General features: G+C 62.0%; 47 protein-coding genes and 2 pseudogenes. 21 read left to right on the forward strand and 28 right to left on the reverse strand.

Going from position 1 to position 47999, the window contains the following annotated elements; translation table 11 throughout:
- Positions 1–180 precede the first annotated feature (180 nt).
- The 5 genes from rplS to ffh all read right to left on the reverse strand — a co-directional run bounded on the left by rplS (position 181) and on the right by ffh (position 3791).
- Positions 181–531, reverse strand: coding sequence for a 50S ribosomal protein L19 (rplS, locus tag G7020_RS18540; RefSeq protein ID WP_181086618.1), 351 nt, complete (start codon positions 529–531; stop codon positions 181–183).
- A 45-nt stretch (positions 532–576) separates the two neighbouring features.
- Complete coding sequence (trmD, locus tag G7020_RS18545) at positions 577–1329, reverse strand: tRNA (guanosine(37)-N1)-methyltransferase TrmD (protein WP_181086619.1); 753 nt, start codon at positions 1327–1329, stop codon at positions 577–579.
- A gap of 5 nt (positions 1330–1334) precedes the next feature.
- Positions 1335–1871, reverse strand: coding sequence for a ribosome maturation factor RimM (rimM, locus tag G7020_RS18550; RefSeq protein WP_181086620.1), 537 nt, complete (start codon positions 1869–1871; stop codon positions 1335–1337).
- Between the two features lie 5 nt (positions 1872–1876).
- Positions 1877–2128, reverse strand: coding sequence for a 30S ribosomal protein S16 (gene rpsP, locus G7020_RS18555; RefSeq protein ID WP_021208322.1), 252 nt, complete (start codon positions 2126–2128; stop codon positions 1877–1879).
- Positions 2129–2414: 286 nt separating this feature from the next.
- Complete coding sequence (ffh, locus tag G7020_RS18560; RefSeq protein ID WP_181086621.1) at positions 2415–3791, reverse strand: signal recognition particle protein; 1377 nt, start codon at positions 3789–3791, stop codon at positions 2415–2417.
- Positions 3792–4046: 255 nt separating this feature from the next.
- Between ffh and G7020_RS18565 the strand changes: the two genes are divergently transcribed.
- Together G7020_RS18565 and G7020_RS18570 are read left to right on the forward strand one after the other, a co-directional pair.
- Positions 4047–4847: a cytochrome C assembly family protein gene (locus G7020_RS18565; RefSeq protein ID WP_181086622.1), complete on the forward strand. Its 801-nt coding sequence runs from the start codon at positions 4047–4049 to the stop codon at positions 4845–4847.
- A gap of 10 nt (positions 4848–4857) precedes the next feature.
- Positions 4858–6150, forward strand: a complete 1293-nt coding sequence (locus G7020_RS18570; RefSeq protein WP_181086623.1) for a CNNM domain-containing protein — start codon at positions 4858–4860, stop codon at positions 6148–6150.
- Here the strand turns inward: G7020_RS18570 and purT are convergent.
- The 4 genes from purT to G7020_RS18590 are packed head-to-tail and all read right to left on the reverse strand — an operon-like array spanning position 6145 to position 8696.
- Positions 6145–7329, reverse strand: a complete 1185-nt coding sequence (gene purT, locus G7020_RS18575) for a formate-dependent phosphoribosylglycinamide formyltransferase (protein WP_181086624.1) — start codon at positions 7327–7329, stop codon at positions 6145–6147. The genes G7020_RS18570 and purT overlap by 6 nt on opposite strands.
- Positions 7330–7357: 28 nt before the next feature.
- Positions 7358–7552: a DUF1289 domain-containing protein gene (locus tag G7020_RS18580; RefSeq protein ID WP_181086625.1), complete on the reverse strand. Its 195-nt coding sequence runs from the start codon at positions 7550–7552 to the stop codon at positions 7358–7360.
- Positions 7552–8076, reverse strand: coding sequence for a gamma carbonic anhydrase family protein (locus G7020_RS18585; protein WP_181086661.1), 525 nt, complete (start codon positions 8074–8076; stop codon positions 7552–7554). Before G7020_RS18585 ends, G7020_RS18580 begins: the two co-directional genes overlap by 1 nt.
- A gap of 5 nt (positions 8077–8081) precedes the next feature.
- Positions 8082–8696 carry a CoA pyrophosphatase gene (locus G7020_RS18590; RefSeq protein ID WP_181086626.1) on the reverse strand — a complete coding sequence of 205 codons (615 nt, stop codon included), beginning with the start codon at positions 8694–8696 and terminating at the stop codon, positions 8082–8084.
- 250 nt (positions 8697–8946) lie between these two features.
- Here G7020_RS18590 and G7020_RS18595 point away from each other — a divergent pair, with 250 nt between their 5' ends.
- Positions 8947–9447 (forward strand): L,D-transpeptidase family protein, encoded by a 501-nt coding sequence (locus G7020_RS18595; protein WP_181086662.1) that lies wholly within the window; start codon positions 8947–8949, stop codon positions 9445–9447.
- Positions 9448–9577: 130 nt separating this feature from the next.
- On the opposite strand, the gene G7020_RS18600 is transcribed toward G7020_RS18595, so the two are convergent.
- The 6 genes from G7020_RS18600 to G7020_RS18625 form a co-directional block, all read right to left on the reverse strand.
- The gene (locus tag G7020_RS18600; protein WP_181086627.1) at positions 9578–9895 is read right to left on the reverse strand and encodes a YqfO family protein; all 318 of its coding nucleotides are present in this window, start codon (positions 9893–9895) and stop codon (positions 9578–9580) included.
- A gap of 217 nt (positions 9896–10112) precedes the next feature.
- Positions 10113–14009: a phosphoribosylformylglycinamidine synthase gene (gene purL, locus G7020_RS18605; RefSeq protein ID WP_181086628.1), complete on the reverse strand. Its 3897-nt coding sequence runs from the start codon at positions 14007–14009 to the stop codon at positions 10113–10115.
- A 91-nt stretch (positions 14010–14100) separates the two neighbouring features.
- On the reverse strand, positions 14101–14865 hold the full coding sequence (locus G7020_RS18610; protein WP_181086629.1) for an amino acid ABC transporter ATP-binding protein: 765 nt from the start codon (positions 14863–14865) through the stop codon (positions 14101–14103).
- 9 nt (positions 14866–14874) lie between these two features.
- Positions 14875–15972 (reverse strand): amino acid ABC transporter permease, encoded by a 1098-nt coding sequence (locus G7020_RS18615; protein WP_181086630.1) that lies wholly within the window; start codon positions 15970–15972, stop codon positions 14875–14877.
- Positions 15973–15982: 10 nt separating this feature from the next.
- Positions 15983–17167: an amino acid ABC transporter permease gene (locus tag G7020_RS18620; protein WP_181086631.1), complete on the reverse strand. Its 1185-nt coding sequence runs from the start codon at positions 17165–17167 to the stop codon at positions 15983–15985.
- Between the two features lie 87 nt (positions 17168–17254).
- Entirely contained in the window at positions 17255–18283 is a 1029-nt protein-coding gene (locus tag G7020_RS18625) for an amino acid ABC transporter substrate-binding protein (RefSeq protein WP_181086632.1), read from the reverse strand.
- Between the two features lie 345 nt (positions 18284–18628).
- Here G7020_RS18625 and G7020_RS18630 point away from each other — a divergent pair, with 345 nt between their 5' ends.
- The 4 genes from G7020_RS18630 to G7020_RS18645 all read left to right on the forward strand — a co-directional run bounded on the left by G7020_RS18630 (position 18629) and on the right by G7020_RS18645 (position 22304).
- On the forward strand, positions 18629–19285 hold the full coding sequence (locus tag G7020_RS18630) for an alpha/beta hydrolase (RefSeq protein ID WP_181086633.1): 657 nt from the start codon (positions 18629–18631) through the stop codon (positions 19283–19285).
- Positions 19286–19516: 231 nt separating this feature from the next.
- Entirely contained in the window at positions 19517–20452 is a 936-nt protein-coding gene (locus G7020_RS18635; RefSeq protein WP_181086634.1) for a GGDEF domain-containing protein, read from the forward strand.
- A 131-nt stretch (positions 20453–20583) separates the two neighbouring features.
- Entirely contained in the window at positions 20584–22002 is a 1419-nt protein-coding gene (gene rhlB / locus G7020_RS18640) for an ATP-dependent RNA helicase RhlB (protein WP_181086635.1), read from the forward strand.
- A 134-nt stretch (positions 22003–22136) separates the two neighbouring features.
- A complete protein-coding gene (locus tag G7020_RS18645; RefSeq protein ID WP_181086636.1) occupies positions 22137–22304 on the forward strand; it encodes a hypothetical protein in 168 nt (55 codons plus the stop codon).
- Between the two features lie 17 nt (positions 22305–22321).
- Here the strand turns inward: G7020_RS18645 and moaE are convergent, their stop codons facing one another.
- From moaE to G7020_RS18665, 4 genes are all read right to left on the reverse strand, one after another.
- The gene (gene moaE, locus G7020_RS18650; protein WP_181086637.1) at positions 22322–22774 is read right to left on the reverse strand and encodes a molybdopterin synthase catalytic subunit MoaE; all 453 of its coding nucleotides are present in this window, start codon (positions 22772–22774) and stop codon (positions 22322–22324) included.
- 2 nt (positions 22775–22776) lie between these two features.
- Positions 22777–23025, reverse strand: coding sequence for a MoaD/ThiS family protein (locus G7020_RS18655; RefSeq protein ID WP_181086638.1), 249 nt, complete (start codon positions 23023–23025; stop codon positions 22777–22779).
- Positions 23022–23492, reverse strand: coding sequence for a cyclic pyranopterin monophosphate synthase MoaC (gene moaC / locus G7020_RS18660; protein WP_181086639.1), 471 nt, complete (start codon positions 23490–23492; stop codon positions 23022–23024). Before moaC ends, G7020_RS18655 begins: the two co-directional genes overlap by 4 nt.
- A 225-nt stretch (positions 23493–23717) precedes the next feature.
- Entirely contained in the window at positions 23718–25109 is a 1392-nt protein-coding gene (locus G7020_RS18665; RefSeq protein ID WP_181086640.1) for a PhoH family protein, read from the reverse strand.
- A gap of 475 nt (positions 25110–25584) precedes the next feature.
- Here G7020_RS18665 and yaaA point away from each other — a divergent pair, with 475 nt between their 5' ends.
- The 3 genes from yaaA (at position 25585) to G7020_RS18680 (ending at position 28530) form a co-directional block, all read left to right on the forward strand.
- Positions 25585–26361 carry a peroxide stress protein YaaA gene (gene yaaA, locus G7020_RS18670; RefSeq protein ID WP_181086641.1) on the forward strand — a complete coding sequence of 259 codons (777 nt, stop codon included), beginning with the start codon at positions 25585–25587 and terminating at the stop codon, positions 26359–26361.
- Positions 26362–26630: 269 nt separating this feature from the next.
- On the forward strand, positions 26631–28076 hold the full coding sequence (locus G7020_RS18675; protein ID WP_181086642.1) for a mannose-1-phosphate guanylyltransferase/mannose-6-phosphate isomerase: 1446 nt from the start codon (positions 26631–26633) through the stop codon (positions 28074–28076).
- A gap of 244 nt (positions 28077–28320) precedes the next feature.
- Complete coding sequence (locus G7020_RS18680; RefSeq protein WP_181086643.1) at positions 28321–28530, forward strand: hypothetical protein; 210 nt, start codon at positions 28321–28323, stop codon at positions 28528–28530.
- Between the two features lie 8 nt (positions 28531–28538).
- On the opposite strand, the gene G7020_RS18685 is transcribed toward G7020_RS18680, so the two are convergent.
- Together G7020_RS18685 and purU are read right to left on the reverse strand one after the other, a co-directional pair.
- Positions 28539–29999, reverse strand: a complete 1461-nt coding sequence (locus tag G7020_RS18685; protein WP_181086644.1) for a helicase HerA-like domain-containing protein — start codon at positions 29997–29999, stop codon at positions 28539–28541.
- An 85-nt stretch (positions 30000–30084) separates the two neighbouring features.
- Positions 30085–30936, reverse strand: a complete 852-nt coding sequence (gene purU / locus G7020_RS18690; RefSeq protein ID WP_181086645.1) for a formyltetrahydrofolate deformylase — start codon at positions 30934–30936, stop codon at positions 30085–30087.
- A gap of 404 nt (positions 30937–31340) precedes the next feature.
- Between purU and mvaT the strand changes: the two genes are divergently transcribed.
- Entirely contained in the window at positions 31341–31718 is a 378-nt protein-coding gene (gene mvaT / locus G7020_RS18695) for a histone-like nucleoid-structuring protein MvaT (protein WP_181086646.1), read from the forward strand.
- 128 nt (positions 31719–31846) lie between these two features.
- On the opposite strand, the gene sbcB is transcribed toward mvaT, so the two are convergent.
- Positions 31847–33271 carry an exodeoxyribonuclease I gene (gene sbcB / locus G7020_RS18700; RefSeq protein WP_181086647.1) on the reverse strand — a complete coding sequence of 475 codons (1425 nt, stop codon included), beginning with the start codon at positions 33269–33271 and terminating at the stop codon, positions 31847–31849.
- A 171-nt stretch (positions 33272–33442) separates the two neighbouring features.
- Here sbcB and G7020_RS18705 point away from each other — a divergent pair, with 171 nt between their 5' ends.
- Genes G7020_RS18705 through G7020_RS18730 form a run of 6 tightly spaced genes read left to right on the forward strand, consistent with a single transcriptional unit; the run spans position 33443 to position 40158 of the window.
- Positions 33443–34150, forward strand: a complete 708-nt coding sequence (locus tag G7020_RS18705; protein ID WP_181086648.1) for an RDD family protein — start codon at positions 33443–33445, stop codon at positions 34148–34150.
- A complete protein-coding gene (locus G7020_RS18710) occupies positions 34147–35130 on the forward strand; it encodes a stage II sporulation protein M (protein ID WP_181086649.1) in 984 nt (327 codons plus the stop codon). Before G7020_RS18705 ends, G7020_RS18710 begins: the two co-directional genes overlap by 4 nt.
- On the forward strand, positions 35117–36652 hold the full coding sequence (locus G7020_RS18715) for a DUF4129 domain-containing protein (RefSeq protein WP_181086650.1): 1536 nt from the start codon (positions 35117–35119) through the stop codon (positions 36650–36652). The genes G7020_RS18710 and G7020_RS18715 overlap by 14 nt, the downstream gene beginning before the upstream one ends.
- On the forward strand, positions 36649–37809 hold the full coding sequence (locus G7020_RS18720; RefSeq protein WP_181086651.1) for a DUF4350 domain-containing protein: 1161 nt from the start codon (positions 36649–36651) through the stop codon (positions 37807–37809). The genes G7020_RS18715 and G7020_RS18720 overlap by 4 nt, the downstream gene beginning before the upstream one ends.
- Positions 37806–38801: an AAA family ATPase gene (locus G7020_RS18725; protein ID WP_181086652.1), complete on the forward strand. Its 996-nt coding sequence runs from the start codon at positions 37806–37808 to the stop codon at positions 38799–38801. Before G7020_RS18720 ends, G7020_RS18725 begins: the two co-directional genes overlap by 4 nt.
- A gap of 25 nt (positions 38802–38826) precedes the next feature.
- A complete protein-coding gene (locus G7020_RS18730; RefSeq protein ID WP_181086653.1) occupies positions 38827–40158 on the forward strand; it encodes a DUF58 domain-containing protein in 1332 nt (443 codons plus the stop codon).
- Positions 40159–40197: 39 nt separating this feature from the next.
- Here the strand turns inward: G7020_RS18730 and G7020_RS18735 are convergent, their stop codons facing one another.
- Genes G7020_RS18735 through G7020_RS18745 form a run of 3 tightly spaced genes read right to left on the reverse strand, consistent with a single transcriptional unit; the run spans position 40198 to position 41511 of the window.
- The gene (locus G7020_RS18735) at positions 40198–40632 is read right to left on the reverse strand and encodes a PilZ domain-containing protein (RefSeq protein ID WP_181086654.1); all 435 of its coding nucleotides are present in this window, start codon (positions 40630–40632) and stop codon (positions 40198–40200) included.
- A 38-nt stretch (positions 40633–40670) separates the two neighbouring features.
- Complete coding sequence (locus G7020_RS18740; protein WP_181086655.1) at positions 40671–41099, reverse strand: DUF4124 domain-containing protein; 429 nt, start codon at positions 41097–41099, stop codon at positions 40671–40673.
- A 34-nt stretch (positions 41100–41133) separates the two neighbouring features.
- A complete protein-coding gene (locus tag G7020_RS18745; protein ID WP_181086656.1) occupies positions 41134–41511 on the reverse strand; it encodes a tetratricopeptide repeat protein in 378 nt (125 codons plus the stop codon).
- Positions 41512–41693: 182 nt separating this feature from the next.
- Between G7020_RS18745 and pyk the strand changes: the two genes are divergently transcribed.
- Together pyk and G7020_RS18755 are read left to right on the forward strand one after the other, a co-directional pair.
- On the forward strand, positions 41694–43145 hold the full coding sequence (gene pyk / locus G7020_RS18750) for a pyruvate kinase (RefSeq protein ID WP_181086657.1): 1452 nt from the start codon (positions 41694–41696) through the stop codon (positions 43143–43145).
- Positions 43146–43333: 188 nt separating this feature from the next.
- A complete protein-coding gene (locus tag G7020_RS18755; RefSeq protein WP_181086658.1) occupies positions 43334–44857 on the forward strand; it encodes a fumarate hydratase in 1524 nt (507 codons plus the stop codon).
- Between the two features lie 63 nt (positions 44858–44920).
- Here the strand turns inward: G7020_RS18755 and G7020_RS18760 are convergent, their stop codons facing one another.
- The 3 genes from G7020_RS18760 to G7020_RS18770 are packed head-to-tail and all read right to left on the reverse strand — an operon-like array spanning position 44921 to position 46986.
- Entirely contained in the window at positions 44921–45145 is a 225-nt protein-coding gene (locus G7020_RS18760; RefSeq protein ID WP_181086659.1) for a VF530 family DNA-binding protein, read from the reverse strand.
- Positions 45146–45200: 55 nt separating this feature from the next.
- Complete coding sequence (locus G7020_RS18765; protein WP_181086660.1) at positions 45201–45782, reverse strand: DJ-1/PfpI family protein; 582 nt, start codon at positions 45780–45782, stop codon at positions 45201–45203.
- Between the two features lie 43 nt (positions 45783–45825).
- Positions 45826–46986, reverse strand: a complete 1161-nt coding sequence (locus G7020_RS18770; protein ID WP_181086663.1) for a phospholipase D-like domain-containing protein — start codon at positions 46984–46986, stop codon at positions 45826–45828.
- A gap of 402 nt (positions 46987–47388) precedes the next feature.
- On the opposite strand from G7020_RS18770, the pseudogene G7020_RS18775 reads away from it, so the two are divergent.
- A pseudogene (locus G7020_RS18775) lies at positions 47389–47589 on the forward strand (GNAT family N-acyltransferase); the annotation flags it as partial.
- Positions 47583–47840 (forward strand): annotated as a pseudogene (locus G7020_RS18780) (DNA-3-methyladenine glycosylase); the annotation flags it as partial. The pseudogenes G7020_RS18775 and G7020_RS18780, both read left to right, overlap by 7 nt.
- Between the last annotated feature and the right edge of the window lie 159 nt (positions 47841–47999).

A 47999-nucleotide genomic window follows, 5' to 3' on the forward strand; every position in this document is an offset into this window, starting at 1 on the left:
CGATCTGGTCGACCACAGCCAATTTAAAAGTCAGTGAGTAATCACGCTGGGTTCGCTTAACACCTTGATCCATCGAGGTCTCCAGGTTCTCGGGGGAAAGGTGTAAACCTTATTCAGGACGGGACACAGACAAAAAAAAAGCAGCCCGAAGGCTGCTTTTTCTTGCAAGGGAAGCAGTCCTCAGGACAGCTTTTCCTTGATACGGGCTGCCTTGCCGGACAGCGCGCGGAGGTAGTACAGCTTGGCCTTGCGCACGTCGCCGCGGCGCTTGACGCTGAGGCTGTCGACCATCGGACTGAAGGTCTGGAAGGTACGCTCAACACCGACGCCGTTGGAGATCTTGCGCACGGTAAAGGCGCTGTTCAGTCCACGGTTGCGCTTGCCGATCACGACGCCTTCGAAGGCCTGCAAACGCTCACGGTCGCCTTCCTTTACCTTGACCTGAACGATCACGGTGTCGCCGGGGGCGAACGGAGGCAGTTGCTTGGTCATCTGCTCGGCTTCGAGCGCCTGGATAATCTTGTTGGTCATGCTGTGTGCTCCTGAGACAAGCCCTTCCGGCCTGCCATCGATACGTTAACTATCGTCCCGCTGATGGATGTATTCCTTCAGCAGCTTCTGTTCTTCCCCAGAAAGCGAGCGGCTATCCAGAAGATCGGCACGGCGTTCCCAGGTCCTTCCGAGGGATTGCTGCAAACGCCAGCGCCGGATGTGTTCGTGATTGCCGCTGAGCAGCACCTCGGGAACACGCTTATCCGCATACACTTCCGGTCGCGTGTAATGCGGGCAGTCGAGCAGGCCGTCGGTAAACGAATCCTCCTCGGCAGAATCAGCATGACCCAGTGCTCCGGGGAGCAGTCGGGTCACCGCATCGATCAGCACCATGGCCGGCAGTTCACCGCCGGACAACACGTAATCGCCAATCGACCATTCTTCATCGACATGCGCCTGAATGAAGCGCTCGTCGATGCCTTCGTAACGCCCGGCGATGAGGATCAAACTCTCTTCCTTCGCCAGCTCACGGACATCGGCCTGTTTCAGCTGACGCCCCTGTGGCGACAGGTAGATCACCTTCGCCTTCTCGCCAGCGGCCTGCCGGGCATCCGCCAGTGCAAGCTCCAGCGGCCTGATCTTCATCACCATGCCTGGACCGCCACCGAAGGGGCGATCATCCACCGTCTGGTGGCGATCTTCGGTATAGGCTCGCGGATTCCAGCATCGCAGCTGGAGCAGCCCCTGCTTCACCGCGCGACTGGTAATACCATAGTCACACACGGCAGCGAACATGTCCGGGAACAGACTGATGACTTCTACACGCAGACTGGACATATCGCTCAGAAGTCCGCGTCCCATTCGACCTGCATCTCGCCTGCCGCCAGATCGACCTTCAATACACAGGGGTCGGTATAGGGCAGCAGACGTTCACGATCATCCAGGCTGCCTTCGCACGGCTTGACCACCAGGACATCGTTGGCACCGGTTTCAAGCAGATGGTCGACCTTTCCGAGCGTTTGCCCGAGCTGGTTGATGACCGTCAAACCCTGAAGCTGATACCAGTAATACTCGTCGCCGGCCAATGACGGCAGTTCGCTGCGGGGAATGCAGATCTCGAAGTCCGCGTAGGTACGCGCCTCTTCCCGATCACTCAACCCTTCGAGCGTAGCCACCAGAATCTTGCCCTGGAGGCGCCCCTTGACCAGCTCGACCTGCTTGACCTCGCCACCTCGCCTGAGCGTCCAGTTGCGATAACCCAGCAGATTGTCGATGGGATCGGTAAAGGAATAGACCTTCACGTCACCCCGCACGCCATGCACCGAAACGATCTTGCCGATTACGATCAAATCCTCGACCGGGGCTGGCGTCGTGTTCATGCGGTTCAGGCAGCAGCCTTGGCAGCTTCCTTCAGCAGCTGAGCAACACGCTCAGACGGCTGTGCACCCTGGCTCAGCCAGTAGGTGGCACGTTCCTGATTGACGGACAGCTTGACTTCAGCACCCGAAGCAACCGGGTTGAAGAAACCGATACGCTCAACGAAGCGGCCATCGCGCGGGTTGCGGCTGTTGGTCACGGTCAGGTGGTAGAAAGGGCGCTTCTTGGAGCCGCCACGGGCGAGACGAATAGTTACCATGTGAACATCGTTCCTGTAGTCGGTGCGAACTTTAGGCACACACTTAAAATGGGCCTATGGCCCGAAAGGCCGCGCATTTTACGAGTAAAAGGAAAAAGCTGCAAGCTGGAAGCCAGTGTAGGGTGGATGTCGCTTTTTACATCCACCGAGGCTCCGCTCGTCGGGTCGATGAAGCGTGACCCGACCTACAGCTGCAAGCGAATCAGTGTAGCGGCTGGCGCCGAAACAACCTCAAGCGCTTTCCCGCTTTTCCTTGAAGCTTATGGCTTGCAGCTTGCCGCTGCTTTTAGAATTTCGGCATCCCGCCACCGGGGAACATGCCGCCCATGCCACGCATCATCTTGGCCATGCCGCCCTTGCCGGTGACCTTCTTCATCATCTTCTGCATCTGCTTGTGCTGCTTGATCAGCCGTCCGATGTCCTGCACCTGGGTGCCTGAACCCAGGGCGATGCGGCGCTTGCGCGAGCCGCTGATGATGTCCGGGTTGCGTCGCTCGACGGGCGTCATCGAGTTGATGATGGCCTCCATCTGCTTGAACTGCTTCTCGGCCACGCCCTGGGCGTTACCCATCTGGGACAGGTTCATGCCGCCGATCGAGGGCAGCTTGTCCATCAACCCGCCGAGACCACCCATGCTCTTCATCTGCTGAAGTTGATCGCGGAAGTCTTCGAGGTCGAAGCCCTTGCCCTTCTTCAGCTTCTTGGTGAGCTTCTCGGCCTTTTCCCGATCCAGCGTCTGTTCGGCCTGCTCGATCAGGCTGAGCACGTCGCCCATGCCGAGGATGCGCGAGGCGATACGGTCCGGATGGAAGGGTTCGAGCGCATCGCTCTTCTCGCCCATGCCGAGGAACTTGATCGGTTTGCCGGTAACCTGCCGCACCGAAAGCGCCGCACCACCACGCGCATCGCCGTCGACCTTGGTCAGCACCACGCCGGTCAGTGGCAGCGCCTCGCCGAAGGCCCTGGCGGTGCTGGCGGCATCCTGACCGGTCATGGCATCGACCACGAACAGGGTTTCAGCCGGATTGATCGCCGCGTGCACGGCCTGGATCTCGGCCATCATCTCGGCATCGATGGCCAGGCGACCGGCGGTATCGACCAGCACCACGTCGATGAACTTCAGCCTGGCTTCACGGATCGCCGCCTGGGCGATCTCTACCGGTTTCTGGCTGATATCGGAGGGGAAGAAGGTCGCGCCGACTTCAGCCGCCAGCGTTTCCAGCTGCTTGATCGCCGCCGGACGATAGACATCCGCCGACACCACCAGCACGGACTTCTTCTTGCGCTCCTGCAGGAAGCGCGCGAGCTTGCCGACCGTGGTGGTCTTGCCCGCGCCCTGCAAACCGGCCATCAGCACCACCGCCGGCGGCACCACGCTCAGATCGAGGTCTTCGTTGGCCGCGCCCATCAACTCTTCCAGCTCGGCGCGGACAATCTTCACGAATGCCTGGCCTGGCGTCAGGCTCTTGGAAACCTCCGTACCCACGGCCCGATCCTTGACCCTGGCCACGAAATCCTTGACCACCGGCAACGCGACGTCCGCTTCGAGCAGCGCCATCCGCACTTCGCGCAGGGTATCCTTGATATTGTCCTCAGTCAGCTTGGCCTTGCCGGTGACATGGCGAAGCGTTTGCGAGAGACGATCGGTTAGGTTTTCAAACATGAGCCATTTCCACGCTGAATGTGGTTAAGGGAAGCGATTATAGAAGCTGCGAGCCCTGTGCCGGTACCCCATCATCACCGCTATTGCCGCAGATAGCCAAACGACCCTCGACAGCCACGTCGAAGGCCGGCACACAGCCACCATCCCCATGAAACCGCCTTCGCCCGGCACAGCGACCACTCGCCCCCGCTCCCATGCTTTTGCACGCCAGGGGTTTGTGCCACACTCAGCAACTTTCGAGCCCGTTAAAAGACTATGCACCCTTTGCTACCGAGCCTGGCTGCCGCCTGTCTCTACGCTGGCGTAACCGGATATCAAGGCCTGCGCCTGGCACAACGCTCCGCGCCGGACAAGCGCTTGCTGGCTGTTCTGGGCGTGCTGGCACTGATCGCCCACAGCGCGAGCCTCTTTATCCAGCTGCTCTCGCCCAGCGGCCTGCATCTGGATTTCTTCACTGCTTCGAGCCTGATCGCCGCAGCGGTAACGCTGCTGATCCTGCTCGCCCTGTATCACATGCCGGTCGAGAACCTGCTGCTGCTGCTATTCCCGCTGAGCTGCCTAACAGTGCTTTTCGCCCAGTTCGCACCCTCCGGCACGGCACCCGCGATCAGCGAAGAGCCGGGCATTCTCGCGCATATCCTGTTTTCCATCCTGGCCTACGGCATGCTGACCATCGCCGTCTTCCAGTCCTTGCTGCTGCTCCTGCAGGATCACCATCTCAGGCACAAGCATCCATCAGGCGTGATCAGGAATTTCCCACCGCTGCAAACCATGGAAAGCCTGCTGTTCGGCTTTCTGCTGGCCGGCTGGCTGCTGCTGTCGGCTTCACTGATCACCGGCTGGCTGTTTCTAGACAATCTGTTCGCGCAGCATCTGGTGCACAAGACACTGCTGTCGGTCATCGCCTGGGTTGTCTTCGGTCTGCTGTTGTGGGGGCGCCACCGACTCGGCTGGCGCGGCTACAAAGCCATTCGCTGGACGCTCGCCGGCTTCTGTCTGCTGATGCTGGCCTACTTCGGCAGCAAGCTGGTCCGCGAATTCATCCTGCATATCTGAAGGCAGTCTTGTGGATAGTCTACACCCCGGCTTTTTGGTCGGTTTACTGATCTTCCTGCTTCTGTGCTCTGCATTTTTTTCCAGCTCGGAAACCGGAATGCTCAGCCTCAACCGCTATCGCCTCCGGCATCAGGCCAGAGAGGGCCATCGCGGAGCCAGACGCGCCATCGACCTGTTGTCCAGGCCGGACCGCCTGCTCGGCACCATTCTGGTGGGCAACAACTTCGTCAACATCCTCGCTTCCTCGATTGCAACGGTGCTGGCGATGCAGCTCTGGGGCGAAGCCGGGATCGCCATTGCGACCATCGGCCTGACTATCATTCTTCTGATCTTTGGCGAAATCACGCCCAAGACGCTGGCAGCGCTGCGTCCCGAAGCCATCGCCTATCCGGTCAGCCTGCCGCTGCTGATGCTGCAGAAAGTGCTGTATCCGCTGGTAGCACTGCTTGGCTGGATCAGCAACGGCCTGCTCAAACTGCTTGGCGTGGACCCCTCCAAGAAAGGCACCGACAGCCTGTCAACCGAAGAGCTGCGCAGTGTGGTGCGCGAGTCCGGCAGTGATCTGCCGATGAATCGCCAGAGCATGCTGCTCGGCATCCTCGATCTGGAGCGCGTCACCGTCGACGACATCATGATTCCGCGCAACGAGGTCACCGGCATCGATCTCGAAGACGACCTTGAAACCATTGTCGGCCAGCTGCGCACCACACCGCACACACGCCTGCCGGTGTTCCACAAGGACATCAACCAGGTCCAGGGCATCGTCCACATGCGGCAGATCGCCCGCCTGCTCAGCCACGACCAGCTGACCAAGGACAATCTGCTCGAAGCCTGCACCGCCCCCTACTTCATACCCGAGAACACTCCGCTCTCGACCCAGTTGCTCAACTTCCAGAAGCAGAAAAGGCGCATCGGCATCGTCGTCGACGAGTACGGCGACGTACTGGGCATCGTCACCCTGGAAGACATCCTCGAAGAGATCGTCGGCGAATTCAGTAACCAGGACGCCCTGCGCAGCCCCGACATCCACCCGCAGGATGACGGCACACTGGTCATCGATGGTGCCGCCTACCTGCGCGAAATCAACCGCGCCCTCGGCTGGCAATTGCCCTGCGACGGCCCCAAGACACTCAACGGCCTGATCACCGAAGCCCTCGAACAGATTCCCGACAGCGGCATCTGCCTGCAGATCGGGTCATATCGGCTGGAAATCCTCCAGGCCGCCGACAATCGGGTGAAAAGCGTGCGGGCCTGGGTCGCCGGAGACGCCACAGCGGCATCCGACGACACCGAACAGCTATAGCAGCTGCGTATCGATTGCCGTTGCGACCTGCAACGCCTTCGCCCGTGCCGCCTCGATGGATTCATCCCGCGCCAGGGCCACACCCATTCGCCGCTGACCGTTGACCTCCGGCTTGCCGAACAGGCGCAGCGCGGTATCCGGCTCGGCCAGTGCGGCGGCCAGATTGCCGAAGCTGACCTGTTCGCTCTCGCCCTCCACCAGCACCACGGCAGACGCCGACGGACCGAACTGGCGAATGGTCGGGATCGGCAGACCGAGAATGGCCCGCGCATGCAGGGCGAATTCGGACAGATCCTGGGAAACCAGCGTCACCAGCCCGGTATCGTGAGGCCGTGGCGAAATCTCGCAGAACCAGACCTGATCGCCCTTGACGAACAATTCCACACCAAACACGCCACGCCCACCAAGCGCTTCGGTGACCGCCAACGCGATGCGTTCGGCCTCGGCCATGGCGCCCGCGCTCATCGGCTGCGGCTGCCAGGATTCCTGGTAATCGCCCCTTTCCTGGCGGTGCCCCACCGGCTGACAGAATGTGGTCCCGCCGACATGGCGCACCGTCAGCAGGGTGATTTCGTAATCGAAATCGATAAAGCCCTCGACGATCACCCGGCCCTTGCCGGCGCGCCCGCCGGCCTGGGCATAGTTCCAGGCCGTGTCGATATCCGCTTCACTGCGCAGCACTGACTGTCCTTTGCCAGAGGAACTCATGACCGGCTTGATCAGACATGGAAAGCCGATGGCCAGCGCGGCGCTGCGGCAGTCTTCCAGTGAGTCGGCAAAGCGATACGGCGAAGTCGGCAGCCCCAACTCTTCGGCGGCCAGGCGGCGAATGCCCTCGCGGTTCATGGTCAGCTGCGCAGCCCGCGCGGTAGGAATCACCGTAAAGCCTTCGGCTTCCAGCTCGACCAGTGTCGCAGTGGCGATGGCCTCGATCTCGGGGACGATATAGTGCGGTTTTTCCTGCTCGATGATCGCTCGCAGCGCTGCGCCGTCGAGCATATCGACGACATGATGACGGTGCGCGACCTGCATGGCCGGCGCGTTGGCGTAGCGATCCACGGCGATGACTTCGACGCCCAGACGCTGCAGCTCGATCACCAGCTCCTTGCCCAGCTCGCCGGAACCACACAGCAGGACGCGAACAGCGCTGGCAGACAGCGGAGTGCCGATTCGTGGCATGATTTTCCTCGTTTACGGATGTGAATGGTTACAACAGCTGACCGCGCTCGCGGGCCCGCTCATGGCAACGCAGCAGCACTTCACGCCGCTCGCTGTTATTCAGCCGACTCCAGCGAATGATCTCGTCGACGTGGCGCTGGCAACCGATACAGACATCCGTCTCATCCAGCGCGCAGATGCTTACACAGGGCGAAGCGACCGGTTTCTCGACGGGGGACGACATCAATCGCCCTGCTCTACCAGATCGCGCGCATAGCGCTGGGCATTCTGCACGTAATGCGCGGCGCTGGCTTCGAGCATTTTCTTCTGCTCTTCAGTCAGCTCGCGCACCACCTTGCCGGGCGAGCCAACCACCAGCGAGCCATCGGGAATGACCTTGCCTTCGGGAATCAGGGTGTTGGCGCCGATAATGCAGTACTTGCCGATCCGTGCCCCGTTGAGGATCACCGCATTGATGCCGATCAGGCTGTAATCGCCGACGCTGCAGCCATGCAGCATGGCGTTGTGGCCCACGGTGACGCCAGTACCCAGCGTCAGCGGATGGCCCATGTCGGTATGCAGCACACTGCCGTCCTGAACGTTGCTGTTCTCGCCGATATGGATCAGCTCGTTGTCGCCACGCAGCACCGCGCCGAACCAGACGCTGGCGCCGGCATCCAGGCGAATCTTGCCGATCAGCGTGGCGCCTGGCGCCGCCCAGCTTTGCGGATGCGTTTCAACACGGGACTCGCCCAGACGATATTTCACAGCCATCACCTCTTCTTGTTGGTCAGGTCGATATAGGAAGCCGGCGCCCGACGCATCTCGATCCCGGCGTCGTACACCAGGTTGACCAGCTCGACGACCATGATCGCCGTCAGCCCCCAGATTTGATATTCGCCATAACGGTAAGACGGGATATACCAGGCGCTGCCCTGGTAATCGATACGATGAGTGACCTCACGCGGGTCCTGGCAGAAAAAATCCAGGGGCACGGAAAACACCGAGGCGATTTCGGCATCATTGGCGCGGTACTCGACATAGTCCGGCACGATGCCGACATAGGGAGTGACGTGGATGCCATGCAGCGAAATCAGGCTACTGAGCGGCCCGACGATCTCCACCATGCCTGGCGCCAGCCCCACTTCCTCCTCGGCCTCGCGCAACGCGGTATGCGCCAGATCATGGTCTTCGGGATCGCGGCGACCGCCGGGGAACGCCACTTCACCTCCGTGGGTGGACAGCCCGCTGGCACGCAACGTGAGCACCAGTTCGGGCGATTCACTGCGGGTAACCGGCATCAGCACTGCTGCTTCGGGCAGCCGGCCTTCCGGCTCCAGAAGGTGCGGAGAGTAGTCGCGCACTCGTCGGAGAATAGTGTCCAGCATGAAAAATCTCTTTGCGTATTTGACCGGCATCATGGCATGGATCACCGAGGCGCCCAAGACAGGAAAAGCCAAAATACACAGCGGCAGCAACCGCTTGCCGAAAGCAGACAGGCCTTGTCTAGTTCAGCACAACGCGGCTCGCAGCAAAGCGGGAAAAGCCCCTAGAATACGCCCTAGTCGACCGGCTGCAGCCGTCCTGCCCGCGTCGGACAAAGGCCTGATGCAATACCAATACCGGGGAAAATACCGAATGCGCTGGCTGTTAGCGATTTCCTGCCTCACCTTTGCCGTGCTGTCACATGCGACAGCTGTACCGGCTCTGGACGGCGCCTTCATCGACAAGGTCCTGGTGGTCAAATCGGAACGCCAGCTGCATCTGATCAGCCGTGGCGTCACGCTGAAAAGCTATCGCGTCTCGCTGGGCAAGCAACCCGGTCCCAAGCAACGCGAAGGCGATCAGCGCACCCCTGAGGGACTCTACTGGATCGACTGGCGCAAGACCTCGGACAAGTTCAACCTGGCGATGCACATATCCTACCCGAACGCCAAAGACCTGGCCCGCGCCCGCGCCGAAGGCGCATCGCCGGGCAGCATGATCATGCTCCACGGCACGCCACTGGATGAGGAATATCCCGAGTGGTTCTTCCATACCCTCGACTGGACCGAAGGCTGCATCGCCCTGAAGAACGATGATATGCGTGAGGTGTGGAACCTGGTGAAAGACGGCACGCTGATCGAAATCAGACCGTAGGGCTGAATTCATTCGGCCAGGCATTGGTAAACGACCGAACAGGTTCGGCCCTCCAGAGCCAGGCCGTACGAGCCGAAGGCGCAATCCGGCAATCGATGCACGGAAGGGCCAAACGGAGTGGGCGCTGCGCCTAAAAGACCATATCCGACAAACGCCAGACATCGAATGCCGGCGTTTCATAGGGGTGCGCCTGCTTGAGCGCCTTGACGCAGTCATGGATCAGTTCGTCGGCGACCACCAGCTCCACCCTCCATTCCGAAACCAACTGCACCTGGTCCTCCTGGCCAAGAAACGGCTGGCTGCCTTCCAGAGGCCGATACTGGCCACGCCCGAGCACCTGCCAGCTGCAGCGATCATAGTCGCCAATACGCCCGCCACCCGCGGCGAACACTGCATCCTTGACCTCTTCCAGATGGCTCTCCGGCACGTAGAAACAGAGCTTGTACATCAGTATCTCCACAAGAAACTTCGAACGAGACGAAGCAGGCAGATCGCTCAAAAAAGCGCAAGTGTCCCAAAAGCAGACCCGGCATTTTCTGCCGGGGGTCAATGTTCGACGCTGCCGCAATCGCCGGGTTCAGCAACTGCAAGCTACCCGCTCGCAACCATGAAAAAGCCCGGAGCGCTTGCACGCTGCCGGGCTTTGCTTCAGCGGGGTGTCGACCTCAGTCCACCCAGACCCGCGCATTGCGGAACATGCGCATCCAGCCGCCGTCCTCCTGCCACTCATCAGGGCGCCAGGAGTTGGTCACGGCGCGGAATACCCGCTCCGGGTGCGGCATCATGATGGTCACACGACCGTCACGGTTGGTCAGGCCGGTGATTCCCAGCGGCGAGCCATTGGGGTTGGCCGGATAACGCTCGGTGACCTTGCCGTGGTTGTCCACGTAACGCAGGGCCACGGTGCCGGAGCGATCGGCGGCCTGCAGCGCCACGGCGCTGGAGAACTCGGCATGCCCTTCGCCGTGGGCGATGGCGATCGGCAGGCGCGAACCGGCCATGCCCTGGAGGAGGATCGACGGCGATTCCTGCACCTGGACCATCGCCACACGCGCCTCGAACTGCTCCGAGCGGTTGCGCACGAAGTGCGGCCAGGACTCGCTGCCGGGCACCAGCTCGTGCAGGTTGCTCATCATCTGGCAGCCGTTGCATACGCCGAGGGCGAAGCTGTCGCTGCGCTCGAAGAAGGCCTGGAAGCCATCTCGCGCACGGGCATTGAACAGGATCGACTTGGCCCAGCCCTCACCGGCACCGAGCACGTCGCCGTAGGAGAAACCGCCACAGGCCACCAGACCCTTGAAGTCTTCCAGGCTGATGCGTCCGGAGAGGATGTCGCTCATGTGTACGTCCACGGCAGCGAAGCCGGCGCGGTCGAACGCCGCCGCCATTTCCACCTGGCCGTTGACGCCCTGCTCGCGCAGCACCGCCACCTGCGGGCGCACGCCACGCTTGATATAGGGCGCGGCGATATCCTGGTTGACGTCGAAGCTGAGCTTCGCGCTGAGGCCGGGATTGTCCTCTTCCAGCAGGGCATCGAACTCCTGGTCGGCACAGTCGACGTTGTCGCGCAGGCGCTGGATGCGGTAGCTGGTTTCGCTCCACTGCTGCTGCAGCAGGCGGCGGTCGCCACTGAAGACCTCGTTGCCGGCGAGCCGGATCGAGATGTAGCCGTTGTTGATCGGCTGGCCGATCACCGCGACACAATCGCCGAGGCCGGCGGCGCTGAACTGCGCCAGGACGATCTCGGTGTCGTCCTGACGCACCTGGATCACCGCGCCCAGCTCTTCGTTGAACAGCACGGCGGGCACTTCATCGGCATCGTCCAGCAGGCCGTCGAGATTCAGGTTCAATCCGCAGTGGCCGGCAAAAGCCATTTCCAGCACGGTGGTCAGCAGGCCGCCGTCGGAGCGGTCGTGGTAGGCCTGCAGCAGGCCATCGGCGTTCAAGCCCTGGATCACCGCGAAGAACGCCTGCAGGTCTTCGGCATCGTCGACGTCCGGCGCCTGACGCCCGAGCTTGCCGTACACCTGAGCCAGGATCGAGCCACCCATGCGGTTCTGGCCACGGCCCAGGTCGATCAGGATCAGGTCGGTGGCGCCCTTGTCCAGGCGCAGCTGCGGCGTCAGGGTCTGGCGCACGTCGAGCACCGGCGCGAAGCCGGAGACGACCAGCGACATCGGCGAGGTGACGCTCTTCTCGGCGCCCTCCTCGTCCCAGCGGGTCTTCATCGACATCGAGTCCTTGCCCACCGGAATGGTCAGGCCCAGCTGCGGGCAGAGCTCCATGCCGACTGCTCTGACCGTGTCGTACAGCCGCGCGTCTTCGCCCGGGTGGCCGGCGGCGGCCATCCAGTTGGCGGACAGCTTGATATCGGAGAGTTTTTCGATGCGCGCAGCAGCGAGGTTGGTCAGCGTCTCGCCGATGGCCATCCGTCCCGAGGCCGGGGCATCGAGCAGCGCCAGCGGGGTGCGCTCGCCCATGGCCATGGCTTCGCCGGTGTTGACGTCGTAGCTGGTGGTGGTCACGGCGCAGTCGGCCACCGGCACCTGCCAGGGTCCGACCATCTGGTCGCGCGCCACCATGCCGGTGATGCTGCGGTCGCCGATGGTGATCAGGAAGCTCTTGCTGGCCACCGCTGGATGGCGCAGCACGCGGGCGACGGCCTCATCCAGATAGACCGAGGCCGCGCTGAAATCATCGCCCAGCTCGGTTTCGCGGCTGGCGCTGCGGTGCATGCGCGGCGTCTTGCCGAGCAGCACGTTGAGCGGCATGTCCACCGGCGTGTTGCCGAAATGGCTGTCGGCGACGGTCAGATGCAACTCTTCGGTGGCCTCACCGACCACAGCGAAGGGGCAGCGCTCGCGCTCGCAGATGGCCTTGAAACGCTCGAAATCGCCAGCGTCCACCGAGAGCACGTAGCGCTCCTGGGACTCGTTGCACCAGATCTCGTGCGGCGCCATGCCGGGTTCGTCATTGGGAACATTGCGCAGCTCGAAACGACCGCCGCGACCAGCGTCGTTGACCAGCTCCGGGAAGGCGTTGGACAGGCCGCCGGCACCGACGTCGTGGATGAACTTGATCGGGTTCTGTTCGCCCAGCTGCCAGCAACGGTCGATCACTTCCTGGCAACGGCGCTCCATTTCCGGGTTGTCGCGCTGCACCGAGGCGAAATCCAGGTCCGCCGAGCTGGCGCCGGTGGCCATGGAGGACGCCGCGCCGCCACCCAGGCCGATCAGCATCGCCGGGCCGCCGAGCACGATCAGCTTGCCGCCGACCGAGATCTCGCCCTTCTGCACATGGTCTTCACGGATATTGCCCAGGCCACCGGCCAGCATGATCGGCTTGTGGTAGCCGCGCACCTCTTCGCCGCGCGGGGTTTCGATGCGCTGCTCGAAGGTCCGGAAATAGCCGGCCAGCGCTGGGCGACCGAATTCGTTGTTGAACGCCGCGCCGCCCAGCGGGCCTTCGATCATGATGTCCAGCGGGGTGACGATGCGCTCGGGCTTGCCGTAGGGCTTTTCCCAGGGCTGCACGAAATCCGGAATGTTCAGGTTGGAGACGGTGAAACCGGTCAGCCCGGCCTTAGGCTTGGAGCCGCGACCGGTGGCACCTTCGTCGCGGATCTCGCCGCCCGAACCAGTGGCCGCGCCGGGGAACGGCGCGATGGCGGTCGGATGGTTGTGGGTTTCCACCTTCATCAGGATGTGTACCGGCTGGCGGGTCGCCGCGTACTCGCCGGTCTCGGGATTGGGGTAGAAGCGCCCGGCCTCGTGGCCGACGATCACCGAGGCGTTGTCCTTGTAGGCCGAGAGCACGCCTTCGGAGTGCATCTGGTAGGTGTTCTTGATCATGCCGAACAGGGACTTGTCCTGGCTCTCGCCGTCTATGTCCCAGCTGGCGTTGAAAATCTTGTGCCGGCAATGCTCGGAGTTGGCCTGGGCGAACATCATCAGTTCGATGTCGTGGGGGTTGCGCCCCAGGCCGGTGAAGCTGGTCACCAGATAGTCGATCTCGTCATCGGCCAGCGCCAGGCCCAGCTCGATGTTGGCCTGCTCCAGCGCGGCGCGACCGCCGCCCAGTACGTCCACCGCGGTCAGCGGCTTGGGCTGGGCGTGGCTGAACAGGTTGGCGGCGTCTTCGAAGCGTTCGAGCACCAGTTGGGTCATGCGGTCATGCAGCGCGGCGGCGATCAGTTGCGCATCGCCTTCGGACAGTTCGCCCTGCACGTAGAAGGCGATGCCGCGCTCCAGGCGCTGGATCTTGTCCAGACCGCAGTTATGGGCGATATCGCTGGCCTTGCTCGACCAGGGCGAGATGGTGCCGAAACGCGGCACCACCAGGAACAGCCGGCCCATCGGCTCCTGCACGGGTACGCTCGGGCCGTATTTCAGCAATCGGTCAAGAACCTGCTGCTCATCTGCGTCCAGCGTGTCAGTTACTTCGGCGAAATGGGCAAACTCGGCATACAACCCGCTCACGGCGGAGACCTTCTCGGTCAGTTGTGTCAGGAGCTTGCCGTGACGGAAGGCGGAAAGAGCGGGAGCGCCGCGCAGAATCAACATCGTCGGAACAGCCTCGAAGAGGGGAGCAGTCGGGGCGCGTATTCTAGCCCATGACGGCGGTCAAGGGGCAGCCAGCGAGTTGCCGCCCACCTCAATGCAATATCTGGCTCAAGAACAGTTTCGTCCGCTCATTGACCGGATTGCTGAAGAACACGTGCGGGTCGGCCTGCTCGACGATCTCGCCCTTGTCCATGAAGATCACCCGGTCGGCGACGGTGCGGGCAAAACCCATCTCGTGGGTTACGCAGAGCATGGTCATGCCGCTTTCGGCCAGTCGGATCATGGTATCCAGCACCTCCTTGACCATTTCCGGGTCGAGCGCCGAGGTGGGCTCGTCGAACAGCATGATCTTCGGCTTCATGCACAGCGCACGGGCGATGGCCACGCGCTGCTGCTGGCCGCCGGACAGTTGCCCTGGAAACTTGTCGGCCTGCTCGGGAATACGCACCTTCGCCAGGTAATCCATGGCAATTTCCTCGGCCTGCCGCCTGGGCAGCTTGCGCACCCACATGGGCGCCAGCGTGCAGTTCTGCAGCACGGTGAGATGCGGAAACAGGTTGAAGTGCTGGAAAACCATGCCGACTTCGCTGCGAACCGCCTCGATGTGCTTGAGATCGTTGGTCAGCTCCACACCGTTGATCACGATGCGACCCTTCTGATGTTCCTCAAGACGGTTGAGGCAGCGAATGGTGGTCGATTTGCCCGAGCCCGAGGGACCGCAGAGCACGATGCGCTCACCCTGGCTGACGTTCAGGTCGATGTCCTTGAGTACATGGAACTGGCCGAACCATTTGTTCACGCCCTGCATCTGAATGACCGGTTCAGCGGCCTGTTCCTGCCGAGATATATCGCTCATGTACTTCTCCTAATGCCGATGGCCGGTGTCGAGCTTGCGCTCCAGATGCATGGAATAGCGCGACATGCCGAAACAGAACATCCAGTAGACCAGTGCTGCGAACACATAGCCTTCCGTGGACATGCCAAGCCAGGCCGGGTCGGCGGTAGCGCGCTTGATGCTGTTGAGGAAGTCGAACAGGCCGATGATGATCACCAGGCTGGTGTCCTTGAACAGCGCGATGAAGGTGTTGACGATGCCGGGAATGACCATCTTCAGCGCCTGCGGCAGGATCACCAGGATCATGCTCCGCCAGTAGCCCAGCCCCATCGCCGCAGCCGCTTCGTACTGACCCCTGGGTATCGCCTGCAGGCCACCGCGCACCACTTCGGCGATATAGGCGGCCTCGAAGAAGATCACCATCAGCATGGCCCGCATCAGCTTGTCGAGGTTCATCTGCTCGGGCAGGAACAGCGGCAGCATCACCGAGGACATGAACAGCACGGTGATCAGCGGCACGCCACGCCAGAACTCGATGAAGGTGACGCACAGCACGCGGATCGCCGGCATGTCCGAACGTCGCCCCAGCGCCAGCAGGATGCCCAGTGGCAAGGCACCGGCTATGCCCACGGCAGCGATCACGATGGTCAGCATCAGTCCGCCCCAGCGGGAGGTCGGCACCGTTTCCAGACCGAGGAAGCCGCCGTGCAGCAACCAGTAGGCCACGAGCGGATAGAGCAGCAGGTAGACGATGCCGTAACGCACCTTGTGCGGCATCCGCCGGAAGAACAGCGGCGCTGCGCCGAGTACCGCCAGCCAGGCGGCGGCGTCCACGCGCCAGCGCAATTCAGTCGGGTAAAAGCCGTACATGAACTGGCTGAAGCGCGTCTGCACGAACACCCAGCATGCGCCCTCCCGGCTGCAATCGGCCCGCGTTTCGCCGGTCCAGTCGGCCTTGATGATGGCCCAGTCGATGATCGGCGGCACGATCAGCCAGATCAGGTAGAGCCCCAGCAGAGTGAGCAGCGTGTTGAACCAGCTGGAGAACAGATTGCTGCGCAGCCAGCCGACCACGCCGATGTTGCGTGACGGGGCCGGCAGGTCAGGCTTGAAAGTATGAGTGGTCATGCGTGCGCCCTCACCGTTCGATCAGCGCGATGCGCTTGTTGTACCCGTTCATCAGCAGCGAAATGCTGATGCTGATGGCCAGGTACACGCTCATGGTGATGGCCATGGTTTCGATGGCCTGTCCGGTCTGGTTGAGCACCGTGCCGGCGAACAGCGAGACCATGTCCGGGTAGCCGATGGCAGCGGCCAGCGAAGAGTTCTTCGCCAGATTGAGGTACTGGCTGGTCAGTGGCGGAATGATCACGCGCAGCGCCTGCGGCACGATCACCAGCCGCAGCACCCGTCCCGGTCGCAACCCCAGGGATGCCGCCGCCTCGGTCTGGCCATGGCTCACCGACTGGATGCCGGCGCGCACGGTTTCGCCGATAAAGGCCGCCGTATAGATGGAAAGCGCCAGCACGATGGACACCAGCTCGGGAATCACCACCCAGCCGCCGCGAATATTGAAGCGCTGCAGTTCGGGAACCTCCCAGAGGAACGGCCCGCCGAACAGCAGCGAACCCAGCCAGGGAAGCCCGATAAACAGAGCGAGGCTGATCCAGAACACCGGAAAGGGCTGCCCGGTGGCATGCCGTCGGGCGCGCGCCCAGCGGTTGAGCAGGACGATGGCCGCCAGCGCCAGGAACAGCGCCATCCAGAACGGCCAGAAGCCCTCGCCCGCACTGGGCGCGGGCATCTGCACGCCGCGATTGTTGATGAAAATGACGTCCCACAGGCTCAGGCTGTTGCGCGGGCCGGGCAAGGGGCTGAGCACGGCGAAGTAGACGAAGAAGATCAGCAGCAGCGGCGGGATGTTGCGGAAGATCTCGATATAGACGGTGGCGATCTGACGGATCAGCCAGTTCGGCGACAGCCGTGCCACCCCCAGGGTGAAGCCGATAAGGGTCGCCAGGATGATGCCGATCACGCTGACCAGCAGCGTATTGAGCAGGCCGACCCAGAACACCCGACCGTACGTGTCGCTTTCGCTGTAGTCGATCAGGTGCTGCGGAATGCCGAAGCCGGCGGCATTATTGAGAAAGCCGAAGCCCGAATTGATGCCCCGGTGGGCCAGATTGGCCTGGGTGTTGTGGAACAGGAACCAGCCGATTGCGACGACGGTAATGACGGCGATGACCTGGAACAGCCAGGCACGCGCCTGCGGATCCCTGAGCAGCGAACCACGCGCTGCTCCCGATTTGGCGATGGTTCGCATCAGGAAACCTCATACGGAGACGCTGGTACACACTTACCGGCGTCGCTCGTCCTTGAAACAGGGCCTGCTCATGCCGGCCCTGCTCGATCAACGCACCGGCGGTGCGTACTGCAAACCTCCGTTGTTCCAGAGTGCATTCAGGCCGCGTTCGATTTTCAGCTCGCTGCCGGCACCGACGTTGCGCTCGAAGATCTCGCCGTAGTTGCCGACCTGCTTGACGATCTGCACCGCCCAGTCCTTCGGCAGCTTCAGATCCTTGCCGTATTCGCCCTCAGCGCCGAGCAGGCGTGCGACATCCGGGTTCTTGGTGTTTTTCGCGGTTTCCTCGACGTTCGCTGACGTCACGCCAAGTTCCTCGGCGTTGAGCATGGCGAACAGCGACCAGCGCACGATATCGAACCACTCCTCGTCGCCCTGGCGCACCGCCGGACCGAGCGGTTCCTTGGAGATGACTTCCGGCAGCACCACGTAGTCGTCCGGCTTGGCCAGCTTGATGCGCTGGGCATAGAGCTGGGACTGGTCGGAGGTGAGCACGTCGCAACGACCGGACTCCAGCGACTTGGCGCTCTCGTCCGAGGTGTCGTAGGTGATGGGCGTGTACTTGAGGCTGTTGCTGCGGAAGTAGTCGGAAAGATTCAGCTCGGTGGTGGTACCGGCCTGGATGCAGACAGTGGCGCCATCGAGCTCCTTGGCACTGGACACGCCAAGCTCCTTGTTCACCAAAAAACCCTGGCCGTCGTAGTAGGTCACGCCGGTGAAATTGAGCCCCATCGCCGCATCCCGCGAGCTGGTCCAGGTGGTGTTGCGCGACAGCACGTCGATCTCGCCGGACTGCAGCGCGGTAAAGCGCTCCTTGGCGGTCAGGGGACTGAACCTGACCTTGTCGGCATCACCGAATACCGCAGCCGCAACCGCGCGGCAGACGTCCACGTCGATTCCCTTGTACTGCCCCTTGGCATCGGCGTAGGAAAAGCCCGGTAGCCCATCGCTGATGCCGCACTGCACGAAACCCTTGCTCTTCACCGCATCCAGAGTCGCCCCTGCCTGCGCCTGGCCGCCAACACTCAACAGCATCGCGGCGCCCAGCACGGTCAGTGTGGATTTAGCCCTGATCATCGAAACCTCCAGTTTGTTTTTATTCTGCGGGGTCGGGTCTTCCGGGGTGTCAATCAACTGAGTGACAGAAGAGCCTGACCTGAGTCTAGTCGCCGATGGCTGATCGGCAACCCTCCCGATACGCAAGTTCGCAGACGTGCGGTGGTATCGGCGCAGCAGCCGGAAAGGCATGAAGCAAGCGGCGTACCAGCCATGCCAAACACCCGGAATGCGGGCGCAGACTTCAGGGAAAGGCCAACAAGGGGTAATCTCGCCGCCTGCCACTGCAACCTCTTATTGCAACCTGCGAGCAACTTTTCCCGCCGTTCGCACCAGGCCGGTGCAGGCCATCAGACGGAGCCCCACATGAGCGACCCCTTGATCATCGAACCGGCACAGGCTGCCGACGCCTGTGTCATCTGGCTGCACGGCCTGGGCGCCGACCGCTACGATTTCCAGCCGGTAGCCGAAGCCCTGCAGCAGCGCCTGTTGCGCACGCGCTTCGTGCTGCCCCAGGCGCCGACCCGCGCGGTGACCATCAATGGCGGCTGGGCGATGCCGAGCTGGTACGACATCCAGGCCATGAGCCCCGCGCGCGCCATCGACCAGGCACAACTGGAGCAGTCGGCACAGAGCGTCATCGAGCTGATCGAGGCGCAGCGTGACGGCGGCATCGATCCCCGACGCATCTTCCTCGCCGGCTTCTCCCAGGGCGGCGCCGTGGTCTATCACACCGCCTTCCTGCGCTGGGCCGGACCGCTGGGCGGCGTACTGGCGCTGTCCACCTATGCGCCCACCTTCGGCGACGACCTCAAGCTCTCGCCCCTGCAGGCAGACCTGCCGGTGCTCTGCCTGCACGGCAGCCGGGATGACGTGGTGCCTCCCTTCATGGGCCGTGCCGCTTATGAATGCCTGCTGCAGAACCGCGTGCAGGCGCAGTGGAAGGAATACCCGATGGCCCATGAAGTGCTGCCGGGCGAGATCCACGATATCGGCGACTGGCTGGCCGCCCGGCTGGGCTGAAGCCCTTCGACAAGTGCCGCTTCACGCAATAAGTGCCGCTTCACGCAATAATTCCCGCTGCTCGGCTATCCGAACAGCGGATTGCGGCTACGCTTGAAACGGGGAGTAGAAAAAACTCGATGCGCCTGCCCGGACAGCGCTCATCGCGGCCAGAAGAAGCCGGCCCATCTGCCGTTACCAGGCGTGCGAGATAGCCATGGCGAAAATCTCATCCAGACGCATGTGGTCGTCATGATAACCGCCGAGTGGCGGGCCGAATGGAAGCACCTGCAGCAGGTGCGCCTGTTCGATCATCTCGACGATTGCTGCCTGCTCATGCTGCAGGAGACTTGCGAGCCCTGCCTGGCCGAAGCGGGCGAGGTGCTGCTGTCGCCACTCAAACCCAACCACTATCTTTATCTGCTGCTGGACGGCGAACTGGCGGTTCATCTGGATTCGCTCGACAGTCAGCCAGTGCGGGTCATCGGCCCCGGCGACTGCGCCGGCGAAATCAGTTTCATCGACAACCTGCCGCCCTCCGCCTGGGTCATCAGCCTTGAGTCTTCATTGATGCTGCGCCTGCACAGTCGTTCGATGTCCCTGCTGTCGCGTTCGCCACAACTGATGCAGAATCTGGTCGAACTCTTCTGCCAGCGTGTTCGGCTGAGCGACCGACTGATCATCAACAGCGAGCAGAACGCCAACATCGACACCCTCACCGGGGCCTTCAACCGGCGCCGGCTGGAACATATCTACAACCGCGAAAGCACCCGCTGCGCCTTCAACGACCGCCCCCTGTCGCTCATCATGCTCGATGTCGACCATTTCAAGGATTACAACGATCTGTATGGCCATCTGGCCGGCGACCATGCGCTCTGTCTTGTCGTCGATACACTGGGCAAACTGCTGCGCCCGGCTGACAGCCTGGTGCGCTATGGCGGCGAAGAATTCGTGATCCTGCTTCCCGGCATGCCCCTGCCACAGGCCCGCAAGGTAGGGGAGCGATTGCGCCTGAGCCTGGCGCGCCGCGCCTCGTTCCGCTCGCCGCTGGGCACGCTGTCGGGCGTGACGATTTCCCTCGGCATTGCCCTCATGCAGCCCCAGGACAACCTGGAAGCCCTGATCGACAGGGCCGATCAGGCGCTTTATCAGGCCAAGCAGAGCGGACGAAACCGTGTTTGCGGCTGATTCCAGCAGCCTGCCGCCAGCAAACCCCGTGCAACCGCACGAACCGTTGCGCCCGGCAGGTGCAGCTCTTCGCCCTGCCTGCTTCTTGCATTACACTGGCGGGCGAACCTTGACAACCAGACGAGAAGACCGTGCTCAAAGCACTCAAGAAAATATTTGGTAAAAGCCCGGCTGAACTGTCCGCCGCGCAACCTGCCAGCGACACCCGGAATGATGCCGCCCCCCATTACAGTGAGCCGCGCGAAACACCAACGGTCGAACACGCCGAGAAGCCGGTGACAGTCACCAAGCCACGCCGCGACCGCACGCGCAAACCCGACGCGCCACCCGCTCCGGCCTGGAAGCTGGAAGACTTCGTGGTCGAGCCTGCGCAAGGCAAGACCCGTTTCCATGACTTCAAGCTTTCCCCCGAACTGATGCACGCGATACAGGATCTGGGCTTCCCCTACTGCACCCCGATCCAGGCGCAGGTGCTGGGCTTCACCCTTAAGGGTCGCGACGCCATCGGTCGCGCACAGACCGGCACTGGCAAGACCGCCGCCTTCCTGATTTCCACCATCACCCAGCTGCTGGAAACGCCACCGCCGAAGGAGCGCTACATGGGCGAGCCGCGCGCGCTGATCATCGCGCCGACCCGCGAACTGGTGGTGCAGATCGCCAACGATGCGCTGGACCTGACCAAGTACACCGGCCTGAACGTGATGAGTTTCGTTGGTGGCATGGACTTCGACAAGCAGCTCAAGGCGCTGGAATCACGCTATTGCGACATCCTGGTGGCAACGCCGGGACGCCTGCTGGACTTCAACCAGCGCGGCGAGGCGCATCTGGACATGGTCGAGGTGCTGGTGCTCGACGAGGCGGATCGCATGCTCGACATGGGTTTCATTCCGCAGGTCCGGCAGATCATCCGTCAGACCCCGCCCAAGAGCGAACGCCAGACCCTGCTGTTCTCCGCGACCTTCACCGAGGACGTGATGAACCTGGCCAAGCAGTGGACCACCGACCCGGCCATCGTCGAGATCGAGGCGGTCAACGTCGCCAGCGAAACCGTCGAGCAGCACGTCTATGCCGTGGCGGGAAGCGACAAGTACAAGCTGCTCTACAACCTCATCACCCAGAACGACTGGAGCCGGGTGATGGTCTTCGCCAACCGCAAGGACGAAGTGCGGCGCATCGAGGAACGCCTGACCCGCGACGGCATCAGCGCCGTGCAGATGTCCGGCGACGTGCCGCAGCACAAGCGCATCCGCGCGCTGGAAGGCTTCCGCGAAGGCAAGATTCGCGTGATGGTGGCCACCGATGTGGCCGGTCGCGGCATCCACGTCGATGGCATCAGCCACGTGATCAACTTCACCCTGCCGGAAGTACCGGACGATTATGTACACCGTATCGGGCGTACCGGCCGCGCGGGCGCCAGCGGCACCTCCATCAGCTTCGCCGGTGAGGACGACGCCTTCGCCCTGCCCGCCATCGAGGCGCTGCTCGGACGCAAGATCAGTTGCGAAATGCCGCCCGCCGAACTTCTGACTCCTGTCCCCCGCTCTCGCTGACGACACAAATGCAGGAATGCGCATTCGCCTTCCTGCATCCATCCGCCTGGCCGGCTTCACGCTGACAGAGGTCATCACTTCGAAAGCCAAAAGCCTTACATTCGGCACATCCTAGGAAGAAACGGAGTTTGCCCATGCAACATATCGACTGGCTGATCATCCTGATCGGAACGGGCTTCGCTCTGTTGGGCCTCGGCTACAACTACCGTGACAAGAACTGGGGCATCGCTCTGCTGGCCGTTGGCGTGCTGCTGATGTTCTCCACCATCAGCTTCAAGCTGTACATCACGCTCAATTATTGATCGGCCCGAACGGGTACTCAGCTGTCCCAGCGGCGGGCGGCACTCTTGTCGCTTTCACGGCCTTCGACCCAGCGCGGGCCTTGCGCCGTGGCTTCCTTTTTCCAGAACGGCGCTCGCGTCTTCAGGTAGTCCATGACGAAGCGGCAGGCATCGAACGCGGCCTCGCGATGGGCACTGGCGGCGCCGACGAAGACGATGGGTTCGCCCGGTTCCAGCGCCCCGACCCGGTGCAACACGTCCAGCCGCAGCAGCGGCCAGCGCTGTTCGGCCTCTTCGACGATCTTCGCCAGGGCCTTCTCGGTCATGCCCGGCGCATGTTCGAGGAACATCCCGGCGACCTCCTGCCCGTCGTTGAAATCCCTTACGTAGCCGACGAACCCGGCCACCGCGCCGATACCCAGGTTGGCCGCATGCAGGGCATTGAGTTCGGCGCCAGGATCGAAGGCTGCCTGCTGAACACGAACACCCATGCTCAACCTCCGGTCACGGTCGGGAAGAAGGCCACCTCATCGCCGTCGCTCACGGGCTCGTCGAGGCCGCACAGCTCCTGGTTGCGGGCGCACATCAGGCTCTGCTCGCCGAGCACGGCCCAATCATCCCCACGCGCCAGCAGATGCCGGCGCACGTCATCCACACTGGCAAAAGTCGTATCCCACGGCAGACGCTCGCCATCGGTGCCAAGTGTTTCCCGATAACGGGCGTAATACTGGATCGAAATCATGCCTGCACCTGCCAATCACCACTCTTGCCGCCGCGCTTTTCCAGCAGCTGTACAGCTTCGATAATCATGCCCTTGTCCACCGCCTTGCACATGTCGTAGATGGTCAGCGCAGCCACGCTGGCGGCGGTCAGCGCCTCCATTTCCACCCCCGTCTGCCCGGCCAACTTGCAGGTGGCGCGAATCAGGACAGCGTCTGTGCCGTCCGCCTGCAACTCGACCTTGATGCTGGTCAGCAGCAGCGGATGGCAGAGCGGAATCAGTTCATGGGTCTTCTTCGCCGCCTGGATGCCGGCAATGCGCGCCACGGCGAACACATCGCCCTTGGGATGGCCACCCTGTTCGATCATCTGCAAGGTCTGCGGCAGCATCCGCACCCGCGCCTGCGCCACCGCCTCCCGTGCGGTAACAGCCTTGTCGGTAACGTCGACCATACTGGCGCGACCGTGGGAATCGAGGTGAGTAAGCATGGTCACTCCTGCGTTTTTACGAAGGCCCGCAGTGTAGCTCAGCTGCAAGCCAGCGTAGGGTGGATGTCGCTTTTTACATCCACCGAGGCTCCGCTCGTCGGGTCGATGAAGCGTGACCCGACCTACAGCTGCAAGCGAATCAGTGTGGCGGCTGGCGCCGAAACAACGTCAAGCGCTTTTCCGCTTTCACTTGAAGCTTATGGCTTGCAGCTTGAAGCTGCTTCCTTACATATTCGCCTCCGCATATTCGGCCAGCACCGAACGCGGTACGCCCTGCAACGTCACGTGAACGCCGTGAGGGAAATCCTTGAAGCGCTCGGTGAGATAGGTCAGCCCGGAACTGGTGGCCGACAGGTAAGGCGTATCGATCTGCGCCAGGTTGCCCAGGCAGACCACCTTGGAACCGGCGCCGGCGCGGGTGATGATGGTTTTCATCTGGTGCGGCGTGAGGTTCTGGCATTCGTCGATCAGGATCAGGCTCTGCTGGAAGCTGCGCCCGCGGATGTAGTTGAGCGATTTGAACTGCAGCGGCACCTTCTGCAGGATGTAGTCGACGCTGCCGTGGGTGTTCTCGTCGTCCATGTGCAGGGCTTCGAGGTTATCGGTGATCGCGCCGAGCCAAGGCTCCATCTTTTCTGCCTCGGTGCCCGGCAGGAAGCCGATGTCCTCGTCCAGCCCCTGTACGCTGCGCGTGGCGATGATGCGCCGGTAGCGCTTGCTGACCACCGTCTGTTCGATGGCCGCGGCCAGCGCCAGGATAGTCTTGCCGGAACCCGCGGCGCCGGACAGATTGACCAGATGAATGTCCGGGTCGAGCAGGGCGAACAACGCCAGCGCCTGGTGGATGTCGCGCGGGCGCAGGCCCCAGGCTTCCTGATGCAGCAGGGGTTCCTGATGCATGTCCAGCAACAGCAGCTCGTCGGACTTGATGCCCTTGATCCAGCCGACGAAGCCTTGCTCGTCGAGAATGAATTCGTTGAGATGAACCGCAGGCAGGTTGTCGATCAGCTGCACCCGGTGCCAGGTCCGACCATGATCCTGCTGGGTTTCCACCTTGCTGACGCGATCCCAGAAGGAGCCGCTCAGGCTGTGATAACCGCGTGACAACTGGCCGACGTCATCAACCAGCTTGTCGGTGTGGTAATCCTCGGATGCCACACCGCAGGCGCGTGCTTTCAGGCGCATGTTGATATCGTTGGTCACCAGCACCACCGGCACGCCGGCATTGCGCTGCTGCAGCTCCACCAACTGGTTGATGATCTTGTTGTCGTTGAGATCTTCGGGCAGCCCTTTGGCGTCGGCGCTCCTGCTCATCAGTATCGAGAGGCTGCCGCAGTAGTCGCCCGTCGTATCGCGATGGATGGGCACGCCGAGTTCAACCTGCTCTGGCGTCGCCTTACCCAGTACCTTGTCGATCAGCCGGATGACCTGCCGGCATTCGGCGGCCACGCTGTGCTTGCCGCTCTTGAGCTTGTCCAGCTCTTCCAGCACGGTCATGGGGATGGCGACCTGGTGTTCTTCGAAGTTCAGCAGCGCGTTGGGGTCGTGGAGCAGGACGTTGGTGTCCAGAACGTAAAGGGTGGGCTGAGTAGCGCGGGGTCTGCCGTAATCATCCATTCGCAGTCACCTTTTCCGTAGAGCCGGTCGACGGAGCGTCTAAGCGCACCGCCACTAGGGACCACCGATTGCGAGGTCAGCAGACGTGGGCAGCAGGGGCCTGGGGCCACCCATCGGCCGCCACCTGTGTTGCAGGGCTCGGCGGTCTGTTACAGCTAATACCGCAAAAAAGATGACAAGAAAAAGTCTTTTCCGATTTGCGGAGGTTTTTTTGTCAACCGGACGGACAGCGCTTGGCGACCGATTCAGGGCGAGCTAGGCTCACGAATCAACCCCGTGCGCTTTTGCCGCACTGATTGGCCTCCTTAGTCACCCAGGCCGCTCAGCGACTACGATTCAAGCCCGTCATTGCGTACCGCGTCAGCGCTCGATAGTCATGGGTTGGTTGCAGCGTGCAGGATATCAATCGGGGCCATAGCTGGAGCCTTGACTGGGATAGCGCCTAGAATCGTCCCATATCAAAGGAGACTTCCAGATGCTGATGGTGATTTCACCGGCCAAGACCCTCGACTACGACACCCCGCCGACAACCGCACGCTTCACTCAACCCCAACACCTCGACCAGGCGCAACTGCTGATAGGGATTCTGCGCGACTTCTCGCCCCAGCAGATCAGCCAGCTGATGCACCTGTCGGATAAGCTCGCGGCCCTGAACGTGGCCCGCTATGGCAGCTGGACGCCCAGCTTCACCCCGGAGAATGCCAAGCAGGCGCTGCTTGCTTTCAAGGGCGACGTCTACACGGGATTGAACGCCGAGGACTTTTCCGAAGAAGACTTCGACTTCGCCCAGCGCCACCTGCGCATGCTATCCGGGCTCTACGGCCTGCTGCGCCCCCTCGACCTGATGCAACCCTACCGCCTGGAAATGGGCACGAAACTGCAGAACCCGCGCGGCAAGGACCTTTATGCCTTCTGGGACGAACGCATCAGCCACTGGCTCAACGAAGCCCTGGCCGAACAAGGCGATGATGTGCTGCTCAACCTGGCTTCGAACGAATATTTCGGCGCGGTCAAACGCAAGGCGCTGAACGCACGGGTCATCAATGTAGATTTCAAGGACCTGAAGAACGGCCAGTACAAGATCATCAGTTTCTACGCCAAGAAAGCGCGCGGGCTGATGGCACGCCACGTGATCCGCGAACGCATCGACAATCCCGAACAGCTGAAGGCCTTCGACTGCGAAGGCTACCGCTACAGCCCCGACGACTCATCGATCGATCATCTGGTATTTCTACGCGACACACCGGCCTGACCGCGGCCTTCACAGCTGAAGCCGCTTCCACAGAAAGCGCACACCGAACCCATGGGCACGGCTTCAGCCGCGGAGCTTTCAGCCACCCGCCCCTCCTCCCCAAGCCACCGCAATAGCCCTCCGATCAGCGGCTGTCCGTCGGGGAACTAACCCGAGCCCCCCACAATCATAAGCCCGTGCCGGCAATGCCAGACGCACCTCGGCAGGCAGTCGCGCGTCCACATGGAACAAGAAGAACCCACCCTTCTCAACGATTCAGGAGATACACCATGATTCCGGTCATCCTCTCTGGCGGCAGCGGCTCTCGGCTCTGGCCACTTTCACGCAAGCTGTTTCCCAAGCAGTTTCTTGCCCTGACCAGTGAGCAGACCCTGTTCCAGCAGACCATTGAGCGACTGGCCTTCGAAGGCATGCAACCGCCGCTGCTGGTATGCAACAAGGAACACCGCTTTATCGTCAAGGAGCAACTGGCCGCCCGCAAGCTGAGCATCCAGAGCCTTCTCCTCGAGCCCTTCGGTCGCAACACCGCACCGGCCATTGCCCTCGCGGCGATGAAGCTGGTCGAGGATGGTCGTGACGAACTGCTGCTGGTCCTGCCGGCGGACCATGTCATCAAGGACCAGAAAGCCTTTCAGCGCTCCCTTGCGCTGGCCACCAACGCGGCGGAGAACGGCGAAATGGTGCTGTTCGGCATCCCGGCGACCAGCCCGGAAACCGGCTACGGCTACATCAAGTGTGACCTTGCCGAGCGCAACGGGCTGCCCGAAGGCATCAGCCGCGTCACCCGTTTCGTGGAAAAGCCGGACGAAACCAGCGCACAGCAATATGTCGATTCGGGCGATTACTACTGGAACAGCGGCATGTTTCTGTTCCGCGCCAGCGTTTTCCTCGAAGAGCTGAAAAAGCACGATCCGGACATCTATGACACTTGCAAGCTCGCGCTCGAACGTAGCGTCCATGACGGTGACGAAGTACTGATCGACTCTGCGACCTTCGCCTGCTGCCCGGACAATTCCATCGACTACGCCGTGATGGAGAAAACCGAACTGGCCTGCGTGGTGCCCATGTCCGCCGAGTGGAGCGATGTCGGCTCATGGTCCTCGATCTGGGAGGTTCTGGAGAAAGATGCCAACGGCAACGTCATCAAGGGCGACGTGATTGCCGAGGACAGCCGCAACTGCCTGGTGCATGGCAACGGCAAGCTGGTGACCGTGCTGGGCCTGGACGACATCGTCGTGGTGGAGACCAAGGACGCCATGATGGTCGCCCACAAGGACAAGGTACAGGACGTCAAGAAACTGGTCTCCAAACTGGACGGGCAAAACCGCACCGAGACCCGCAACCACTGCGCCGTCTACCGGCCTTGGGGCTGGTACGACTCCGTCGACATGGGAGGCCGCTTCCAGGTCAAGCGCATCTGCGTCAACCCCGGCGCCGCGCTGTCGCTGCAAATGCATCACCACCGTGCCGAACACTGGATTGTGGTATCCGGCACCGCCCAGGTAACCTGCAACGACAAGACCTTCCTGCTCACCGAGAACCAGTCGACCTACATTCCGGTGACCTCCATTCACCGCCTCGCCAATCCGGGCAAGATTCCTCTGGAAATCATCGAGGTACAGTCGGGAAGCTATCTGGGCGAAGACGACATCGAGCGGCTGGAAGATGTCTATGGCCGCGCTCAGGAAGACAAGGCAAAACAGTCCGTGCGCTGATGGCGCACCCCCCTGAAAAAGAACCGCGCCTGAAGGTGCGGTTTTTCATTTGGGCGAGGCAAGGAAAGCCATTACGCGACGCAACACAATTATTGGTATTTTTTCAGGCAGTTGGCTTGCAATAGCGGCGATCACCCTCATTAAATAGAAGGCATCTGAAAAGCAGCCTGCCCTCGAATGCAGGTGCAAAGCAGCTGTTTTTATCTACTTGCACTGCCGCAACATCACCGGGAAAAATCATTACGTGACAAAAGAGCAACTACGCGCCGAACTGGAACGCCAGGCTAGCCGCTTCCAGAACATATATGGCGGAGAAATAACCACTTACGCAGCCCAACCCGATCCCGAACGCAAACCCTGGCGCAAGAAGCCGACCGTTCACGATCAGGTATTCGAAGCGGAGCTGCAGAAGATGGAAAAGGAACTGTCTCAACAGACATCCCAGAACGATTGAGTTGACCGCTAGCGTTTACCGCCCAGCAACGACCCCATCAAGCCACGCGCCAACTGCCTGCCGAGCTGACTCGCAGCCTGGCGTATGGCGCTCTTGAATGCCCGACTGGCCAGATCACCGAGCATATCGCTCTCTTTGCTGTTCGCCTTCGGCGTCTTCGCCGCTTCGGACTCGGCCGCCTGCCTGGCGCGCTCCAGCAGAATCTCGTAGGCCGACTCGCGGTCGATGGCCTTGTCGTAACGTCCCCGCAACGCGGAACGGACGATCAGCTCACGCCGAGCCTGCTCATCAATCGGGCCCACTTGCGATTGCGGCGGCGCTATCGCCACACGCTGCACCATGGCCGGCGTGCCGTTGTCTTCCAGGCCACCCACCAGCGCCTCGCCGATACCCAGATCAACCAGGGTTTCCAACGTGGGGAAGTCAGGATTGGCCCGAAAACCCTCCGCCACCGCACGCAGCGCCTTCTGCTCCCTGACCGTATAGGCCCGCAGGCCATGCTGAATCCGCAACCCCAGCTGGGCCAGGACTTCGTCCGGCAGATCCGAGGGTGACTGGGTAACGAAATAGACGCCAACGCCCTTGGAACGAATCAGCCGCACAACCTGTATCAGCCGCTCCTGCAAGGCGCGCGGCGTACCGCGAAACAGCAGATGAGCTTCGTCGAAAAACAGCGCCAGCAGCGGACGATCCGCATCACCACGCTCGGGCAGTTGCTCGAACAGCTCGGCCAGCAACCAGAGCAGGAAGGTCGCATAGACCTTGGGCGCCTGATGCACCAGTTGACTGGCATCGAGCAGGTGAATCTGCCCGCGCTCGCCATGTTTCTGCAGCAGGTCCTCGATGGCCAGTGCCGGCTCGCCGAACAGGGCTTCGGCACCCTGTTGCTCCAGCGTCGCCAACCGCCGCAACAGCGCCTGGGCCGACGCACCGGTCAGCAACGCGGCATCCTCACCCAGCACTTCGGGATTCTGCCGCAGGTGATTGAGCAGCGCCTTCAGGTCCTTGATGTCCAGCAGCAGGAGCGCATCGCGATCGGCAATCTTGAACGCCGCATAGAGCGCCGCCTGCTGGCTGTCGGTCAATTCCAGCAGGTTGCCCAGCAGCAGCGGCCCCATTTCGGTCAGTGTCGTGCGCAAGGGGTGCCCGCTCTGCCCCTGCACATCCCATAGCGTCAGCGGGCAGGCCCGCGGCTGATAGTCGAGCCAGGGCATGCTGGCGATACGCTCGGCAATCTTGCCCTTCGGCGCGGCTGGAGCGCCCAGACCGCACAGGTCGCCCTTGATATCCACAGCGAACACCGCAACGCCGGCATCGCTGAATTGCTCGGCAAGGCGCTGCAAGGTAACCGTCTTGCCCGTGCCTGTAGCACCGGCAATCAGCCCATGGCGATTGGCCAGGCGCAATGAGTGAGTATTGGCGGCGCCCGTAGCGTCCGCACCCAACACCAGGCAATCGCTGTATGACATTCGGCCTCCGATATGGCAGCGGCGAATCGGCTGGCAGGCCAACCGGTTTTACCAATGGATCTACCCTACCTCGTCCGTGCGCGGCTCAGTTGAAAACCATCGTCTTGTTGCTGTGAACCAGCACACGGTCCTGCAAGTGATAGCGCAGACCGCGAGAGAGCACCATTTTTTCCACATCCTTGCCCAGACGCACCATGTCTTCGATGCTGTCACGGTGGCTGACGCGCACCACGTCCTGCTCGATGATGGGACCGGCATCGAGCTCTTCGGTGACGTAGTGGCAGGTCGCACCAATCAGCTTCACGCCCCGCATCGACGCCTGATGATAGGGCTTGGCGCCGACGAATGACGGCAGGAAGCTGTGATGGATATTGATCACGCGCTGGGCAAACTCTTCGCAGAGCTCGGACGGCAGAATCTGCATATAACGCGCCAGCACGATGACATCGGCACGGTGCTCGCGAACCAGGCGCGATACCTCGGCAAAGGCCTCATCCTTGCGGCCCGGCTCGACCGGCACATGGAAATAGGGAATGCCATGCCATTCGACCATGCTGCGCAGGTCGTCGTGATTGGAGATCACGCAGGGAATATCGCAATCCAGCTCGCCACTGTGCCAGCGGTGCAGCAGATCGGCCAGGCAGTGAGACTCCCGGCTGGCCATCAACACCACGCGCTTGCGCTCCTGCGAGTCGGTGATGCGCCACTCCATGGAGAACTGTCGGGCAATGGGCGCGAACGCCTGACGAAAGCCCTCCAGATCGAAGGGCAGCGAATCCGCGCGGATTTCATGGCGCATGAAGAACCAACCACTCTGATGATCGGAGTGGTGATTGGCTTCGGTGATCCAGCCATTGTAGGTCGCCAGAAAATTACTGACCTTGGCAACGATACCGACACCATCGGGGCAGGCAATGACCAGCCTGAATGTGCGCATTGAAGATAACTCCGGCTTGCAAAAAAGACGCGGCATTCTATCCCAGCGGATAAAAGCACAACCAGTTGATTGAAAGAACGAGCTGCCCATTCGAGGCAGCGCAAGCATGCCTGCGGACAGACAGCACGCCGGCCTATCCCCTGCAGCGCCTGAACTGCAACAGCCTCATGCAAGCGGCCAGGCGAAGAGTGCCGGAGGCGCCGATCATCATGCCGCGGCTTTATTGCCCCTGCCTGACAAGATGCGCATGCGTGCCGATGAAAAACTGAGGGAGTTATCCGGATCACAAACAGCGGCAATTAATAAAAAATGCTCATTCTTTCAATCCCTACTATATTTACTTGTGCATTGCAGCTGTCTATGATTACCAACACTTGCGTTCAAACCTATACCAAGGAAGTGACATGTCGCTGATCAATGAATACCGCGCCACCGAAGAAGCCATCAAGGAACTTCAGGAACGCCTGAAGTCTCTTTCCGCAGACGACAAGCTGAAAAAGGAGCTGGAGTTCGAAGGCAAACTGCGCGAACTCATGGGCGAATATCAGAAGTCGCTGCGAGACATTATCGCCCTGCTTGATCCGGATGCTCGTAACATCAAGACACAACGCATGAGCCGCGCACCGGCAACGGCCAAGCGTGCTCGTCGCGTCAAGCAATACAAGAATCCGCACAATGGTGATGTGATTGAAACCAAAGGCGGCAATCACAAGACACTGAAAGAATGGAAAGCAAAATGGGGCTCTGCGGAAGTTGAAGGCTGGGCCACTCTGCTCGACTGATTCTTCCCGCATCACCCAAAGCCATCTGGCGCAGCACTTGGCGCCAGATGGCTTTTTTTGTTTCCGCTTTTGTGGGTTTCAGTCCATCAGGGTGCTGAAAACGCAGGCGATGGCAACGCAAGGATTTTTCAGCGGCTTGGCATATAGCACTCACGCAACCCTTGCGCATGCTCCGCCCACTGGCGCAGCAACTCGGCCTGGGCGGGGCTTGCCGTCGCCATTATTTCCTGCAGGCTTCTGTCGAACTGCTCCAGCGTATTGGGAGCCCCGTATTGAGGATCGCTCAGACGTTGCCTGCAAAACGTCTGCCACTGCTCTTTTTCCGCTACCGACAGGCACTCAGGAAAATTGCGCGCGCGATATCGGGTATAGAGTTCCGGCAGGCGCTCATCATCAAAGGCAAACATCTCCTGCGAAGACGCCAGGTTTCGAACCTGATCACAGAGCCTGCGATCCCGTTCGCCGAGAAAGCCATCATAAAGTTGCTGCTCCGGATCTGTCGTTTCCTCAAACGCTTCCTGCTGATAGATGATAGCCAGCTTTTCACGCCACTGCGCCTGTTGTCCCTGAAGTTCACTGGCTCTGGACTGGCAAGACTGCATATCCAGCCCCAGTCGTTCGATATCCGCTGCACGCAAGACCTTGATCGGTGCAAGTACCGGGCAGCGATTGACCTGCACAAGTTTCAGCGGAACCGGAAGTTTTCCATCCAGATCTTCCCGGCGCGTATATAGCCGCTCACGCAACTCCTCGGCAGATGCTTGCAACAGGGGCGAGCAGTCGGCATTCAAATCGCACACGATCAGTGCATTACGATTGCGCGGATGCCAGGCCAGCGGCAATACCACCGACAGATAATGACGGGCCGCCGAGAAGCGCCCGGAAACATGTACCAGCGGTTTCAGCAATTCGATCTGCTCGATTACCGCGTTCTTGCGACGCAACCGGTAGAGATAGTCATAGAGCTTGGGTTGTCGCTCGCGTATCAACCGGGCCAGAGCGATGGTGGCCCGCACATCGGACAAGGCATCGTGCGCCTGCAGGTGCTCCAGCCCATTGGCTTGACTCAGGCACTCCAGTTTGAGGGTCACGCGCCCTTCTTCCTGCGGCCAGACCAACCCCTCCGGGCGCAGCGCATAGGCGGTGCGCACCAGATCGATCAGGTCCCAACGGCTGTTGCCGCCCTGCCATTCCCGCGCATAGGGATCATGGAAGTTGCGGTACAAGCTATGCCGCAGCACTTCATCATCGAAACGCAGGCTGTTGTAGCCAGCTCCACAGGTGCCCGGCTGTGCCAGTTCGCGGTGCAGTCGCTCGATGAACTCCGCCTCGCACAGTCCCTTCTCGGCCAGGACCGCCGGTGTGATGCCGGTGACCAGGCAGGCCGCCGGATGCGGCAGAATGTCATCGGCGGGTCGGCAATAGATGTTCAACGGTTCGCCGATTTCCTCCAGCGCCTCGTTGGTGCGAATACCCGCGACCTGCAAGGGCCGGTCTCGGCGCGTCGAGATGCCGGTTGTTTCGAAGTCGTACCAGAAGATGCTGGATGTCACGGCGGATTCCTTCAGAGAGCAAGTGCGGCGCATGTATGTCCGTCGCCGCATCGCGGCATTGTGCCCAAAAATGCCTGCAGGTTCTGGTCGAACGCCGCATTCAATGCTTACATGCGCGCTTGCGAACCGGAACGGGCCCGCATCACGCCATTAGTTCGACGGACACAGTCATTGTCTTCTGCTTCGAATCGCACAGCGCTGCTGGACAACACTCACCGGGTCGAGACGCCGGAAGGCATCGACCTGCTGCTGCGCCCGGCGGGGCTGGTGCCGCGCGCGCTGGCATTCGCGCTGGACCTGCTGATTCGCGGTGCACTGCTGGTGGTGCTGGGGCTTGGCCTGAAGCTGCTGGGCCAGTTCGGATTGGGTACCGGCGCGCTGCTGCTGTTTCTCGTGCAGTGGTGGTACATGGTGCTGTTCGAGGTGTTCAACCAGGGACGGACGCCCGGCAAGCGCTGGCTAGGGCTGAAGGTCGTGCATGACGACGGCACCCCGGTTGACTGGGCCTCCTCGCTGACGCGCAACCTGCTGCGCTTCGTCGATATCCTGCCGTTCGGTTATTTTCTCGGTGCGCTGTGCTGCCTGTGGAATCCCTCGTTCAAGCGCCTGGGCGATCTTGCCGGCGGTACCCTGGTGATCTACGACACGCGAGGCTTTCAGCAGCCGCAGTTGCCGGAAGCCGAGCCGCAGCCAGCACCCTTCGCGCTGGATCTGGAGGAGCAGCGCGCGCTGATCGCCTTTGCCGAACGCCAGACCACCCTCTCGCCTGAGCGCCGCCAGGAGCTGGCCGCGATCCTCGCGGAGCCGCTGAAGGTCACACCAGAACAGGCGCAGGCGCGTCTCAACGGCATTGCCCGCAGCCTGGTGGGCTCGGCATGAAGCAGAGCCGCTTCGAAGCTCGCCATCAGGCCGAGTGGCATGCCTTCGGCGACACCCTCGACGCCCTCGAAAAAGGGCGGAAAGGCCCACCCGCCACCATCAGCGACTTTCCGGCAGCCTACCGGCGCCTCTGCCAGCACCTCGCCCTGGCCCGCTCGCGCGGCTACAGCAGCCATTCGGTCGATTACCTGCAGCAACTGGCCCAGCGCGGACATCAGCAACTGTACCGCCACCGCAGCCCGCTGGGCGGTCGCCTGCTGGGCTTCATGCTGGGCGGCTTTCCCCGGCTGGTGCGCGAGGAATGGCGACATGTACTGGCCGCCAGCCTATTCTTTTACCTGAGCCTGCTGGGCATGGCCGCGCTGGTTCTGGCCTTCCCCGAACTGGTATACAGCCTCGTCAGCTCCGACCAGGTCGCGCAGATGGAAGCCATGTATGACCCCGCAGCTCGCCGCCTGGGCGAATTCGGCACCCGTGGTTCTGGCGAAGACTGGGTGATGTTCGGCTATTACGTGATGAATAACATCGGCATCGCCTTCCAGACTTTCGCCGGCGGCCTGCTGTTCGGGCTTGGCACCCTGTTCTACCTGCTGTTCAACGGTTTGATGATTGGCGCAATCGCCGGCCACCTCACCGGCATTGGCTACCACCAGCCGTTCTGGTCGTTCGTCATCGGCCATGGCGCCTTCGAGCTGACCGCCATCACCCTGGCCGGCGCCGCCGGGCTGAAGCTGGGCGCGGCGCTCATTGCGCCTGGCCGCCTGGGTCATGGCGAGGCACTGCGGCTGGCGGCGGCCCGCGCGGTGCGGCTGATCGCCGGGGCCACGCTGATGTTGCTGATCGCTGCCTTCATCGAGGCCTACTGGTCCTCGATGACCTTCACTTCGGCGCCGGTCAAATATGCCGTGGGGGCGCTGTTGTGGCTGCTGGTTGGCCTGTATTTCACCCTGGGTGGCAGGAGCCGGTATGCATCTGAATGATGCCCGCGTAGCCATCCGCCCACGCAGTGCCTGGGAAGCACTGGACCTCGGCATCCTGCTGGCGCGCCGCCATGCCGGCCTGCTGATGCTCTCCTGGGCGCTGCTGACGTTGCCGGTTTTCGTCCTGCTGAGCCTGATGCTCTGGCAGCACCCGAGTCTCGCCGTATTGCTGTTCTGGTGGCTCAAGCCGCTCTACGAACGCCTGCCGCTGTTTATCCTGTCGCGCGCCCTGTTCGGCAACACGCCCTCGCTGGGCGAAAGCTTCCGCGCATTACCCGGCCTGCTGCGCTCGCAATGGCTGGCCAGCCTGACCTGGCGCCGGCTGAGCCTGACCCGCAGTTTCGACCTGCCGGTGCTACAGCTTGAACAATTGTCCGGTTCCGTCCGCCGCCAGCGCCTGATCGTGCTGGGGCAGCGCGATACCGGCGTCGCAACCTGGCTGACCATCGTCGGCATGCACCTGGAGCTTGCCTTGTGGCTGGGCGCGCTGGCGCTGCTCTACCTGCTGATTCCCGCCGAGTTGCTCAGCGACTGGAAATGGCAGGATCTGCTGCACGCCAGCGACGACCTGCTCTGGCTCGAACACCTGTCCAACCTGCTCTATGTGCTGGTGCTGATGGTCTGGGAGCCGATCTACGTGGCCAGCGGCTTCAGCCTCTATCTGAACCGCCGCACCCAGCTGGAAGCCTGGGATCTGGAGCTGAGTTTCCGGCGCCTGGGCGAACGCTTGAAAAGCCTGCTGCCGGTCATGCTGATCGGTGCCGGACTGCTGTTCGCCACGCCACCAGAGGCGGTATGGGCGGACACACCCGAGCCAGCACCTGAGCACGAGCGATTACTCAACCAGCCCCTGTCCAGCCAGGACGCCAGCACAGCGATTGCCGAACTGCTGGCCCAGCCGCCATTCAGGAACGACGAAACGGTCACGCGCTGGCGCTTTGGCGAAGAACAGAAGGACGATGAGCCCGGCTGGCTGGCGCGTTTGCTTGAAAGCCTGTCAGGGTTCGACAGCCTCCGCCGCATACTGGACAACCTCGCCAGCGCGCTTGAAATCCTGCTCTGGGCCGGCCTGTTCGGGCTGATCGGCCTGGCGCTGTGGCGTTACCGGGAATGGATCAGGCTGCATGTGGGGCGCTTGCGCAATCCGCGAATCGCCCGCCGACCAGCCCCGGACCTGCTGTTCGGCCTCGACGTGGTGCCGGAAAGCCTGCCGGCGGACATCACCGGCGAAGTGGCACGGCTCTGGGACGCAGAACCGCGCGCGGCGCTGGGGCTGCTCTACCGGGCATTCCTCAGCCGGCTGCTGCATCAGCACGGATTGCCGCTGACAGGCGCCCATACCGAAGGTGAAATTCTGCACCTGGTACGCGCAACGACCCAGGCGGACCTCACCCGCTACGCCGAAAGCCTGACCGAACACTGGCTCAATCTCGCCTATGGCCATCGCCTGCCGCCGACTGCTGTACGGGACGAACTCTGCAACCAGTGGCGCGTACTGTTCGAGCCGCAGGTGAGCCCGTGAGCCGGCGTCATGCGTGCTATCTGGCAGCCGCGCTGCTGCTCGGCGCCCTGCTGCTGTTCGCCGCCAGCAGGCTGCAGCCTTATGAAGAGGTGATCGAGTACGGTCCAGCCCCCGAAGTGCAGCGCAATTCCTATCTGGCGGCCAGACTGTTTCTCTCCGCTCAGGGCCGGGCGATCAGCCACGACGAAGGCCTTGTCGACCTGTTCAATACGCAACCTCAGAATCAGGTTCTGCTGTTTCTGGGCCAACGCGAGTCGATGAAGCCACAGCAGGTCCAGCGCCTGCTGGCCTGGACCGCAAAAGGCGCACATCTAGTCTTCGTTGCCGAACGGCTCTGGGATGAGCAGGCCAGGGCCAGCGGCGATCTGCTGCTCGATGCGCTGAATCTGCAACAGTACGAGGCCAGCGAAGATGACGAAGCGGTCACGACGGCTGCCAATGGGGAAAAGCAGCCGCAACTGACCCGCCTGTATCTGGAAAACGAAGAAGCACCAGCCTATCTGGCCTTCGATACGCGCTTTCATCTCTACGATGCCGACAGCAAGGCCCACGCCTGGGCTAACAGCCCCGGCGCCACACATATGCTGCAACTGCGCCACGGCGACGGCCTGATCACGGCGCTCACCGACAGCTGGATCTGGCAGAACGACAACATCGACCAATACGACCATGCCTGGCTGCTCTGGTATCTGACCCAGGATCGCGACGTGACCCTGGTCTACAACGCCCGGCACGACAACCTGCTGCAACTGTTGCTGCGCCATTTCCCCGAGGCACTGGCCGCCCTGCTGCTGACCCTGCTACTGGCGACCTGGCATCTGGCCCAACGCCACGGGCCGCGACAGCAGCCGGCGGCGCCCGGCCAGCGCCAACTGCAGGAACATCTGCGTGGCAGCGCGGACTTCCTCTATCGGCATGCGGGTCAGCAGCACCTGCTGACCCGTCTGCAACACGATATCCGCCGGCTGGCACGTCGGCGTCACGCCACCTTCGACAACCTGCCACACGCCGAACAGTGCCAGTTGCTGGCACAACTCAGCCGCCTGCCTGGCGAAATCATCGAACAGGCACTGCGCCCACCCGCGGCCCGGCCCGTCAGCGCCGCCGAATTCACCCGTCAGGTCTCGTGCCTGCAACGCCTCAGGAATGCTCTATGAACGACACCCCCAGTGAATCCAGTCATGCCGATCTCCAGCGCCAGCGCGCCAGCCAGCTGGCACAGGCGTTGCGTCAGGAGCTGCACAAGGCGGTCATCGGCCAACAGGAAATCGTCGATGGCGTACTCACCGCGCTGATCGCCGGCGGCCACGTATTAGTCGAAGGCGTGCCGGGGCTGGGCAAGACCCTGCTGGTGCGTGCACTGGCGCGCTGTTTTGGCGGTGAGTTCTCACGGATTCAGTTCACCCCGGACCTGATGCCCAGCGACATCACCGGCCACGCGGTCTATGACCTCGCCAGCGAGCAGTTCAGGCTGCGCAAGGGACCGGTGTTCACCAACCTGCTGCTGGCCGACGAAATCAACCGCGCGCCAGCGAAAACCCAGGCCGCGCTGCTGGAAGTCATGCAGGAGCGCCAGGTCACGCTCGAAGGCCGAGCGCTGGCCGCGCCACAGCCTTTCCTGGTAATGGCCACGCAGAATCCCATTGAGCAGGAAGGTACCTATCCACTGCCCGAGGCCGAACTCGACCGTTTCATGCTGATGCTGCGCATGGATTATCCGCAGGCCGACGAAGAGCTGGAACTGGTCCGCCAGGTCACCCGCTCGGCACGCACCGACATCCTCGATATCAGCGGGCTGCGTGTTCTATTGCAAGCGAAGGACGTCCAGGCCCTGCAGAAGATTGCCAGCGACATGCCCCTCGACGAACAGGTGCTCGATTATGCCGTGCGTCTGGCCCGCGCGACGCGCAACTGGCCCGGCCTGAGCCTGGGCGCCGGGCCGCGCGCTTCCATCGCCCTGGTGCGCTGCGCGCGTGCGAGAGCGCTGCTGCGCGGCGGTGAGTTCGTCACCCCGGACGACGTCAAGGGCTGCGCACTGGCCGTACTACGCCATCGTGTCCGGCTCTCGCCGGAACTGGAGATGGAGGGCATGTCGGTGGACCAACTGTTGCTGCAGCTGCTTGACCAGATCACGGCGCCACGCCTTTGAGCCGACCGCACAAACGAGACATCCGATGAACCCGACCCGGCGTCTGCTCCACGCACTGCTCCTGCTGCTCGGCCTGGCCGTGCCGCTGGGAGCGCTGTCGGCTCTGGGCCAGCCCGCGCATCCGGCCATCCACAGCGCCTGGTGGGGACTGCTGCTTTGCCTGGGCCTCGCAGCCCTGTTCGATGCCCTGAGCCTGCGCCGCCTGCCTTCACCCGAGCTGCAACGCAACCTGCCCGGCAACCTGGCACTGGGGCACTGGCATGAGGTACGTCTGCAGCTACGGCACGCGCTGCCCCGGTTATTGCGCCTGGATATCTTCGATCACCCGCCGACCGCTATGGTATTCGAGCATCTGCCGCGCAGCCTGCAACTGGCGCCCGGCAAGCAGGCCGAACTTACCTATCGGGTGCGTCCACAGCGTCGCGGCCACTTCAGCGCCAGCCATTGCGAGGTCCGCCTGTACGGCCCGCTGGGCTTGTGGCGCCAGCGGCGGTTGTTGCCACTGGAATCGCAGACGCGGGTCTATCCGGATTTCACCCGCCTGCATGGCGCACCGCTGATGGCCGTGGACAGTTGGCTGAGCCGGCTGGGCGTCAGACAGCAACCCCGCCGCGGGCTTGGCCTGGAGTTTCACCAACTGCGCGACTTTCGCGAGGGCGACACCCTGCGCCAGATCGACTGGAAGGCCACGGCCCGCAAACGCACCCACATCGCCCGCGAATATCAGGACGAACGTGACCAGCAGATCCTGCTGATGCTCGACTGTGGCCGGCGCATGCGCAGCCAGGACGGCGCCCTGTCACATTTCGACCATGCGCTCAACGCGAGCCTGCTGCTGGGCTATGTCGCCCTGCGCCAGGGCGATGCGCTGGGCCTGTGCAGCTTCGCCACCGAACAGCGCCGCTTCATCGCGCCCGCCAAGGGCCAGGAACAGCTCACTACCCTGCTCAACGGCGTGTATGACCTTAGCGAAACCCTGCAACCCGCCGACTTCGCCCGCGCGGCCAGCGATGTCCTTGAACGACAGAAGCGCCGTGCGCTGGTGATCATCCTCAGCAACCTGCGCGACGAGGACGATGAAGAACTGCTCGATGCGGTGCGCCGCCTTTCAGGTCGGCATCGGATACTGGTGGTGAGCTTGCGCGAACCCATCCTCGACGCCCTGCGCCAGCAGTCGATAAGCGGCTTTCAGGATGCGTTGAGCTATTGCGGCGCCCTGGACTACCTGAGCGCCCGTGACAGGCTGCATGAGCGATTGCTGGCCCAGGGCGTTCCGGTGCTCGAAGCCCTGCCCCATGAGCTTGGTCCGCAGTTGATCAGCCGCTATCTGGCCTGGAAAAGAGGCGGCGTGATCTAGCGCCTCGTAGGGGCGGCCACGGAAATGCGAAACGGCCTGCTAGGTCCCGTGGCAGCGATCCTCATCCTCTGCCCTGCTGGGCGACGAGCCGGAACGCGGCAGGCGAGCAGGAGGAATCTGCAGTGCAGGGCGGAAACTGAAGTACCGCTGCAATGCGTCAATCATGACCCGAATGTCAGCGGGCGGTGAAATCAGGGCAAAGCCGGAATCAAAACTGCCTGGCGTGACATCCTCGCGGGACCAGAGGCAGGTCGCGCTGATATCGACATAGCGCAACTCACCATGCTGAGCGGGAATTTTCAGGCGCATCTCGAAACGCACATCGGTCATCATCGGATAACGACTGATCAGCATCAGCCCGGTTTCCGAAAGATTGCCAATGAAACCCAGCGGCTTATCGGTGAATCGGTTGAATACGTTGAGGTAATACGGCAACTGGTGCCGCTGGATACTTCGCTGATTGAGCATGTTCATGGGTTCCTGCCCTGCCGCGAAGGTGACTGCTGCCGGCCTCAGCTGCAGCCTGCATTGATGCGGTCGATCAACTGCTGTCGCGCCGCGCTTATTTCTTTTTCACTGTAGTAGACCCGCTCGCCCTTTGCATCGCTGCGAAAGTAGCGACCACCACGGGACAGGCTCGCCAGTTCCTCGCGCCACTGTCGACATGCCTGTTCACGCAGCGCCTGCTGCTCGCGCACCGCCTGTTCGGCTCGCTGCTGCTCCTGCCGGCGTGCGTCGAAGAAGCGTTCGGCACGCGCCTCGCGGTTGCGGGTCGCCTCATCACGCTCGATGACCTGAGGCCTGACTTCGACCTGCTCGGCTCCCGGCATCGGGCGCGCCTCGAAATGCACGTTTCCCTGGGAATCGACCCAGCGGTAAATCTGCGCCATCGTCAGCGATGGCAGAAACAGGACGAGCAGCAATAACAGTGTGTTCCGCATGGGCTCCTTCCCGTTCCACCAGTTTCAAGGCCGCTCAGGGTCTGGCCGCATGGGTCGCCGCCTGCTCAGCCGGCTGGTAGTGCCCCAACTGGCGCAGGGTCTCCAGCCGGGCACGCCCACGGAAGGCATATTCGCTGGCCGGGTAGCGGGACTGGATAAAGCGATAGGTTTCCACCGCATCGACGAACAGTCCCTGGCGCTCCAGACACTGACCGCGCAGCAGAGAGATCTCCGGCTGCAGGTTGTCACGCGGGCGGCTACGCCGCTCGGCCTGGGACAGTTCGAGTGCCACCTTGCCGCAATCGCCCTGCTCGTAGTGCCGGTAGGCATTGTCGAGATGACGATCGAGTGCGCTTCTGCTGCTGCAGCCTACGCTGAGGGTGGCCAGAAAAAGAATCAAAAAGGTGCGCATGGGTAAATCCTCCAATTCCGGCTTATCGACCACAATGGCAAAAACTGCAATCCGTTCGGCTATCGAAGCGGCATTTCGAGCCCGTTTCAGCCACCCGCAAAGAGTAGTGCTGACCAACAATGACTACAGCCACGGGGCGTAGTAGCCTCCGGCCCACTCTGTGAAGAAGAAGGAAGAATCGGATGATCCCGCGTCGCACCAAAATCGTTGCCACCCTTGGTCCTGCCAGCAGCTCGCCGCAGGTGCTGGAAAAAATGATCCTGGCCGGCCTGGATGTCGCCCGGCTGAATTTTTCCCACGGCACGCCGGACGAACACCGCGCACGGGCACAGCTGGTACGTGACATCGCCGCGCGCCATAGTCGCTTCATTGCCATTCTGGGCGACCTGCAAGGGCCGAAGATCCGTATCGCAAAATTCACCGACAAGCGTATCGAGCTGGCCGAAGGCGATCACTTCCGTTTCTCCGTCACGCATCCACGTGATGCCGGCACACAGGAAGTCGTAGGCATCGACTACCCCGACCTGATCAAGGATTGCAGCGTGGGCGATGAGCTGCTGCTCGACGATGGCCGCGTGGTCATGCGCGTCGACAACGCCACTGCCGACGAGCTGCATTGCACCGTATTGATCGGCGGCCCGCTGTCGGACAACAAGGGCATCAACCGTCGCGGCGGTGGCCTGACCGCACCAGCGCTGACCGCCAAGGACAAGGCCGATATCAAGCTCGCCGCCGAGATGGAGCTGGACTATCTGGCCGTCTCCTTCCCCCGTGACGCCGCCGACATGGAGCTGGCACGCCGCCTGCGCGACGAAGCCGGCTCCAGCGCCTGGCTGATCGCCAAGATCGAGCGCGCCGAAGCGGTGGCCGACGACGAAGCCCTGAACGGGTTGATTCTCGCCAGCGATGGGGTGATGGTGGCGCGCGGCGATCTGGGCGTGGAAATCGGCGATGCCGAACTGGTGGGCATCCAGAAGAAGATCATTCTGCATGCACGCCGCTACAACAAGGTGGTGATCACCGCGACGCAGATGATGGAGTCGATGATCCAGAGTCCGATGCCAACCCGCGCCGAAGTGTCCGATGTAGCCAACGCCGTTCTCGACTACACCGATGCAGTCATGCTCTCGGCGGAAAGCGCGGCGGGCGACTATCCGGTCGAGGCGATCACCGCCATGGCCCGGGTCTGCGTAGGCGCGGAAAAACACCCGACCAGCACTCGCTCCGGCCACCGCCTCGGCCAGCGCTTCGAGCGCAGCGACGAAAGCACGGCGCTGGCGACGATGTACACCGCCAACCATTTCCCGGGGGTCAAGGCCATCATCGCCCTGACGGAAAGCGGCTACACCCCGCTGATCATGTCGCGCATTCGCTCTTCGGTACCTATTTTCGCCTTCTCCCCCTATCGAGAAACTCAGGCACGGGTAGCGATGTTCCGAGGCGTGCAGACCATCCCCTTCGACCCTGCCGCACTACCGGCGGACAAGGTCAGTCAGGCGGCTGTGGATGAGTTGCTCAAGCGCGACATCATCAAGCTCGGCGACTGGGTCATCCTGACCAAGGGTGACAGCTATCACGGTACTGGCGGGACCAACACCATGAAGATCCTGCGAGCGGGCGATTCGCTGAGCTGATACCTCTTGCCGAAGGCGGGGCGAATCCAGCCCCGCCATTACCCGTTCCGACGTATATCCCTTCGCCTTTGGTCCGTCTGTGTATGCGCTTGCACAGCGGGTTATACTGCCGCGCATTTTTCCAACCTGAGCGCGTCGGTTGCCTTCTCGGCGCGCCTCGTCTCCGCCCCGCCAAGAGGACGCGCTGCATGACCGTGATCAAGCAAGACGACCTGATACAAAGCGTTGCAGACGCTTTGCAGTTCATCTCCTATTACCACCCCGTCGACTTCATCCAGGCGATGCACGAAGCCTACCTGCGTGAAGAGTCGCCGGCGGCGCGCGACTCCATGGCGCAGATTCTGATCAACTCGCGCATGTGCGCCACCGGTCATCGACCGATCTGCCAGGACACCGGCATCGTCACCGTCTTCATCCGCGTCGGCATGGACGTGCGCTGGGACGGCGCCACCATGAGCGTCGACGACATGATCAACGAAGGCGTTCGCCGCGCCTACAACCTGCCGGAAAACGTCCTGCGCGCCTCGATCCTGGCCGACCCGGCAGGCGCGCGCAAGAACACCAAGGACAACACCCCGGCGGTGATCCACTACTCCATCGTCCCCGGCGACAAGGTGGAAGTGGACGTCGCGGCCAAGGGCGGCGGCTCCGAGAACAAGTCGAAGATGGCCATGCTCAACCCGTCCGACTCCATCGTCGACTGGGTGCTCAAGACCGTCCCGGAAATGGGCGCCGGCTGGTGCCCGCCGGGCATGCTCGGCATCGGCATCGGCGGCACCGCCGAGAAGGCCGCGGTGATGGCCAAGGAAGTGCTGATGGAGCACATCGACATCCATGAGCTGAAGGCCCGCGGCCCGCAGAACAAGATCGAGGAAATGCGTCTTGAGCTGTTCGACAAGGTCAACCAGCTGGGCATCGGCGCCCAGGGCCTGGGCGGCCTGACTACCGTGCTCGACGTGAAGATCATGGACTACCCGACCCACGCCGCATCCTTGCCGGTGTGCATGATCCCCAACTGCGCCGCCACCCGCCACGCACACTTCGTGCTGGATGGCTCCGGCCCCGCCGCCCTGGAAGCCCCGGACCTGGACGCCTACCCGGAAATCGTCTGGGAGGCCGGCCCGAGCGCCCGCCGCGTTAACCTCGACACCCTCACCCCGGAAGAGGTGCAGAGCTGGAAACCGGGCGAAACCGTCCTGCTCAACGGCAAGATGCTCACCGGTCGCGACGCCGCGCACAAGCGCATCGTCGACATGCTCAACAAGGGCGAAGAGCTGCCGGTGGACCTCAAGGGTCGCTTCATCTATTACGTCGGCCCGGTCGACCCGGTGGGTGACGAAGTGGTTGGCCCGGCCGGCCCGACCACTGCCACGCGCATGGACAAGTTCACCCGTCAGATCCTGGAAAGCACAGGCCTGCTGGGTATGATCGGCAAGTCCGAGCGCGGCCCCATCGCCATCGACGCGATTCGTGACAACAAGGCCGTGTACCTGATGGCCGTCGGCGGCGCCGCCTACCTCGTCGCCCAGGCGATCAAGAAATCCCAGGTGCTGGCCTTCGCCGAGCTGGGCATGGAAGCCATCTACGAGTTCGAAGTGAAGGACATGCCAGTGACCGTCGCCGTCGACACCAAGGGCGAATCGGTGCACATCACCGGTCCCTCGATCTGGCAGCAGAAGATCGCCGAGAACCTGGCCGTGGAAGTGCAGTAACGATCTTCTCGTGCTGAATGGAGAGCCCGGCCTTGCGCCGGGCTTTCTGCTTTCTGGCGGCCCTCAGCCTCGCCCGTTGCGCAACCTGACGAACAGCTTCTCGACCTTCTCCCGCGCCCAGGGCGTGCGGCGCAGAAAGGTCAGGCTCGACTTGATGCTCGGCTCGCTCTTGAAACAGCGAATGTCGACTCGCTCGGCCAGGCCCTCCCAACCATAGCGAGCGTGCAACTCGATCAGCATGGCTTCGAGGGTGACGCCATGCAACGGATTGTTCGGGGCTACGCTCACGGATGGCTCTCTCGGAATGTGATTGAAGACGGTTTGGGCAAACGGGACGGCTATCCTACAGCTTTATCTCGGTGCCCAGCAGCTTGAGAAAGCCCGCCAGCCAGGCCGGATGCGCCGGCCATGCAGGCGCCGTCACCAGATTGCCTTCGCTGTGCGCCTGATCGACCGGGATTTCCACGTAATTGCCGCCAGCCAGCCGCACCTCGGGCGCACACGCCGGATAGGCACTGCAATCACGATCCTGCAATACGCCGGCAGCCGCCAGCAATTGCGCCCCGTGACAGACTGCGGCAATCGGCTTGTGCGCCTCATCGAAGGCGCGGACCAGTGCCAGTACCCGCTCGTTCAAACGCAGGTATTCGGGCGCACGACCACCCGGAATCACCAGTGCGTCATAGTCCTCGGCGCGTACGGCTGCGAAGTCGAAATTCAGGGCGAAATTATGACCCGGCTTCTCACTGTAGGTCTGATCGCCCTCGAAATCGTGAATTGCAGTACGTACGGTTTCACCGGCTTGCTTCTCCGGGCATACCGCATGGACGCTGTGACCCACCATTTGCAGCGCCTGGAACGGCACCATGGTTTCGTAATCCTCGACGTAATCGCCAACCAGCATCAGAATCTTCTTCGCAGCCATCGGGTCGTTCTCCTGTCGGGTGAATGATCAGTGGCCTGTCAGGTCAGCCACTTCGGTTGAAAATATTGATCGCCAGACGGTCCAGCAGTCCCCACATTCTCTGATAGATGCGCATGCGCAAGGGACGTGCATGCCATTTGCACAAATCGATCTCGATACTGCGTGAAAAGTCCTGCTCGAAACTTTCCGCGACACTGGCGCTGAGATTGGCATCGACCGCTTCAAGATTGGCTTCCAGGTTCCAGCGCAGATTCCAGTGATCGAAGTTGCACGAGCCGATACTCACCCAGTCGTCGATCAATACCATCTTCAAGTGCAGGAAGTGTGGCTGATATTCATGAATACGCACGCCGGCGCGCAACAAGCGGGGATAGTAACGCTGGCCCGCATAGCGAATGGGAGGATGGTCGGTGTTGCGGCTGGTCAGCAACAGGCGTACTTCGACCCCGCGGCGCGCGGCGCGCAGCAATTCGCGTCGCACCCTGCCGGTCGGCAGGAAGTAAGGCGTAGCGAACCAGATTCGCGTCCGTGCGTGCTGCAGGTTCCGGATCAGGCTGTGAAGGATGTCGCGATGCTGACGCGCCGCCGAGTAGGCCACCCGCCCCATGCCATCCCCAGGTTCGGGATTCACTGGAATCTTCGGCAACCGCTGCGGCAGCGGGAATTGCCAGATTCTGCGCCTCATGCACAAAGCCCACTGCGCATCGAACAAGCGACGCCAGTCATTCAGCAATGGCCCGCGGATCTCCACCATGGCTTCATGCCAATGTTCTTGCGGCTTTTCCGGGTTCCAGAACTCGTCAGTCGCACCTGTGCCTCCGACAAAGCAGCAGGTATCGTCGACCAGGATCAGCTTGCGATGATCACGGTGCAGGTTGCGGAACTTCAGACGCCACTTCAACGGATTGTACTGGCGCAGATCGACGCTACCATCGGCTAGGCGCTGACGCGCGCCCTGTCCAAGCTTGAGGCAGCCAAAGGCATCGAACAGACAGCGTACCCGCACGCCCCGAGCGGCGGCAGCGACCAGCGCATCCACAAGACGCTCCGCACACTGGCCATCCTCCACCAGATACAACTCGACGTCCACACGCCGCTCGGCAGCATCGATGCACTGCAGGAGACGCGGAAAGAAGCGGGGGCCATCGATCAGCAACCGAAACCGATTGCCTTCGCGCCAGGGAAAGACTTCCCCGGCGAGCATCATGCCCGAGGCCTTCAAGGAAGCGCTGCCTTGTGTTGTTGCCCGATAACGCTGAAAGACATTGAAATCCTTGTCCATTGAGTACCACGCAGGCTGACTAATCGTCAGGGCTCCGGAACCTTCTATAGGGATGCGGCGAGCCACGGAGTTCCGAAACTGCCCACACGTCAGACCTGCGCCTTGTTGATATGTCCGCTGCCGATTATGCACAGGCTGCGGCAGGCGTCCTGACGGGTCAAGCGCAAGCCCTCACGGACACTGGCGTCATACAAGCATCATCGCCCCGTAACCACTGTGACACTGCGCCTGCCTAGCCTGAGCCAACATCATCGCTCGACGAAGAATTGTCGCTACGGTAACCACTCCACATGCATTACACCGCCAGGGCTGATCAGGAAGGATATGGGACACCTGCAGGCCGAGCGTCTGTATGCCGAAGAGTCCCTGCGTGAAGCGCAGACCCCGCGTTATCGAGTGTTCAGCAGTGAATATAGTGCGCAGTTGCAAGAGGCTGAAGCAAGCTCGACAACGACGACTTGGATAGTCATTGCAGCCATATTGCTGTGCGTGATTGGCAGCGGCGAGCTCGTCGCCACAAGTCGCTGGGGTTGAGCGTCACGGAATGGAACGCGCGACGCATGGATCCCAGGCGGTTGCGCGTCGATGACATCGGAGCGCGACCCGACATCATCCAGACTACCCGCCTTGGCATCCCGCAAGGTCGCGATGAGCACCTACCTTACCGCTTTGTCGATGCCGGCTTCGCCCCGCATTGCACCCGCAACCCGCTACGCCGAAGCCAATGTGAAGGCAAGGACTACGTTTTGCTGCAGCGCGACAAGCTATCGAGCTAGCGCTGTTGCTGCTGGGACTTTGGCGAAACTGACCTTTTTCTTTTGCGCAAAGACAAACCCCCGATCATCTTTCGATGGTCGGGGGTTTGGTGTAGAAGCTTGACGATGACCTACTCTCACATGGGGAGACCCCACACTACCATCGGCGATGCGTCGTTT

It is taken from the genome of Stutzerimonas stutzeri, assembly GCF_013522825.1.
In the GTDB taxonomy this organism is placed as follows: domain Bacteria; phylum Pseudomonadota; class Gammaproteobacteria; order Pseudomonadales; family Pseudomonadaceae; genus Stutzerimonas; species Stutzerimonas stutzeri_AK.

Excerpts from the sequence above, each read along its gene's own strand:
- rimM (WP_181086620.1), bottom strand. The coding sequence starts at position 1,871 with ATGAACACGACGCCAGCCCCGGTCGAGGATTTGATCGTAATCGGCAAG.
- moaE (WP_181086637.1), bottom strand. The coding sequence starts at position 22,774 with ATGGGTGTTCGTGTTCAGCAGGCAGCCTTCGATCCTGGCGCCGAACTC.
- G7020_RS18725 (WP_181086652.1), top strand. The coding sequence starts at position 37,806 with ATGAACGACACCCCCAGTGAATCCAGTCATGCCGATCTCCAGCGCCAG.
- G7020_RS18710 (WP_181086649.1), top strand. The coding sequence starts at position 34,147 with ATGAAGCAGAGCCGCTTCGAAGCTCGCCATCAGGCCGAGTGGCATGCC.
- G7020_RS18625 (WP_181086632.1), bottom strand. The coding sequence starts at position 18,283 with ATGATCAGGGCTAAATCCACACTGACCGTGCTGGGCGCCGCGATGCTG.
- G7020_RS18715 (WP_181086650.1), top strand. The coding sequence starts at position 35,117 with ATGCATCTGAATGATGCCCGCGTAGCCATCCGCCCACGCAGTGCCTGG.
- G7020_RS18765 (WP_181086660.1), bottom strand. The coding sequence starts at position 45,782 with ATGGCTGCGAAGAAGATTCTGATGCTGGTTGGCGATTACGTCGAGGAT.
- G7020_RS18770 (WP_181086663.1), bottom strand. The coding sequence starts at position 46,986 with ATGCTCGCCGGGGAAGTCTTTCCCTGGCGCGAAGGCAATCGGTTTCGG.
- G7020_RS18685 (WP_181086644.1), bottom strand. The coding sequence starts at position 29,999 with ATGTCATACAGCGATTGCCTGGTGTTGGGTGCGGACGCTACGGGCGCC.
- mvaT (WP_181086646.1), top strand. The coding sequence starts at position 31,341 with ATGTCGCTGATCAATGAATACCGCGCCACCGAAGAAGCCATCAAGGAA.
- trmD (WP_181086619.1), bottom strand. The coding sequence starts at position 1,329 with ATGTCCAGTCTGCGTGTAGAAGTCATCAGTCTGTTCCCGGACATGTTC.
- G7020_RS18735 (WP_181086654.1), bottom strand. The coding sequence starts at position 40,632 with ATGAACATGCTCAATCAGCGAAGTATCCAGCGGCACCAGTTGCCGTAT.
- G7020_RS18610 (WP_181086629.1), bottom strand. The coding sequence starts at position 14,865 with ATGAGCGATATATCTCGGCAGGAACAGGCCGCTGAACCGGTCATTCAG.
- G7020_RS18630 (WP_181086633.1), top strand. The coding sequence starts at position 18,629 with ATGAGCGACCCCTTGATCATCGAACCGGCACAGGCTGCCGACGCCTGT.
- G7020_RS18590 (WP_181086626.1), bottom strand. The coding sequence starts at position 8,696 with ATGCTGGACACTATTCTCCGACGAGTGCGCGACTACTCTCCGCACCTT.
- G7020_RS18615 (WP_181086630.1), bottom strand. The coding sequence starts at position 15,972 with ATGACCACTCATACTTTCAAGCCTGACCTGCCGGCCCCGTCACGCAAC.
- G7020_RS18730 (WP_181086653.1), top strand. The coding sequence starts at position 38,827 with ATGAACCCGACCCGGCGTCTGCTCCACGCACTGCTCCTGCTGCTCGGC.
- G7020_RS18595 (WP_181086662.1), top strand. The coding sequence starts at position 8,947 with ATGCGCTGGCTGTTAGCGATTTCCTGCCTCACCTTTGCCGTGCTGTCA.
- G7020_RS18675 (WP_181086642.1), top strand. The coding sequence starts at position 26,631 with ATGATTCCGGTCATCCTCTCTGGCGGCAGCGGCTCTCGGCTCTGGCCA.
- purL (WP_181086628.1), bottom strand. The coding sequence starts at position 14,009 with ATGTTGATTCTGCGCGGCGCTCCCGCTCTTTCCGCCTTCCGTCACGGC.
- rplS (WP_181086618.1), bottom strand. The coding sequence starts at position 531 with ATGACCAACAAGATTATCCAGGCGCTCGAAGCCGAGCAGATGACCAAG.
- G7020_RS18620 (WP_181086631.1), bottom strand. The coding sequence starts at position 17,167 with ATGCGAACCATCGCCAAATCGGGAGCAGCGCGTGGTTCGCTGCTCAGG.
- G7020_RS18600 (WP_181086627.1), bottom strand. The coding sequence starts at position 9,895 with ATGTACAAGCTCTGTTTCTACGTGCCGGAGAGCCATCTGGAAGAGGTC.
- moaC (WP_181086639.1), bottom strand. The coding sequence starts at position 23,492 with ATGCTTACTCACCTCGATTCCCACGGTCGCGCCAGTATGGTCGACGTT.
- G7020_RS18580 (WP_181086625.1), bottom strand. The coding sequence starts at position 7,552 with ATGTCGTCCCCCGTCGAGAAACCGGTCGCTTCGCCCTGTGTAAGCATC.
- G7020_RS18565 (WP_181086622.1), top strand. The coding sequence starts at position 4,047 with ATGCACCCTTTGCTACCGAGCCTGGCTGCCGCCTGTCTCTACGCTGGC.
- G7020_RS18740 (WP_181086655.1), bottom strand. The coding sequence starts at position 41,099 with ATGCGGAACACACTGTTATTGCTGCTCGTCCTGTTTCTGCCATCGCTG.
- G7020_RS18645 (WP_181086636.1), top strand. The coding sequence starts at position 22,137 with ATGCAACATATCGACTGGCTGATCATCCTGATCGGAACGGGCTTCGCT.
- purT (WP_181086624.1), bottom strand. The coding sequence starts at position 7,329 with ATGCCACGAATCGGCACTCCGCTGTCTGCCAGCGCTGTTCGCGTCCTG.
- pyk (WP_181086657.1), top strand. The coding sequence starts at position 41,694 with ATGATCCCGCGTCGCACCAAAATCGTTGCCACCCTTGGTCCTGCCAGC.
- G7020_RS18655 (WP_181086638.1), bottom strand. The coding sequence starts at position 23,025 with ATGATTTCGATCCAGTATTACGCCCGTTATCGGGAAACACTTGGCACC.
- rpsP (WP_021208322.1), bottom strand. The coding sequence starts at position 2,128 with ATGGTAACTATTCGTCTCGCCCGTGGCGGCTCCAAGAAGCGCCCTTTC.
- G7020_RS18755 (WP_181086658.1), top strand. The coding sequence starts at position 43,334 with ATGACCGTGATCAAGCAAGACGACCTGATACAAAGCGTTGCAGACGCT.
- purU (WP_181086645.1), bottom strand. The coding sequence starts at position 30,936 with ATGCGCACATTCAGGCTGGTCATTGCCTGCCCCGATGGTGTCGGTATC.
- G7020_RS18745 (WP_181086656.1), bottom strand. The coding sequence starts at position 41,511 with ATGCGCACCTTTTTGATTCTTTTTCTGGCCACCCTCAGCGTAGGCTGC.
- G7020_RS18635 (WP_181086634.1), top strand. The coding sequence starts at position 19,517 with ATGATAACCGCCGAGTGGCGGGCCGAATGGAAGCACCTGCAGCAGGTG.
- G7020_RS18665 (WP_181086640.1), bottom strand. The coding sequence starts at position 25,109 with ATGGATGATTACGGCAGACCCCGCGCTACTCAGCCCACCCTTTACGTT.
- ffh (WP_181086621.1), bottom strand. The coding sequence starts at position 3,791 with ATGTTTGAAAACCTAACCGATCGTCTCTCGCAAACGCTTCGCCATGTC.
- yaaA (WP_181086641.1), top strand. The coding sequence starts at position 25,585 with ATGCTGATGGTGATTTCACCGGCCAAGACCCTCGACTACGACACCCCG.